Origin of the sequence: Streptomyces sp. NPDC101776 (assembly GCF_044766845.1) — a bacterium.
In the GTDB taxonomy this organism is placed as follows: Bacteria; Actinomycetota; Actinomycetes; order Streptomycetales; family Streptomycetaceae; genus Streptomyces.
Genome location: NZ_JBIWMV010000032.1, coordinates 1 through 57,671 on the forward strand (window position 1 = coordinate 1; position 57,671 = coordinate 57,671).

General features: G+C 70.5%; 46 protein-coding genes and 6 pseudogenes (1 of these 52 running past the window's edge). 31 read left to right on the plus strand and 21 right to left on the minus strand.

Annotated features, from left to right (window positions below; translation table 11 throughout):
• Positions 1–91: 91 nt before the first annotated feature.
• The 5 genes from ACIRRY_RS48235 to fae all read right to left on the minus strand — a co-directional run bounded on the left by ACIRRY_RS48235 (position 92) and on the right by fae (position 5,509).
• Complete coding sequence (locus tag ACIRRY_RS48235) at positions 92–1,252, minus strand: iron-containing alcohol dehydrogenase family protein (protein WP_403986312.1); 1,161 nt, start codon at positions 1,250–1,252, stop codon at positions 92–94.
• 100 nt (positions 1,253–1,352) lie between these two features.
• On the minus strand, positions 1,353–2,291 hold the full coding sequence (locus ACIRRY_RS48240; RefSeq protein WP_403986315.1) for an NAD(P)-dependent oxidoreductase: 939 nt from the start codon (positions 2,289–2,291) through the stop codon (positions 1,353–1,355).
• A 52-nt stretch (positions 2,292–2,343) separates the two neighbouring features.
• On the minus strand, positions 2,344–3,864 hold the full coding sequence (locus ACIRRY_RS48245) for an aldehyde dehydrogenase (RefSeq protein WP_403986318.1): 1,521 nt from the start codon (positions 3,862–3,864) through the stop codon (positions 2,344–2,346).
• Positions 3,861–4,973 carry a mandelate racemase/muconate lactonizing enzyme family protein gene (locus ACIRRY_RS48250; RefSeq protein ID WP_403986321.1) on the minus strand — a complete coding sequence of 371 codons (1,113 nt, stop codon included), beginning with the start codon at positions 4,971–4,973 and terminating at the stop codon, positions 3,861–3,863. The genes ACIRRY_RS48245 and ACIRRY_RS48250 overlap by 4 nt, the downstream gene beginning before the upstream one ends.
• Entirely contained in the window at positions 4,970–5,509 is a 540-nt protein-coding gene (gene fae / locus ACIRRY_RS48255) for a formaldehyde-activating enzyme (protein ID WP_403986324.1), read from the minus strand. The genes ACIRRY_RS48250 and fae overlap by 4 nt, the downstream gene beginning before the upstream one ends.
• Positions 5,510–5,720: 211 nt before the next feature.
• Here fae and ACIRRY_RS48260 point away from each other — a divergent pair, with 211 nt between their 5' ends.
• The 3 genes from ACIRRY_RS48260 to ACIRRY_RS48270 all read left to right on the plus strand — a co-directional run bounded on the left by ACIRRY_RS48260 (position 5,721) and on the right by ACIRRY_RS48270 (position 9,689).
• The gene (locus ACIRRY_RS48260) at positions 5,721–6,530 is read left to right on the plus strand and encodes an IclR family transcriptional regulator (protein WP_403986327.1); all 810 of its coding nucleotides are present in this window, start codon (positions 5,721–5,723) and stop codon (positions 6,528–6,530) included.
• Positions 6,531–6,700: 170 nt separating this feature from the next.
• Positions 6,701–8,182: an NAD-dependent succinate-semialdehyde dehydrogenase gene (locus ACIRRY_RS48265; RefSeq protein ID WP_403986330.1), complete on the plus strand. Its 1,482-nt coding sequence runs from the start codon at positions 6,701–6,703 to the stop codon at positions 8,180–8,182.
• Between the two features lie 136 nt (positions 8,183–8,318).
• Positions 8,319–9,689, plus strand: a complete 1,371-nt coding sequence (locus ACIRRY_RS48270; RefSeq protein WP_403986333.1) for an MFS transporter — start codon at positions 8,319–8,321, stop codon at positions 9,687–9,689.
• Positions 9,690–9,837: 148 nt separating this feature from the next.
• Here ACIRRY_RS48270 and ACIRRY_RS48275 read toward each other — a convergent pair.
• The 3 genes and pseudogenes from ACIRRY_RS48275 to ACIRRY_RS48285 form a co-directional block, all read right to left on the minus strand.
• Positions 9,838–10,792: pseudogene (locus ACIRRY_RS48275) on the minus strand (fumarylacetoacetate hydrolase family protein); the annotation flags it as partial.
• 2 nt (positions 10,793–10,794) lie between these two features.
• Positions 10,795–12,378, minus strand: coding sequence for an MFS transporter (locus ACIRRY_RS48280; RefSeq protein ID WP_403986336.1), 1,584 nt, complete (start codon positions 12,376–12,378; stop codon positions 10,795–10,797).
• Between the two features lie 46 nt (positions 12,379–12,424).
• Positions 12,425–13,369 (minus strand): MBL fold metallo-hydrolase, encoded by a 945-nt coding sequence (locus tag ACIRRY_RS48285; protein ID WP_403986339.1) that lies wholly within the window; start codon positions 13,367–13,369, stop codon positions 12,425–12,427.
• A gap of 124 nt (positions 13,370–13,493) precedes the next feature.
• Between ACIRRY_RS48285 and ACIRRY_RS48290 the strand changes: the two genes are divergently transcribed.
• The 11 genes and pseudogenes from ACIRRY_RS48290 to ACIRRY_RS48340 all read left to right on the plus strand — a co-directional run bounded on the left by ACIRRY_RS48290 (position 13,494) and on the right by ACIRRY_RS48340 (position 25,692).
• Positions 13,494–14,102 (plus strand): TetR/AcrR family transcriptional regulator, encoded by a 609-nt coding sequence (locus tag ACIRRY_RS48290; RefSeq protein ID WP_403986342.1) that lies wholly within the window; start codon positions 13,494–13,496, stop codon positions 14,100–14,102.
• Between the two features lie 48 nt (positions 14,103–14,150).
• Positions 14,151–14,534 (plus strand): ROK family protein, encoded by a 384-nt coding sequence (locus tag ACIRRY_RS48295; RefSeq protein ID WP_403986452.1) that lies wholly within the window; start codon positions 14,151–14,153, stop codon positions 14,532–14,534.
• A 69-nt stretch (positions 14,535–14,603) separates the two neighbouring features.
• Positions 14,604–14,729: a hypothetical protein gene (locus tag ACIRRY_RS48300; protein WP_403986345.1), complete on the plus strand. Its 126-nt coding sequence runs from the start codon at positions 14,604–14,606 to the stop codon at positions 14,727–14,729.
• Between the two features lie 90 nt (positions 14,730–14,819).
• The gene (locus tag ACIRRY_RS48305; RefSeq protein WP_403986348.1) at positions 14,820–15,287 is read left to right on the plus strand and encodes a hypothetical protein; all 468 of its coding nucleotides are present in this window, start codon (positions 14,820–14,822) and stop codon (positions 15,285–15,287) included.
• Positions 15,284–15,628 (plus strand): transcriptional regulator, encoded by a 345-nt coding sequence (locus tag ACIRRY_RS48310; protein WP_403986351.1) that lies wholly within the window; start codon positions 15,284–15,286, stop codon positions 15,626–15,628. Before ACIRRY_RS48305 ends, ACIRRY_RS48310 begins: the two co-directional genes overlap by 4 nt.
• A gap of 485 nt (positions 15,629–16,113) precedes the next feature.
• Positions 16,114–18,503: pseudogene (locus tag ACIRRY_RS48315) on the plus strand (SpoIIE family protein phosphatase).
• A gap of 1,011 nt (positions 18,504–19,514) precedes the next feature.
• Positions 19,515–20,849: pseudogene (locus tag ACIRRY_RS48320) on the plus strand (jacalin-like lectin); the annotation flags it as partial.
• Positions 20,841–21,269, plus strand: coding sequence for an RICIN domain-containing protein (locus ACIRRY_RS48325; RefSeq protein ID WP_403986455.1), 429 nt, complete (start codon positions 20,841–20,843; stop codon positions 21,267–21,269). The pseudogene ACIRRY_RS48320 and the gene ACIRRY_RS48325, both read left to right, overlap by 9 nt.
• A 784-nt stretch (positions 21,270–22,053) precedes the next feature.
• Positions 22,054–24,300 carry a PQQ-binding-like beta-propeller repeat protein gene (locus ACIRRY_RS48330; RefSeq protein WP_403986354.1) on the plus strand — a complete coding sequence of 749 codons (2,247 nt, stop codon included), beginning with the start codon at positions 22,054–22,056 and terminating at the stop codon, positions 24,298–24,300.
• Positions 24,301–24,697: 397 nt separating this feature from the next.
• Complete coding sequence (locus ACIRRY_RS48335) at positions 24,698–25,282, plus strand: dihydrofolate reductase family protein (protein WP_403986357.1); 585 nt, start codon at positions 24,698–24,700, stop codon at positions 25,280–25,282.
• A complete protein-coding gene (locus ACIRRY_RS48340) occupies positions 25,279–25,692 on the plus strand; it encodes a VOC family protein (RefSeq protein ID WP_403986360.1) in 414 nt (137 codons plus the stop codon). Before ACIRRY_RS48335 ends, ACIRRY_RS48340 begins: the two co-directional genes overlap by 4 nt.
• A gap of 347 nt (positions 25,693–26,039) precedes the next feature.
• On the opposite strand, the gene ACIRRY_RS48345 is transcribed toward ACIRRY_RS48340, so the two are convergent.
• The 5 genes from ACIRRY_RS48345 to ACIRRY_RS48365 form a co-directional block, all read right to left on the minus strand.
• Entirely contained in the window at positions 26,040–26,717 is a 678-nt protein-coding gene (locus tag ACIRRY_RS48345) for a response regulator (RefSeq protein WP_403986363.1), read from the minus strand.
• 25 nt (positions 26,718–26,742) lie between these two features.
• Positions 26,743–27,921 (minus strand): sensor histidine kinase, encoded by a 1,179-nt coding sequence (locus ACIRRY_RS48350; RefSeq protein ID WP_403986366.1) that lies wholly within the window; start codon positions 27,919–27,921, stop codon positions 26,743–26,745.
• Positions 27,922–27,999: 78 nt separating this feature from the next.
• Positions 28,000–30,186 carry an MMPL family transporter gene (locus ACIRRY_RS48355; protein ID WP_403986369.1) on the minus strand — a complete coding sequence of 729 codons (2,187 nt, stop codon included), beginning with the start codon at positions 30,184–30,186 and terminating at the stop codon, positions 28,000–28,002.
• A gap of 134 nt (positions 30,187–30,320) precedes the next feature.
• The gene (locus ACIRRY_RS48360) at positions 30,321–31,946 is read right to left on the minus strand and encodes a TolB family protein (RefSeq protein WP_403986372.1); all 1,626 of its coding nucleotides are present in this window, start codon (positions 31,944–31,946) and stop codon (positions 30,321–30,323) included.
• Positions 31,947–32,061: 115 nt separating this feature from the next.
• Positions 32,062–32,943: an IS110 family transposase gene (locus tag ACIRRY_RS48365; protein WP_403986458.1), complete on the minus strand. Its 882-nt coding sequence runs from the start codon at positions 32,941–32,943 to the stop codon at positions 32,062–32,064.
• A gap of 855 nt (positions 32,944–33,798) precedes the next feature.
• On the opposite strand from ACIRRY_RS48365, the gene ACIRRY_RS48370 reads away from it, so the two are divergent.
• Positions 33,799–35,664: an FAD-dependent monooxygenase gene (locus tag ACIRRY_RS48370; protein WP_403986375.1), complete on the plus strand. Its 1,866-nt coding sequence runs from the start codon at positions 33,799–33,801 to the stop codon at positions 35,662–35,664.
• Here ACIRRY_RS48370 and ACIRRY_RS48375 read toward each other — a convergent pair.
• Entirely contained in the window at positions 35,657–36,322 is a 666-nt protein-coding gene (locus ACIRRY_RS48375; RefSeq protein WP_403986378.1) for a ScbR family autoregulator-binding transcription factor, read from the minus strand. The genes ACIRRY_RS48370 and ACIRRY_RS48375 overlap by 8 nt on opposite strands.
• Before the next feature lie 470 nt (positions 36,323–36,792).
• Here ACIRRY_RS48375 and ACIRRY_RS48380 point away from each other — a divergent pair, with 470 nt between their 5' ends.
• From ACIRRY_RS48380 to ACIRRY_RS48415, 8 genes are all read left to right on the plus strand, one after another.
• Positions 36,793–37,662, plus strand: a complete 870-nt coding sequence (locus ACIRRY_RS48380; protein ID WP_403986461.1) for an NAD(P)H-binding protein — start codon at positions 36,793–36,795, stop codon at positions 37,660–37,662.
• Between the two features lie 367 nt (positions 37,663–38,029).
• The gene (locus tag ACIRRY_RS48385; RefSeq protein ID WP_403986381.1) at positions 38,030–38,716 is read left to right on the plus strand and encodes a ScbR family autoregulator-binding transcription factor; all 687 of its coding nucleotides are present in this window, start codon (positions 38,030–38,032) and stop codon (positions 38,714–38,716) included.
• 583 nt (positions 38,717–39,299) lie between these two features.
• Positions 39,300–40,121 (plus strand): BTAD domain-containing putative transcriptional regulator, encoded by an 822-nt coding sequence (locus ACIRRY_RS48390; protein ID WP_403986384.1) that lies wholly within the window; start codon positions 39,300–39,302, stop codon positions 40,119–40,121.
• Positions 40,122–40,280: 159 nt separating this feature from the next.
• Positions 40,281–40,628, plus strand: coding sequence for a lyase family protein (locus tag ACIRRY_RS48395; protein WP_403986387.1), 348 nt, complete (start codon positions 40,281–40,283; stop codon positions 40,626–40,628).
• A gap of 354 nt (positions 40,629–40,982) precedes the next feature.
• Positions 40,983–41,114, plus strand: a complete 132-nt coding sequence (locus ACIRRY_RS48400) for a hypothetical protein (protein ID WP_403986389.1) — start codon at positions 40,983–40,985, stop codon at positions 41,112–41,114.
• A gap of 766 nt (positions 41,115–41,880) precedes the next feature.
• The gene (locus ACIRRY_RS48405) at positions 41,881–43,704 is read left to right on the plus strand and encodes an NAD(P)-binding protein (RefSeq protein WP_403986391.1); all 1,824 of its coding nucleotides are present in this window, start codon (positions 41,881–41,883) and stop codon (positions 43,702–43,704) included.
• Positions 43,705–44,188: 484 nt separating this feature from the next.
• Positions 44,189–45,997, plus strand: a complete 1,809-nt coding sequence (locus ACIRRY_RS48410; protein ID WP_403986394.1) for a cytochrome bc complex cytochrome b subunit — start codon at positions 44,189–44,191, stop codon at positions 45,995–45,997.
• 285 nt (positions 45,998–46,282) lie between these two features.
• Positions 46,283–46,624: a DUF3099 domain-containing protein gene (locus ACIRRY_RS48415; RefSeq protein ID WP_403986397.1), complete on the plus strand. Its 342-nt coding sequence runs from the start codon at positions 46,283–46,285 to the stop codon at positions 46,622–46,624.
• 84 nt (positions 46,625–46,708) lie between these two features.
• Here the strand turns inward: ACIRRY_RS48415 and ACIRRY_RS48420 are convergent, their stop codons facing one another.
• The gene (locus ACIRRY_RS48420) at positions 46,709–46,912 is read right to left on the minus strand and encodes a hypothetical protein (protein ID WP_403986400.1); all 204 of its coding nucleotides are present in this window, start codon (positions 46,910–46,912) and stop codon (positions 46,709–46,711) included.
• Positions 46,913–46,977: 65 nt separating this feature from the next.
• Between ACIRRY_RS48420 and ACIRRY_RS48425 the strand changes: the two genes are divergently transcribed.
• From ACIRRY_RS48425 to ACIRRY_RS48435, 3 genes are all read left to right on the plus strand, one after another.
• On the plus strand, positions 46,978–47,121 hold the full coding sequence (locus tag ACIRRY_RS48425) for a hypothetical protein (RefSeq protein ID WP_403986403.1): 144 nt from the start codon (positions 46,978–46,980) through the stop codon (positions 47,119–47,121).
• 552 nt (positions 47,122–47,673) lie between these two features.
• Positions 47,674–48,060, plus strand: a complete 387-nt coding sequence (locus tag ACIRRY_RS48430) for a transposase family protein (RefSeq protein WP_403986406.1) — start codon at positions 47,674–47,676, stop codon at positions 48,058–48,060.
• A 57-nt stretch (positions 48,061–48,117) separates the two neighbouring features.
• A complete protein-coding gene (locus ACIRRY_RS48435) occupies positions 48,118–48,720 on the plus strand; it encodes an ISAs1 family transposase (protein WP_403986464.1) in 603 nt (200 codons plus the stop codon).
• 20 nt (positions 48,721–48,740) lie between these two features.
• Here ACIRRY_RS48435 and ACIRRY_RS48440 read toward each other — a convergent pair whose 3' ends face one another.
• The 4 genes and pseudogenes from ACIRRY_RS48440 to ACIRRY_RS48455 all read right to left on the minus strand — a co-directional run.
• Entirely contained in the window at positions 48,741–49,247 is a 507-nt protein-coding gene (locus ACIRRY_RS48440; protein WP_403986408.1) for a hypothetical protein, read from the minus strand.
• Positions 49,248–49,493: 246 nt separating this feature from the next.
• A pseudogene (locus ACIRRY_RS48445) lies at positions 49,494–49,675 on the minus strand (IS5/IS1182 family transposase); the annotation flags it as partial.
• Positions 49,676–50,075: 400 nt separating this feature from the next.
• Positions 50,076–52,091, minus strand: coding sequence for a discoidin domain-containing protein (locus tag ACIRRY_RS48450; protein ID WP_403986467.1), 2,016 nt, complete (start codon positions 52,089–52,091; stop codon positions 50,076–50,078).
• Positions 52,092–52,298: 207 nt separating this feature from the next.
• Positions 52,299–52,540 (minus strand): annotated as a pseudogene (locus ACIRRY_RS48455) (aminotransferase); the annotation flags it as partial.
• 104 nt (positions 52,541–52,644) lie between these two features.
• On the opposite strand from ACIRRY_RS48455, the gene ACIRRY_RS48460 reads away from it, so the two are divergent.
• From ACIRRY_RS48460 to ACIRRY_RS48470, 3 genes and pseudogenes are all read left to right on the plus strand, one after another.
• Positions 52,645–52,860 (plus strand): hypothetical protein, encoded by a 216-nt coding sequence (locus tag ACIRRY_RS48460; protein WP_403986470.1) that lies wholly within the window; start codon positions 52,645–52,647, stop codon positions 52,858–52,860.
• Between the two features lie 42 nt (positions 52,861–52,902).
• Positions 52,903–53,685: a hypothetical protein gene (locus ACIRRY_RS48465; RefSeq protein WP_403986411.1), complete on the plus strand. Its 783-nt coding sequence runs from the start codon at positions 52,903–52,905 to the stop codon at positions 53,683–53,685.
• Positions 53,686–54,187: 502 nt separating this feature from the next.
• Positions 54,188–54,493, plus strand: a pseudogene (locus tag ACIRRY_RS48470) (transposase); the annotation flags it as partial.
• Between the two features lie 189 nt (positions 54,494–54,682).
• Here ACIRRY_RS48470 and ACIRRY_RS48475 read toward each other — a convergent pair.
• Positions 54,683–55,258, minus strand: a complete 576-nt coding sequence (locus tag ACIRRY_RS48475; protein ID WP_403986414.1) for a hypothetical protein — start codon at positions 55,256–55,258, stop codon at positions 54,683–54,685.
• 108 nt (positions 55,259–55,366) lie between these two features.
• Positions 55,367–56,269, minus strand: a complete 903-nt coding sequence (locus ACIRRY_RS48480) for an alpha/beta fold hydrolase (RefSeq protein WP_403986417.1) — start codon at positions 56,267–56,269, stop codon at positions 55,367–55,369.
• Positions 56,270–56,445: 176 nt separating this feature from the next.
• Between ACIRRY_RS48480 and ACIRRY_RS48485 the strand changes: the two genes are divergently transcribed.
• A complete protein-coding gene (locus tag ACIRRY_RS48485) occupies positions 56,446–57,630 on the plus strand; it encodes a sensor histidine kinase (protein WP_403986420.1) in 1,185 nt (394 codons plus the stop codon).
• Positions 57,627–57,671, plus strand: partial view of a response regulator gene (locus ACIRRY_RS48490; RefSeq protein ID WP_403986423.1) — the beginning only. 615 nt of this gene lie beyond the right edge of the window; the window shows 45 of its 660 coding nt (coding positions 1–45); its start codon is at positions 57,627–57,629; its stop codon lies beyond the right edge, outside the window. The genes ACIRRY_RS48485 and ACIRRY_RS48490 overlap by 4 nt, the downstream gene beginning before the upstream one ends.

Below are 57,671 nucleotides of genomic sequence, written 5' to 3' on the forward strand. Positions count from 1 at the left end.
TCGCCTGGTCCTTATGGCGGCGAAGAAGCCAAGCCCGAGCTCGCATCAGCCACTACAAAGGCAGAGGGCATCACGGAGTGTCGTTGCAGTACTAGAGCACCGCTTGGAGGATCGAGAGAACCTGCTCCTCGGTCGGCAGCAGAGGGGTGTTGCGCGTGACGGCGTCGGCGAGCGCACCCTGCGCGATGGGCCGCAGCATGTCCGGGCGGACGCCGAGGTCGCGCAGCGGCTGCTTGATGTCGAGCGCGCCGGAGATCGCGCGTACGGCCTCGATCGTCGCCGTCGGCCAGTCGCCGTCGGCGGGCGGGGCGAGACGCAGGGCCCGGCCCGCCTGCTCGTAGGCGTCCTGCGCGGCCGGTGCGCCGAACTCCAGCACCTCTTCCAGTACGGCGGCCAGGGCGACGCCGTGTGGCGTGCCGGTGTGGGCGGTCAGCGCGTGGCCGATGCCGTGGACCAGTCCGAGGCCGGAGATGGTGAGGGCCTGGCCGGCCAGGTGGGCGCCGAGCATCAGTTGCGCGCGGGCTTCCAGGTCGGAGCCGTCGCGATGGGCGGCGGGCAGCCATTGGCCGACCATGGCGACGGCCTGGGTCGCGTAGGCGACGGAGACGGGGTTGGCGCTGCGGGAGGCGAGCGACTCGATGCCGTGGACCAGGGCGTCGATACCGGTCGCGGCGGTGATACGGGCGGGCAGGCCGAGTGTGAGTTCCGGGTCGAGGAGTGCGATGCGGGGTTTGACCGAGGGGTGGCCGATGTAGACCTTGCGGCAGGCGGCGGTGTCCTCGATGACGCCGAAGCCGTTGGTCTCCGCTCCGGTGCCCGAGGTGGTGGGGATCGCGATCACGGGCAGGCCGTCGAGCGACTCCCAGAGGGCGTCGGCGTCTGCGGCTGCCGCGTCGGGGTTGCCGGCCAGCAGCGAGATGCCCTTGGCGGCGTCGAGGACCGAGCCGCCGCCGAGTGCGGCGATGGCCGCGGGTCCGAAGGCGCGTGCCTTCGCCGCGCCTTCGTCGACGTTGCCGGTCGAGGGGTTGGCGCCGACCCCGTCGTACACGCCGTACTCCATGCCCGCCGCGTCGAGAGCCTTGAGTACCTGGTCCACGATCCCGGCGGCCCGCAGCCCGTGGTCGGTCACCAGGAAGACGCGGTTCATGCCGAGGGAGGAGACCAGTTCGGGGAGGTGTCCGATGCGGCCGGGCCCGAACTCGATGCGGCAGGTGGGGTCGATGGTCAGCTGGCTGGGGGTGAACTCGCCCATGGTGTACGGCTCCTGGAGATGTGGTGCGAGAGGGAGCGGGAAGGTGGGATGAGGTGTCCGCCGGGTGGCCGTCCCTGGCCGGCCCGGCGGACGGAGGGGATCAGACGGTGCTCAGAGCGGCACCGTCCGGGGCGGCGGAAGGGTGCGGGAGGCGGAACTCCCGCCCCGCCAGGGCCTCGTAGAGGCGCACCGGGCTCATCTCGCCTGCCAGGTCGCCGTGTTGGGCTTTGGAGCGGCGGTAGATCTGCTCGACCAGCGCCGACAGTTCCGTGGCCACGCCCAGGTCGCGCCCGAGGTCGACGGCCAGGCCCAGGTCCTTGCAGGCGAGCATCATGGCGAAGGAGTCGTCGTAGTCGCCGTCGGCGAGTACGCACAGGATGTCGTTCTCAAGGAAGTGGGAGGCGGCCGGGCTGGCGAGCAGGGAGTTGCGCAGCACGCCCAGGTCCACGCCCGCCTTGACGCCCATGGCCAGTACCTCGGAGGTTGCCACGAGGTGGCTGAACCACAGCAGGTTGATCATGAGCTTGACTGTGTAGCCGGCGCCCAGCGGGCCGACGTGCAGCACCTTGCCGGGGTCGCCCATGGCTTCGAAGACGGGCAGGCACATACGGAAGTCGTCCGCGGTGCCGCCCACGAATATCTGGAGCATCCCGGCCTCGGCGCCCCGGGCCATCCCGCTGACGGGCGCGTCCAGGCGACGCACTGCGCGCCGGTCGAGCACCTCTGCGGCGACGCGGTCGGCGGCGGCCGGTGTCGAGGTGGACATGTCGATCCACAGGGCGCCCTCGGGAAGCGCCTCGGCGGCCCCGCCACGAAGCAGCACGTCCTCGACGACGCGGGGGTTGGGCAGCATGGTGATCAGCACCTCGGCGTCGTGCGCGCACGCCGCCGGGGTGTCGGCCCAGTGGGCGCCCAGCGCCAGGTGCTCGCTCGCGGCCTCGGACCGCATGTCGTGCACGGTGACCAGGTGTCCCGCGTGGATCAGGTGGCGGGCCATGTGGCGTCCCATGTTGCCCAGGCCGATGAATCCGATCCTCATCGTTGTCCTCGCTACGGCTCTGTAGGTGTCAGGAAGGTGAAGTGGCGGCCGTTCAGGCCAGGTTGATCCAGGTCGTCTTGAGCGCGGTGTAGGCGTCCAGGGCGTGCAGCGACTTGTCGCGGCCCGCGCCGGTGGCCTTGAAGCCGCCGAAGGGCGTGATGACGTCACTGGCGTCGAAGGTGTTGATCCAGACGGTCCCGGCCCGCAGTCGCCGCGCGGTGCGGTGAGCGACCGTGACGTCCCGGGTCCAGACCGAGGCGACGAGTCCGAAGTCGCTCTCGTTGGCCAGGCGTACACCTTCGTCGACGTCTCCGTCGTAGGACACCACGGCGAGGACCGGTCCGAAGATCTCCTCCTGGCCGACCACCGAGGTGTTGTCGACGCCGTCGAGGACGGTCGGCTCGACGAAGGTGCCGCCGGAGTCTGCGAGGATGCGGCTGCCTCCCAGGAAGACGGTCGCGCCGTCCTCCCTGCCGCGCTGGATGTAACCGAGGATCTTGGCGAGCTGGCCCTTGTCGACGATGGGCCCCATCACCGTGCCCGGGTCGAGCGGGTCGCCGATCCGGAAGGTCTCGGTGGTGATCCTGCGTACGGCGTCGAGGAGTTGGTCCTTGACGGAGGAGTGCACGACGACACGGGAGCCGGCGTTGCAGGTCTGTCCGGCGTTGTAGAAGATGCCCCAGGCCACGGCGGACGCGGCGGTCTCGATGTCGGCGTCGGCCAGCACGAGTTGGGGTGACTTGCCGCCTGCCTCGACGGCGACCTGCTTGCCGTTGGACTCTCCGGCGTAGACCTGGAACAGGCAGGCGACCTCCGCCGAGCCGGTGAAGGCGATCTTGTCGACCTCGGGGTGACGGCCGAGCGCCTGTCCCGCGATCTCCCCCCGGCCGGGGACGACGTTGAGGACACCGGCCGGCAGGCCTGCCTGCGTGGCGAGTGCGGCGAGGCGCAGGGCCGCGAGCGATGTCTGCTCGGCGGGCTTGAGCACCACACTGTTGCCGGTCGCCAGAGCGGGAGCGAGTTTCCAACTGGCGATCAGCAGTGCGTAGTTCCAGGGCACGACCGCGCCGACGACGCCCAGCGGTTCGCGGGTGATCAGGGCGAGGGCGTCTGCCGGTGTCGGGGCGACCTCGTCGTACGTCTTGTCGATGGCCTCCGCGTACCAGGCGATCGTCTCGGCGGTCTTGGCCACGTCGATCCGTACCGACTCGGTGATGGGCTTGCCCATCTCCAGGGTGTCCAGCAGGGCCAGTTCCTCGGCGTTCTCCAGGACGAGGTCGGCCCAGCTCAGCAGGACGCGCTTGCGTTCCCTGGGTGCCAGGTCGCGCCAGCGGCCGTCCTCGAAGGCGGCGCGGGCGGAACGTACCGCGCGGTCGACGTCCTCCGCGCCGGCGGCCTGCACATGGGCCAGGACGGTGCCGTCGCGCGGCGAGACGGTGGAGAAGGTGTCGCCCGACGCGGCCTCAGTGAAGTCGCCGTCGATGAACAGCCGGGTCTCGAAAGTGAGTTTGCTTGCCGCAGTCAGCCATTCGTCGTGCGAACGGGCCAGCAACTCCTCGATGCTGTACGTCACTTGATCCTCCAGCGGTCGATCGCGTCCTCGTCCAGCTCGACGCCGAGGCCGGGCTTGTCCGGCACTTCGAGGTCGCCGTCGGAGTTGACGCGGACCGGCTCGGCGAGCATGAAGTCGCGGCGCTCGGGCGTCCAGCCGGGCGGGTCGTAGGGGAACTCGAAGTAGGGGCCGCCGCCGACACCCGCGGACACGTGCAGGTTGGCGAGCACGCCGATGCCGTTGGTCCAGCTGTGCGGGGTGAAGTGCCGGTGCTTGAGCTGGGCCAGCTCTGCCAGGGTGCGGGCGCGATGCATGCCGATCGCCAGGACCACGTCCATCTGGTAGATGTCCAGTGCGTCCTCTTCGAGATAGCGCAGCAGCTCGGTGGGGGAGTGGTGCATCTCGCCCGCGGCGATGCGCACGCCCGGGTTCTCGGCGCGCAGCCGCTTGAAGCCGTCGAGGTCGGCGTAGGGAAGCGGCTCCTCGACCCAGAAGACGTCCAGTTCGGCGAGGCGTGCGATGGTCTTGCGTGTTGTGGCGAGGTCCGAGGCGTTCGCGGTGTCACCGGCCATCCGCCAGGACTGGTTGAGATCCACCATGATCTCGAAGTCCTTGCCCAGTTCCTCGCGTACGGCGCGCACCGCGGCGACACCCTCGTCGACCCGGTCCCGGTCGATGCGGATCTTCATCGCTCGAAAGCCCGCCTCGCGCACCTTGAGCGCGGTCGCGACACGCTCCTCGGGTGACTTGAGTTCGCCGGAGGAGGCGTACGCGGGCAGCTTGCGCGCCGAGTTGCCGAAGAGTTCCGACACCGGCCGCCCGTGCACCTTGCCGATGACGTCCCACAGTGCGGCTTCCAGCGGCCAGTAGTAGGCGCCGTGGAAGTTGGCGGTCTCGATGGCCCTGACGTGCCGGGTGATGTCGAGCGGGTCCTCGCCGACGAACAGGTGCTGGTACGTCTCGAAGCCGTCCATCAGGTCGCCCGAGCCGATCCCGGTGATGCCTTCGTCGGTGTGGACGCGGACGATCGTGGCGTCGAAGTGGCGACGCGGCTCGGGGTCCCAGGCGGCCCGGAACGGCGGGTCCAGTTCCAACCGCAGCCGGTCCAGGGTGATTTCGGTGATCTTCATCGGGTGAGAGCCTCCGCGGACGGCGTGTAGAAGGGATTGGCCGGGCCGTCCTTGGCCGCGTCGTGGATGTCCGCGACCGTGGGGCTGCCGGTGACGGCGGCGCGGACGGCGCCACAGCCGGCGGCGCGCTGGTTGCGGAAGGACACGTCGAGGTCGTCGACCTCCGGGTTGACCCACACGGCGGCGATGATCAGCAGGTCGTCCGCCGCCTCGGCGGGCAGCAGGCCCTCCTCGACCGCGTCCAGGACACCCTGCGCCAGGCCCGCCTGAGCCGCCCCCCACGTGGCCCGCTGGTGCAGCTCACTGCCGGCGGCGGCCTTGTTGACGAACAGGGTCAGCGGCTTGACCGGCACCGACGGGCGGACAACCGTCATGAACGGCACGTGCCCGGCGCTCGGCGTGGCCAGCGCCGTCGCCCAGGCCGTCTCGACCGGACCGCCCTTGCGGCCGATCACGATGTTCGTGTGCGCGGCGTTGGCGCCCGCACCGACGAAGGACTCGCCGATGAGTGTGGTCGCGGCGAAGGGGGAGGACATCGGGACTCCTGGACCTCTGGAAGTGGGTTCATGGGGGCACCGGGACGAACTCCGCATTCGGTGCAGTTCATCCGGCCCGATGCGGCGAATCTAGATCCGCCGCCCAGCCCCCGCAAGGCAACAGCAGGAATCGAAATGCCGGTTGCTCTCATGACAACTCCCGCGTTGACCTGGGGTTCCGCTGGACCAGAGGCCGCCTAGGATGGCGCGCGTGACACACCCGCCGCCGTCTGCTCCCGACCCCTCCGCCGGCCCTCGCGGTCACGGTCTGCGGCGCGACATCGCCCTGCTGGAGGCGCTGGCTTCCGACGAGGCGCAGAACGCCGGCGGGCTCGGCGTCGTACGCCTCGCGCAGCTGGTGGGCCGCGAGAAGACACAGGTGTCGCGGGCGCTGAGGGCCCTGGCCGCGGAGGGCATCGTCGAGCGCGACGCCGACACACTGGAGTACCGCCTGGGCTGGCGGCTGTTCTCGCTGGTCGCGCGGACCTCGGAGAACCGGCTGGTGCGCATGGCCGAGCCCGTCATGCACGCACTCTCGTCGGATCTGGAGGAGACCAGCCACCTGTGCGTGCTCAGCGACCGTGAGGTGCTGACGCTGCTCTCGGTCTCCGGTCACTCCTTCCGAGCGCACGGCTGGGAGGGGCGCGGAGTGCCCGCCTGGCAGACCTCGGCCGGTCGGGTCCTGCTCGCCGACGCCACGCCCGACGAGCTGTACGTGCGCTTCGGTACGACCAGTGAGATGCCGGTCCACGACCTCTGGGCGCTGATCCACGAGGCCAGCCGACAGGGGTACGCGCGGGTGAGCGAGGAGTTCGAGACGGGTCTGGTGGGCGTCTCGGCGCCCATCCGGGACTTCCGTGGCCGCGTGGTGGCCGCGATCAACATCTCCGCGCCGAAGCCCCGGCTCGGCGACCGCCTCGACGAGGCCGGCCGGACGACCGCCGCCGCGGCGGCCCGCGTCTCGGCCCTTCTCGGGTGGGAGCCCCGGAGGGCGCCGTCGCCCAGGACGCGCCTGACGTGACTCCGCAGGCCCGCCGCAGCGGTCGTCGTACTCCCTTGCATGATCGCCGAGTTGCTCTGACAACAACCCTCATTGCGATCCGAGGAGCAGGCTTGTCGGCCGTGTGACGCGCTCGTAAATTCACCGCGAACCGGACGAGCCCCCGTCCGGAACGGAGAAAAGAGCAGCTCATGACCTTCGTCGGCATCGACACCCTCGCCAAGGCGCCGCTCGCCGAAGGCGATGTGTTCATCGGTGGCCGCTGGCGCGAGGCGGGTGACCGACGGGCCTTCCCCGTGTACGACCCCGCCACGGGTGAACTGGTCCGTGAGGTGTCCGCGGCGGGGGCGGCCGACGCGCTCGCCGCGATCGAAGCGGCCCAGAGCGCGGCCGCCGAGTGGCGTGCGACCCCGGCCCGGCGCCGTTCGGAGATCCTGCACACCGCGTTCACGCTGATGCGCGAGCACACCGACACCCTCGCCCGCCTGATCGTCGCGGAGAACGGCAAGGCCTACCGGGACGCGGCGGGCGAGGTCGGCTACGCGGCCGAGTTCTTCCGCTGGTTCGCCGAGGAGGCGGTACGCATCGGCTCGTCCTTCGCGGACGCCCCGGGCGGCGGTTACCGCCACGTCGTACGCAAGCACCCGGTTGGTGTCACCGCCTTCGTCACGCCCTGGAACTTCCCGGCCGCCATGGCCGCCCGCAAGATCGCCCCGGCGCTCGCCGCCGGCTGTCCGGTTCTCCTCAAGCCCGCGCCGGAGACCCCGCTCACCGCGCTCGCCGTCGCCGCGCTGCTGGCCGAGGCCGGGCTGCCCGACGGACTGCTCAACGTCCTGCCCACCGACCGCGCCCCTGAGGTCGTCTCCGTCTGGCTCGGTGACGAGAGGGTCCGCAAGTTCTCCTTCACCGGTTCCACCGCCACCGGCAGGCTCCTGCTCGAACAGGCCGCGGCCAATGTCGTCAACGTGACCATGGAGCTGGGCGGCAACGCCCCCTTCATCGTGTGCGCGGACGCAGACGTCGACGCCGCCGTACTGGGCGCGATGGACGCCAAGATGCGGGGCGGCGGCGAGGTGTGCATCGCCGCCAACCGGTTCTACGTCCATACGTCCGTCGCCGCCGAGTTCACCGAGAAGTTCGGCGCAGCCATGGCCGCCTCGCAAGCGGGACCGGGGCTTGAGGACGGTGTCACCCTCGGACCGATGATCAACAAGGCGGCCGTCGACAAGATTCGCGGTCTCGTCGACGACGCGGTCACCCGCGGCGCGAAGGTCGCCGCATGCGGAACCGTCCCCGACGGCCCAGGCCATTTTCAACCGGCGACGGTCCTCACCGACGTGCCCGACGACGCCCGCATCCTCCACGAAGAGGTCTTCGGTCCCGTCGCGCCCCTGACGACCTTCACCGACGAGGACGAGATGCTGGCCCGCGCCAACGCCACGGTCCACGGCCTAGCCTCCTACGTCTACTCACGCGACGTCGCCCGCGCGCTGCGCATCGCCGAGCGGCTGGAGGCCGGCATGGTCGGCCTGAACCGTGGCCTGCTGTCCGACCCGGCCGCACCGTTCGGGGGCGTCAAACAGTCCGGGCTGGGCCGTGAGGGCGGCCGCGAAGGCATCGAGGCGTTCCTCGAGACGCAGTACATCGCTCTCGACTGGCCGACAGCCAACTGACCACTCCCGCCCCGTCCCCGTCCCCGTTGCATCCCTTCCCCGCCCCCGTTCCCTTGAGCTCTTCCCCCGCTCTGTTCCCGTCCGGGCCCGGCGTCGCCGCGGCCTGGAGGTGACACCGAAAAGACAAGGACCGCACATGGCAACGACGCCTGCGACCGAGAACCCCCGATCGGACACCCCACCGACCGCTGACGTGGCCTGCGCACGCGAACGCCGTCGGCTGCACACCAAGCTGAAGCTGGCCACCCAGATAGGCGAGGGCATCGACGGCTACATCATCGGCGGCATCGGGATGGCGATGACGGCCCTTACCGCCGATCTGCATCTTTCCACCCTGATGGAGGGCCTGGTCGGGGCCTCACCGCTGATCGGTATCTTCGTCGGTGGCCCGCTGTTCGGACGGTTCGCCGACCGGTTCGGACGGCGTCCCGTTTTCCTCGCCGACATGGTGATCTTCCTGGTCGGCTCGGTCCTTCAGTTCTTCGTCACCGACGGGCTTCAGCTGTTCCTGATCCGTCTGCTGATGGGCATCGCGATCGGCGGCGAGTACGCGATCGGCGCGCCGCTGCTCTCGGAGTACGCGCCCAGGGAGGGACGCGGCCGGCTGCTGGCCAGCCTGGAGATCAGCTGGTACCTCGGCTACGCCGCGGCGACCGTCGTAGGCGCCCTGCTCGCGGACGTCGACGGGGGCTGGCGCTGGTCGCTCGCGAGCAGCGCGGTGCTCGCCGTGGTGTGCGTGTCCCTGCGCGGCGGAATCCCGGAGTCGGCACGCTGGCTGCTCAGCCGGGGCCGCCGCGAGGAGGCCGAGGCACTGATCGCGAAGTACGGCATCGAGGTCGACGTCGACGCGGAGCTCGAAGAGCGCGCGGAAACCCAACGGGAGGGATTCCGCGCCCTGTTCAGCCGACGGCACCTGCGCAGCACGGTCTTCGCCAGCGTCTTCTGGGCCGCGCTCGTCCTGCCGTACTTCGCGATCGGCACCTTCTGGACGCAGGTCTTCGAGGCCCTGCACATGGGCGACAACGCGGTCGCGGCGCTGCTCGTCTATTCCTTCACCGCTGTCGCCGGAGTGACCGTCGGCTGCCTGGTCGTGGACCGCATCGGGCGCCGCAAGCTGCTGATCCCGCCGTTCTGGATCACAGCCGGCTGCCTGGCCCTGGTCGCGGTGTTTCCCACCTCCACCCCCGTCATCGTCGGCGGCTTCCTCTTCTTCATCTTCCTCAACGCCGCCTCCAGCGCGCTCACGGCCGTCTACCCCCTGGAGGTCTTCCCCACCTCGCTGCGCACCACGGGCGTCGGCTTCGCCACCGCGATGAGCCGGGTCGGCGCCGCCATCGGCACCTTCCTGCTGCCGATGGGCCTGGACCGCTTCGGCGTGGAATTCGTCCTCCTGGTCGGCGCCGGCGTACTCGCCGTCGGCGGCCTGGTGTCCCAGTTCCTGGCACCGGAGACCACCGACATGGACCTGGCCACTGCTGCTCGCACCGCCCGCGAGAAAGCGGCCTGACCGCCTGCGGGGTTCCGAGTACGGGAGTCAGCCCCCGCACCCGGCATCTCTGCCAGGTTCACCAAGGTCACGACGATCACAGGAATGCCCGCCTTCGCCGAGTCCGGCAGGGCGGGCATCGCCGTGTGTCAGCCGAGGGCCCGTGTCCTGGACGACGCCGTCCACGGCCGCGCCCGCCGGACCGGCACCGGTGATCCGCCCTCCACCACGGTGTTCTTGATGGTTCCGATTCCCTCCACGGTCATGGTGACCGTGTCGCCGGGAACGAGCGGGGGTGGGTCCAACTTGCCGCGCCGGCCCCACAGTTCGGCGAGACAGCCGCCTCCGCAGGTGCCGGATCCCAGGATGTCGCCGGGGCGTACCTCGGTGCCGCGGGAGGCATAGGCGGCCATCTCCTCGAACGTCCATGCCATGCTGGCGAGACTGTCCCATCCGATGGTGTGGTCGTTGACTTCGACGCGGAGCTTGAGTGCCAGCCGTCCCTCGGCGTCGCGATGGGCGTCCAGTTCGTCGGCGGTGACGAGCCAGGGGCCGACAGTGGTCGCGGAGTCCTTGCCCTTGGCAGGTCCGAGTTTCACCCGCATCTCGAAGCTCTGCAGGTCGCGGGCGCTCCAGTCATTGAGGATGGTGTAGCCGATGATGTGCTCCCTGGCCTGCTGCGGGGTGAGGTCTCGGCCCTGCCTGCCGATGACCGCCGCCACCTCCAGTTCGAAGTCGAAGCGCTTGCAGCCGGGTGGCACGGGGACATCGTCGTGCGCGCCGATCACGGAGTAGGGGTTGGTGAAGTAGAAGGCGGGCTGGGCGTACCACTCCTGAGGAACGGTGTCCCCGAAGCCTTGGGCGACTCCTTCGAGGTGCTGCTCGAAGGTCATGAAGTCGCGGATGGTCGGTGGCTGGATCGGAGGCAGCAGCCGCACGTCTGTGACATTCAGCGGCACGGCGGTGTTCAGCGCCCGGCTTCCGGCCTGCCGTAGTGCGAGGCCGCCCTGTTCGATGAGGTGGAGCAGATGGGTGCCCGCGGGGAACGGATGGATTTCGTCGCCCGAGTCGGACAGGACGCCGGAGAGGCGGGTTCCGCCGTGTTCGAAGGTGGCGTAGCGCATGTTCAGTTCCCGGGGGTGGTGAGTTGGGCGCTCTGGGGCTTCAGGCCGATGAACACGGCGCAGATGGTGGCCGCGAGCAGGCAGGCGCCCGCGGTGAGCAGCAGCCCGGTGTTGTAGCCGTCGGCGAGTGCCTGCTGGGTGATCGGGGCGATTTTGGCGCTGAGCGGGCCGAGTTCGGCAGTGTGTACGGCGATGGGGCCACCCTGGGCGAGGACGGCTTGCGCGGTGCTGTGCTCGGCGGGGGACAGGCCGGCGTCGGCCAGGTGCGTGGTGATCTGCGCGGCGGCCAGACTGAGGGCGACGGCGCCCACGATCGCTGGGCCGAGTGTTTGGCCGAGGTCGCGCACGAGACTGGTGGTGGCGGTGGCCATGCCGGTCAGTTTCTGGGGGACGACGTTGACCGCGGCGGCGGTCAGGGCGGCGACGGCGAGGCCGAAGCCGAAACCGTTGAGGATCAGCGGGCCGAGCAGTGGCAGGAGGCCGTGCTCGTCGACGGGTACGGCCCGCAGCCAGAGCTGGGCTGTGGCCAGTGAGAGGAAGCCACCGACCAGCATCGGCCCGGGACCGGTGCGGTGCAGCAGCCGGACCAGCAGGGGCCAGATGAGCGGGGTGACGCCCTGGATGACCAGGAAGGGGACGGCTGCGTGCAGGGGGCTTTGGTGCTGGATCACGCCCAGTCGGATACTCAGGTCGTAGGCGCCGCCGAGGAAGCCGAACATTCCGATCACGGTCGCGGCCGTGGAGGCAGCGAAGGCTGGTATGCGGAACAGGTCGAGGCGCAGCATGGGAGCGGTCGACCGGGTCTCGCACCGGACGAAGAGGACGAGCAGCGCCGCGGCCGCTATGAACGCCACGAGTACGGGACCTGAGCTCCAGCCGTCGCTGGGGCCCTGGATGATGCCGTAGAGCAGGCACAGCAGTGACAGGGCGAGGGTGATCTGGCCCGGCCAGTCCAGGGCACGTCCCTCAGGCGCACTGGACTCCGACGCGAGGAACCACGCGGCCACTGCGGTGCACAGTGCGAGCATCCCGACCGCCGCGAACGCCCAGTGGAACGAGGTGTGTTGGACGATCGCGCCGGACAGGAGAGGGGCGATGAAGGCGCCCAGGGACAGCGCGGTCGTCCAGGAGGCGAGACCCCGGGCCCGGGCGGCGGGCGTGGTGGTCCCGGCAGTGATCACCGCCAGGGATGCCGGGAAGAGCGCTGCGGCGCCGAGGCCGGACAACGCCTGACCGGTGATCAGCCACCCCGGTGTGTCGGCGGTGGCGGAGACGAGATAGCCGACGGCGGCGACCGCGGCGCCCGACACGAGCAGCTTCTTACGGCCGTACAGATCGCCCAGGACACCGAAGGTCAGGGCGAGCACAGCAGCCGGGACCATGAACGCGTCGCTGATCCAGGTCAGTTCGGCACCCGAGGTCTGGAGGCCGCGCTGGATGACGCCGTTGATCGCGGCCGGGAGTACCAGCCCGATCTGGGCCAGGCAGACGGCGAGGCACCCCGCGATCAGCGTGCCGGTGTGGTGGCCCGAAACGCGTGTCCTGGGCGGGATGACGGGCCGGGGTCGAGCGGAACTGGAGACCATGTCTCCTCCTGGATGAGGCGCCCGGCGGGGAGCGGGGCGCGGCGGCTCAGAGCAAGAACTGGGGGCAGGCGAGCTCGGCCATGCAGCCGAACAGCTGAGGGCCGTCGAGCGGCGCCAGCTCCGGGTCGAGCTCGCGATAGACGGTGTGCACGTTCACGGCGAGGCGTTCGCTCTCCGCGAGGCCGGCGAACGAGCCGAGCGGGATGTCGTGTGCGGCCTCCTGGGCCGTCATCCCGGCGGCGTGGCGGACGCTCGCCTCGCTGTGGACGTACTCCAGGTATTCACGTGTTCGGCGTAGCGCGGCCCGGGTGGTGACGGGGCCGTGGCCGGGGACGATGGTCTCGGCGCCGAGGCCGGTGATCAGATCGCAGGCGGCGACCCAGTTGTCGAACGGGCCGTGCCACACGACCGGAGTGCTCCCGGAGAAGACGATGTCGCCGGTGTAGACGGTCCGGGCCTCCGGCACGTGGACCACGGTGTCGCCGGCGGTGTGCGCGGGGCCCACGTCGATGAGCCGTACACAGACGCCACCGATGTCGAGGGTGAGGTTACGGTCGTAGAGCCGGCCGGGCAGGACGGGGCGGATTCCGGCGAAGTCGAAGGCGCCGAAGATCTGCCGGGCGAAGCGTCCGGCAGCCGTGTCCGCGGCCAACAGCCGTGTCATATCGGCGGGTTGGACCTGACGCATGTCGGTGAGTGACGCGTGCGAAGCGATGATCTCGGCTGATTCGACCAGCTGGTTGCCGAACCAGTGGTCGCCGTTGCCGTGGGTGTTGACCACCGTGGTGATCGGAGCCCGAGCGGTGACGGCCTCGAAGGCTTTGAGCATCCTCCTCGTGAGGCGGAGGTCGTAGAGCGTGTCGACGAGCAGTGCCTCCCCGCGTCCGGCGATGAGTCCGGCATTGCTCATGCCCCATCCGCCCTCGGCCTGCAGCCAGGCGTGACATCCGCCGCGCAGCCGGATGTGCTGGGAGGCGGTACGGCAAGCCACCCTGCCTCCTCTCCCGATCACCGTCGATCGAGGTGGTTGGACTTGAGTCCATCATTAGACTCGCATCTAACTCCTGTGAAGGAGGGCGGTCAAGAGCCGTGCGCGGCGTGATATTTGTGAGGACATGAAGAGCCCGGAAGCACGTCCCGAGAGCCTCGGGCGCAGGGAAAGGCGACGGCGGGAAGCGCACGACGCCCTGTACGCCGTCGCCATCGACCTCTTCGTCAGCGGCGGCTACGAGGCCACCAAGATGGAGGACATCGCGGACCGGGCCGACGTGTCACGGGCCACCGTGTTCAACCACTTCGCCCAGAAGGCGGGCATCCTGGAGGAGTGGGGGGCCCGGCGCCGGGCCAGGGTGGTGGAGATCCTGCGTCAGCAACACGCGGAGGACCTGTCGGTGGGGGAGCGCCTGCGGCGTTACATCGACGAGATGGCGACGCTGAACATCGAGTCGCGCACGGAGACGGTCGTCCTGATGGAGGCCTCCGCCCGGTGCGGCCAACTCCTGCGAGACCCGGCCCCGGAGCGGGAACTCGCCCGCATCATCGAGGACGGGGCACGGGGCGGAGAGGTGCGCCCAGGCATCGATCCCGGCGAAGCGGGCTCGCTCATCGCGGCCGGATACTTTGCGGGCGTCCTCCGCTGGACCACGCAGGAACCGCCGCCTTTCGACCTGCGCACACGGCTCGGTGGAATGCTCGACATCGTGCTGGGCGGGATTCTGGTGTGAGACGCCGCTGTCAGGGAACGGCGCCTGCGTTACCCGGACGTCGACCACCTGTCCATGGTGAAGATCGGCACCGGCGTCGGAACGGGCATGATCGCGGGCGGGCGTGTGCACCGCGGCGCGGCCGGCGATGTGGGTCATATCCAGGTGATCGTCGACGATGTCGCGCAGCCGCCCGTCTGCCGTTGCGGGAACACAGGATGCGTGGAGTCGTACGCGGGTGGCTGGGCCGTCGTCCGTGATCTGCGCGACGCCGGGCGCGACATCGGCACTCTCAACGACGCCGTGCGACTCATCAGGTCCGGAGACCTGACAGCCGTACGCCTGGCCCGTCGCGCCGCCCGCATCCTCGGCGGTGCCATCGCCGACGCGGTCAACATGTTCAACCCGCGCGTCATCGCGATCGGCGGCCAGCTCGCCCACGCGGTCGAGTAGCTCTTCGCCGGTATCCGCGAGGTCGTCTACCGCCGGTCGCTGCCGCTGGCCACGCGCAACCTCCAGAAGGTGCGCAGCGCTCTGGATCCGCGAGCCGGGGTCATGGGGCTGTCGCAGCTCCTGGTGGACGGGATCTACGCGCCTGAGCGTGTGCAGCAGCTCATAGACAACAGCATGGCGAGTGCGGGCAGTTGAGGCGGAGTGGGCGACGAACCGCTCGACATTCCCCTACTTGGGCATGTAGTTTCCATCATGGAAAGTACATGCCACGTGGTGGGGGTTGTCATGAACGACGATTCGCGGGAGTTGCATCAGCTTCAACAGCAACGGACGGCGTTGGCTCAGCGTCTGAGACTTCCGTGGTGGTATCTGGCGGCGACCGCGGTGCTGACAACCGCGGTGCTGGCGCTGCCGTTCCTTCAGCCGGGGTACATCTCTGACGGCGTGAGTCAGGGCTCGTCGCCGGTGCTGATCCTGACCCAGATAGGCCTGAACCACCTTCTGGATCGCACCACCGGGGTGAAGTACCGGGGCCGGAGCACGACCTACCCGGCGGCCCGACCCGTCCTGTGGGTCACCTTCGCGGTGGCACTGACATCCCTCGCGGGCGAGCACGCGCTCCTCGGAAGAGGACACATCGCGCCCGCGATCGTCCTGGTCATCGTCGCGGTGGCGGCGATGGTGGGCATCTTGCTGTGGCAGAACGCGGCGATCCGGCACGACATCCGGCAAGGTCGAGCGGTAGCGCGATGACCAGACCCGAAGGACGCGGGCGGCTCGACGAGATCATCCATCCGGTGACCCGGCTGTCGATCTGTGGACTGCTCGCCGCCGGCCCGCAGTGGGTGGAGTTCGCCGTCGTGCGGGACACCGTGGGGGTGAGCGATTCGGTGCTGTCCAAACAGTCCCGGATCCTGGAGGACGTCGGCTACCTCGAAGTTCGCAAAGGCGCTGTCGGACGACGTCCACGAACTTGGTTCGGACTCACCCCCGAGGGCCGCGTGGCGTTCACCGAACATCTCACCTGGCTGCAGAACGCCGCTCAACCCGCGAACGACCAGGCAGCGGCCGACGACGGAGCCCCGGACAGCTGACCCGACCAGACCGAACGATCGTGGCGACGTTCGATCCCGGCGTCTCGCGGACGACCAGGCCCAGCCGCCGCAACTGGTCCGCCCCTTGCGGCACCCGTCCGACCGTGACCTTGAGGTCCGCGGCCCACCCCTGCACCCCCGTTGCAGGAAACAGCAGCACCTCACGGTGGAGGTCGCCTTCGAAGGCAGACAGTCCCAGCACATCCCAGTGGTGGTCGATCGGTTCAGTCAAGGTCGAACCCCTCATCCATCGCGTGAACCTCCCGAGATACCAGCCCAGGGCGGGATACGTATCCGGGCACCAGAAGTCGCAACGGTGACCGGAGAACGGGGATGGGTCGCACCGGCGGCGGTCGTCCCCGCACTCCCTACCGGGACGGGTGTACCGCCTGCCGGCGGCGTGAGTGGTGTACGGGTTGAGAACCGTAGGAAGGGAGACAAGACTGACGGTCTGTCTGTTATTTCGCGGGACGAGGGTGGCGTGCATGACGCGGCAGGACGACAACCCGTTCGACGAGGCGGCCACCGCGCGAGCCGTGGTCGACGCGCGCGGCATCGTGACTGCCTGGAACGAGGGCGCCCGGCAGTTGCTCGGCCACGCTCCGGAGGAGGCACTCGGGCTGCGCGTCGCGGAACTCCTCGTGGGGGAGCCGCCCGTCGCCTTGTCCGCGTCCGGGTCGGTCCGCTGGAACGGCACCCTCGTACTGCGACACCGTGACGGCCGCGCGGTCTCCGCACGGCTTCTGGCCCACCGGACGGACCCGGACAAGAGTGCCTGCAGCGACTGGTTGCTGATCAGCGCCCTGCCGCAGGCCGAGCCCGCTCTGCGCGGGGACGACGCGTCGTTGTGGGCGTTCGTCCGGTCACCGTGCCCGGTCGCGGTCTACGACAACCGGCTGCGGTTGATCACGGTGAACGACGCCATGGCCGGGGTCATCGGGCTGCCGGAGGAGGAGATCCGCGGCCTGCGGCTGTCCGAGATCGGCGGCAAGCCCCAGAGCGTCGATCTTGAACGGGACATGCTGCGCGTCGTGCGCAGCGGTCGGCGCGAGGACATCGAGACGTTCATGCGCACCGGGGGGAGGCCCGCGAGCACGCGTGGTCGGCGCATCTGACCCCGCTGACCGACGAGGACGGCGTGGTGCGAGGGGTGTGTCTGACCGCGCACGACATCACCGAGCGGTTCCTCGGCAGACGGCGCCTGCAACTGGTCAACGACGCCAGCGCACGTATCGGCACGACCCTCGACATCACCCGCACGGCGCAGGAGCTGGCCGAGGTGTGCGTGCCCGACCTGGCGCACTTCGTCACCGTCGACCTGCTGGAGGTCTCCGGCGGCGGAGGAGAACCGCGGCTCGGCCCGGTGGGCGCGGACATCACGCTGCTGCGGGCGGCGCACCTCTCGATCACCGACGGATGTCCGGAGGCCGTGCTCGCACCCGGTCATACGGACACCTACGAGCCCTCCTCACCGCAGGCGCTCAGCCTGACCGCGGGCCGCCCGCTGATCCAGTCGATGGCGGGGGCCAACGCACAGGGCTGGCCCCCCGAGGGCTCCCCACGGGACAAGATCGTGCACACGTACGGGCTGCACTCGATCATGGCCGTACCCATCCGGGCCCGTGGTACCACCCTCGGCGTCGCCGTCTTCTACCGCAACAGGCACCCCGAGCCGTATGTGGCGGACGACGTCCTGCTCGCCGAGGAGATCACGACGCGGGCCGGCGTCTGTATCGACAACGCCCGCCGCTTCACCCGCGAACGCGAGACGGCCCTCGCTCTGCAACGCAGCCTGCTTCCCCGGTCGCTGCCCAGCCCGACCGCGGTTGAGGCCGCGTCCGGGTACCTGCCGGCCGCACCGCACAGCGGCATCGGCGGCGACTGGTTCGACGTCGTCCCGCTGTCCGGCATGCGCGTGGGGCTGGTCGTCGGCGACGTGGTCGGCCACGGCATCCAGGCCTCCGCGACCATGGGACGGCTGCGTACAGCCGTGCGCACTCTCGCGGACATCGATTTGCCGCCGGACGAACTGCTGACCCATCTGGACGACCTGGTCATCCGCCTCGCCCAGGAGTCCGACATCGGTGAGGCCGCCGGCGACGTCGGAGCGACCTGCCTCTACGCGGTCTACGACCCGGTCTCCCGCATCTGCTCGATGGCTGCCGCTGGCCACCCGCCGCCCGCGCTCGTCCTGCCGGACGGCAGCGTCGAGTTCGCCGACGACCTCGTCCCGGGACCGCCACTGGGCGTCGGCGGCCTGCCCTTCGAGGCGGTCGAACGCGAACTGCCCGAGGGCACGCTGCTGGCCCTCTACACCGACGGCCTGGTCGAGGACCGGGCCCGCGACATCGACGAGGGCCGCGCGCTCCTGGCCCACGCGCTGTCCGCAGCGACTGGCCCGCTGGAGGCTGCCTGCCAGTCCATCCTGCGCGACCTGCTCCCCGGCGGCGGCGCCCGGGACGACGTCGCCCTCCTGCTGGCCCGCACCCGCGCCCTGGACCCCTCCCACGTCCGGACCTGGGACGTCCCCGCCGATCCCGCCGCAGTGGCCGGCATCCGCCACGCAGTGGCCGATCAGCTCACCGCATGGGCCCTGGACGACCTGCAGTTCCCCACCGAACTCGTCGTCAGCGAACTTGTCACCAACGCGATCCTCCACGGCGCGGCGCCGATCCGCCTGCGCGTCATCCACGATGCCACCTTGATCTGCGAGGTCTCCGACTCCAACAGCACCTCTCCCCACATGCGCCGCGCCCGCACCTACGACGAGGGTGGCCGCGGCCTGCTCCTGGTCGCCCAGTTAACCCAGCGCTGGGGCAGCCGCCATCACGCCACAGGCAAGACCATCTGGGCCGAACAAGCCGTGCCGAGGTGAAACCGGTTGTTCCTCGCCCGGGGAGAAACCTCAGACAGACACCTCAGGCGCCCAGGACGTCGAGCCACGTCCGCTAACGACGGCGGCAGGGGATGAGGCGTCCGTCGCTGTAGTCGGCCATGTGGTCGCGTACGCGCGGGGCCGCTTGGTCCAGGCGCTTCCAGGTCTCGCACTCGACCTCGGCGAACCGCTCTGCCGAGATGCCGCCTGCGGTGAGGGCGGTTCCGATCCGGTTCCATGCCGCCGTGACCCACTCGACCAGGGCGTCAGGCAGGCCGCATGCGGCAGACCACGAATCACTGAGGCTGCTGGACTGAAAGACGATCTGTCACCGCGCGTCGGGAGCAGGAACCGGGGACTACGGCCCGGTGGTCGGCGGTGTCCCCGCGCCCCCTGCGGAGTCCCGGGCACAGGCGAGCAAACCACCGCGCCGACCACGGCCGGGGAGACACCGCTCCGCCAGGCCTCCTCAGCCGCGAGTGCACCCTCCTACGGTCGGTCATCCACGTAGCCCCCGACTGCGCCGTTCAGATCGAGGAAGACCAGCGGCAAATCCCCTTGGGCCACGGCGTCCGACCCGCTCACGGTCACGCGGTAACCGTGTCGGCTCGGATATAGGCGTACACCGCGATGGCTTCGAGAGCCCGACGACCGTCAGTTCAGTCCTCGTGCACGGATTCGGCAGTACCAAGGCGTGATGATTTCATTGGATGAATGCGGGTTGCACCTGTGCGACCCTGGTCGCCAACTCGCTGTCCTCCCAGGGGATTCCAGTCGTTCACGTACGAACCTGTGAGTTCGAACGAAGCTGTGACGGGCTCTTTCATGGGATGGCTACCGGTGGGTACAGTGCCGACCGGCATACCTCCGCATTCGGCAGAGGGCATGTCGACCTCCCCCTTTCCGCTCCCCGTGAACGCCTCTGAATTGAACGGCGTATGCCCCGAGGCTCAATTTGGCATGCGCTGTACAAGTCTGCGGAGTGTGTGCACCATGCCAACAAGGAAATCGATGCGAAGACTGTTCTCCGGTCTGGCGACCGGAGCCCTCATGCTCACCGGCCTGGCCGGGATGACCATCGCTGCGGCGACCCCGGCCGCCGCAGTGGACTCCGGCAGCTTCAGTGTGCTGGCGTACAACGTCGCGGGTCTCCCCGAGGCGTTGTCGAGCGCCGACACCCCTCGCGACACCAGCACGACGGAAATCGGCCGACGCATCGCCCCGTACGACATCGTGAACGTGCAGGAGGACTTCAACTACCACGCCTACCTGTACTCGACCGACACCCACCCCTACCGCACCGCGACCAGTGGTGGCGCCGGTATCGGCAGCGGCCTGAACACGGTCTCCAACTACGCCTGGGACGGGGACGACTTCGAGCGCGTCCACTGGAACTCCTGCCAGTTGGACTCTGGCGACTGCCTCACCCCCAAGGGCTTCACGTTCATGCGCGAGCGCCTCTCCGAGGGCGTGTACGTCGACTTCTACAACCTGCACACCAACGCCGGTACCAACGACGGCGACGAGGCCTCCCGCGCGGACAACCTCAGCCAGCTCACCTCGTTCATCAGCACCCACTCGGCAGGCAACGCTGTTGTGGTGATGGGCGACACGAACACCCGCTACACCCGCTCCGCCGACACCATCGCCGAGTTCGCCTCGAACAACGGACTCACCGACGCCTGGGTGCAGTTGGAGCACGGCGGCGTCGCCCCTGCCAAGGGCACTGACCCGCTGCTCTGCGACGAGTCCGCCGTGACCAACACCTGCGAGGTCGTCGACAAGATCCTCTACCGCAGCAGCAAGTTCGTCACCCTCAACGCGACGTCCTACAACAACGAGCACGCCAAGTTCCTGAACTCCGACGGGCTGATGCTCTCCGACCACGACCCGATCACGGCCGGATTCACCTGGAAGACCAACCCTGCCTACCAGTTCAGCGAGCAGTTCGGCGGCCCGCACGGCGACTACTTCGACGACGTCGACAGCGTGCCGTGGGGTGCCCAGGCGACCGCGATCTCGATCCGCACCGGCGCCCGTGTCGACCAGGTCGGTGTCACACTGAGCAACGGCACGACACTCAAGCACGGCGGGACAGGCGGCGACGCCGCGTCACTGACCCTGGGCAGCACCGAGTACGTGACGAGCGCGTATCTATGCCGCGCCGAGCACGACGGACATACCCGCGTCTTCTACGTCAAGTTCACCACCAACCTGGGCCGCACCCTGGCCGGCGGGGCCACCACATCCGACTGCGTCACACGCACCGCACCGTCGGGCTGGCAGATCTCCGGCTTCCACGGCCGCACCGGCGACGAGGTCGACAAGATCGGCTTCATCTACACCCCCAACGACTTCACGCTGGTCAACCGGGCGACCGGCAAGTGCCTGGATGTGAACGGCTGGTCGAGCGACAACGGAGCGAACGTCCAGCAGTGGACCTGCACCGGCGGCACGAACCAGCGCTGGCGGGTCGAAGCGCTGGGCGACGGCACCAGCCGGATCATCAACACCAACAGCAACAAGGCCCTCGACGTCTCCAACTGCGGCACCTCGGACGGCACGGACATCCAGCAGTGGGCCTGGCTGGACAACGCCTGCCAGCGCTGGACCCTCACCGACACCGACAGCGGATGGACGCGCCTGCAGAACCCCAACAGCGGCAAGGTTGCCGACGTGGCCAACTGCGCGAGCACCGACGGCACCGACGTACGGCTGTGGACCTGGCTGAACAACTACTGCCAGCAATGGCGACTACAGCCCTGACCATGTGCCGGCACACAGGGCGCCACAGTCCGTGAGACCGACGCGACGGCGATCGGCCGGGCTGCAGGCAGCCCGGCCGATCGGACGACCGCCGCAGGCCCCGACACTGAACCGGGAGGTCCACACCAGGGCCTGTCGGACGGGTCGGGTGGAGCACGAACCGATGCCTCAAATGTAGGGCGCGCCATGGCAGCCGCTTCTCGAACGCCGGGTACTGACGCGTCAGCGCTGTGCCCTTCCGCCGAATCGGACCGGGGGCGGTCATGGTGCCGGATGCGTTGGCCACGCCTGCACCCTGCCGTCAGTGCCGCATTGACACACAGCGAAGAGCATCCGAGGCCGGCCAGACCGTCCCTGGCGTTGCCCGGGAGGCAGGCGCACGACCACCCTGACTCGTCTCTCCCGCAGGGAGATCGGAGACACCGTCATCGCCTCCACCCGCCGTCGGAGCAGGGCCGCGCCCTGCACCTGCTACGCGCCACCACCAACCCTGTCCAGGCGTCGCCGCGGCAGTGGATATCCCGCCTCCAGGCACTCATCAAAAGCGGCCGCCGCAAGCTGGGTGTCCTGCCCGGGGAGGTCCGGGCCCAGCCGTATCCTTGACTTGGCGGCATCACCGGTTGCGGAAGCAGTGAACTTCCTCCCGGACAACCGGTTTCGCCCCGGCGCGGTCTCCCCGCCCTCTACGCTGCCCCTGCAGGCGTCATTTTGCACATACGCCCCTGCGTACCCGTAGTTTCTGCTCGCCCGGGTGTCGAGAACCCGAGAACAGGTCGCCGTTGTCATGGAACCACTGGACCCAGCGGATCCTGATTGCATAGGTCCTTACCGACTCGTCGCGCGGCTCGGCGCGGGCGGCATGGGGCGCGTCTATCTCGCGCGCTCTCCCGGAGGTCGGACGGTCGCGGTCAAAGCGGTCCGACCGGAGCTCGCCGATGACCCTGCGTTCCGGTCCCGGTTCCGGCGTGAGGTAAAGGTCGCCAGGTCCGTCGGAGGGGAGCACACGGCACCCGTCGTAGACGCCGACCCGGACGCCGTCACCCCCTGGCTGGCCACCTCCTACGTGCTCGGGCCGACGCTGCAGGACGCGGTGGGTGAGTTCGGCCCGCTGCCGAAGGAGTCGCTCTGGGTGCTGGGCGCAGGGCTGGCGAAGGCACTGGAAGCCATTCACGCGGCCGGCATGGTGCACCGGGATCTGAAGCCGTCGAACGTCATGCTCGCCGCCGAGGGACCGCGGGTCATCGACTTCGGTATCGCACGGGCCATCGGCGGCACGGCGGTGACCAGGCCCGGTGTCGTGGTCGGTTCCCCCGGCTACATGTGTCCGGAACAGGTGGTCGCCGGGCCCTTGGGCCCACCCGGTGACGTGTTCTCGCTGGGCTCGGTCCTGGTCTTCGCCGCCACCGGCTCGCCTCCCTTCCGGGAGGAGTCGGTCGCGACGCAGTTGTACCAGGTGGTACACGGTGAGCCGGATCTCACGGGCCTTCCGGAACCGCTCAGACGTATCGTCAGGAGCTGTCTTGCCAAGGCCCCGGAGGACCGGCCCACTCCCGGGCGGTTGTCCGGGCTGTTTGCAGCTGTCGGCGCGGACGGCTTGCTGCGGTCGGGCTGGCTGCCCCCGGAACTGGCGTCGGCGATCGCACGGCATGCGGCTGCCGTGATGGATCTGGAACTGCCGCTGCGTATACCGGTCGAGGCACGCACGGAGCTGCGGACCGGGTCGATCGGGCCGGGCGGCAGCTGGCAGCGGGGGAGGAGCGGGACGGCATCGTACGGTGGCGTGTCGGCGTGGCCGCACGGGGACGCCCCGATGATCGGCGAGGTACTGACGCCGCGCCGTCCGGGCGGACCTGAGGGCGGCTCGGTCTCCCGCCGACGGATCTTCACCGCCGCCGGGGCCACGGGAGTGTTCCTCGCCGGCGGTGCCTGGCTGGCATCGGCGAGAGGAGCCGGCGCCCAGGGCGGGATCGGTGTCCGGACGGTAGGCACCGCCCCGCGACCGCTGTGGACGTACCAAGGGGACGTACTCGTACCGGCCCAGGCCGGCTTCAACGGCGGCACGGCGCTGGTCAAGGGGCAGCAGGGCACGCTGATCGCGCTGAACCTGGCCGATGGCCGCCGACCGAGATGGACGTACCAGGGCATCAGCCCTTCGCCCACACCTCCGCTCGTCGTCTCTGGCGCTGTCGTCGCCCTCGGCAACAGGGCGACAGTGATCGGCGTCGATCCCGTCACAGGCAGCGAGAGCTTCAACCTCGACTTCGGGGGTGAGTTTCAGTTCGACCGCATCCTGGGCAGCTCCGGCGATCACACCATCACGATCGAGGGTCTTCAGTTCGTGCAGGTCGACGACGGCCAGAGTGCAGCGACCTCGTCCAAGAAAGTAATCCTGGCCACAGATCTGCTGGCGCGCCGGGCGCGGATCGTGAACGTCAGCGGCGAGGACACGACGATCGTTCTGCAACCGGTCATCCTGCCTGGCTATTTCGTCTACGTCGACGGATTGAGCCGGGTCACGGTGCGCAGCACCGTCAACGGAAGCGTGCTGTGGAGCCACCGAATCGGCTATGAGGTTTCGGCACGTCCCCTGGTACTCGGCGGGACTGTGTTCGCGGCCGGCGACAAGCTGATTGCCCTGGATCTTGTCACCGGGCAGGTGCGTTGGCAGGCCGGGGGCGCCCACGGTGCGTTCGTTTCCCTTGGAGGCAACGGGCAGAGGGTCTACTGCACCGACACCGGCAAGGCGGGGGTCCATGCGTTTGACACATCGAACGGCGTCCGCCGCTGGTTTTGCGCGACGGGCCCGGTGAACGTCTCGGCGCCGCTCGTGGCTACTCCCAGAACGGTGGTCGTACAGGCGGCGGACAACAAAGACGGGTTCTATGCGATCGGCGCGGCCGACGGCAGGGTGCTCTGGCGCTATACGGACGGGGTGGACACCGGCCAGAACGGCTGGCAACTGTCTCACGATGGGGCCGGACATCTCCTGGCGCAGCATTTCGACAGAGTGGAATGCCTACCGTTGACGTGAACAGGCCGACGTCGCCAACTGCGACAGCCCGGACGGTACCAACGTCCGTCTGTGACGTGGCTGAACAACTACTGCCCGCCGTGGAGCCTGCAGCCGTAGCACGGCGACGGCGAAGCGTCGGTCCGTCGGGGAAGCCGGGCCGCAGCCGTTCGTGCGGGTGGTGGGATCTCGCGCGATCGGCGCGCGGCCGCCTCGTCGAACGCTCCGAGAGCCATGCGGCCTGAACGACCGCAATTGACCGAGGGGGCATGACTCCTGCCCCCTCGGCCCGGCAACAGGCCGGCGCGTGGGGCCGATGAGTTTGCCGGTTGCCTGAAGTCTTCCTTGTGACAAGCCCGCCCCGTCGGCGGATCAGGAAACGCCGGATCCCGGTCATGGAGGGGAGATGGAGGCGAGGATGAACAATCCGATTCGGCTGTACATGTCGATGTCGCTCGACGGCTATATCGCCGGACCGGACGATCGGCCGGGGCAGGAGCTCGGACGCGACGGTGGACGGCTCTTCAACTGGCTCGACGACCGGGAGTCCGACGGTCCGAGCGGCCAGGTCTACCGCGAAGCGACGGCGACCGGAGCGGTGATCTCCGGCCGTCGGACCTTCGAACTCGCCGGACGCTGGCAGGGCGACCACCACGACGGCGTGCCGATCTTCGTCCTCACCCACCAGGTGGATGACGGGGACGTGCCACCCGGCCACGCGCGTTTCGTCACCGATGTCGAGGACTGCGCCCGTCAGGCTCGCGCAGCAGCAGGGGACCGGCCGGTCATGGTCCATGGGGCGGGGGCGGCTCAGGCACTTCTGCGAGCCGGGCAGCTGGACGAGATGGAGATCCACCTGGTTCCGGTCCTCCTCGGGGACGGCCGACGGCTGTTCGACCACCTGGGTAGCGATCACATCGAACTCGGCCTCGTCCGACGGCTCGAGGACCGGGACGTCACGCACCTCCGCTACCGGGTGCATCGGCCCGAGAAGGCCGCGTGAAGACGCTCTTCGTCTCCTACCGCGTCACCGACCTGGACCGCTCGCTCGGTTTCTACACCGCCTTGGGCTACGCCGAACTGGGCAGGGTCAAGGTCGGCGACGGGGCTCACCTCGTGATCCTCAAATTCCCCGGTGAACCGGCGGCCTCGCTCGAACTGGTCCACCGCCCCGGCGACGGACCGGTCGACGTGGGCAGTGGTTTCGACCACCTCGCGATCCAGGTGGACACGCTCGCCACCACCCTGGAGACGCTGACCGAAGCCGGCCTGCGACCCGAACCCCTCCAGTACCCGGGCGGCCCCCACGTCCCGAAGACGTCGTGGCTCACGGACCCGGATGGGTACCGGATCGAGTTGGTGGAGTGGCCGCCGGGACACGCCGACGGCATCACCGCAGCAGACTTCGCCTGAGGCGGCCACGGTCTGCGCAGTGACGAAGCGTCCCCTCGGCGCGACCGCGACGCAAGGCGAGGCGACATCCCACCCCATCCACAGGTCTTGACGATTACTCGTCACGGGGCGGGGGACGTGACCCCCCACTGGCTGAAGGACCTGATCGAGCAGTACACCCCGGCCTCCTGGTAGCCCCGCCAACCCCCGTCCACGTGCCGGGGGTTGAGTGTCCCGCCGCTTAACTCGCCCTGAGACACGGAGACATGACCACCATGGAACTGACATCGTCCGTCACGACCGGCATGATCGGCCTGCTGGGGATCCTGATCGGCGTCCTATGGGCGCGACGCCGTGGGAGGCCGTGTTCAGGACTGCGTCTCTCCGGCGCGGACCAGGCCGCTTTCGTAGGCGATGACGACGAGCTGGGCGCGGTCGCGGGCGCCGAGTTTGGCCATGGCCCGGTTGGCGTGGGTCTTGACGGTGACGGGGGTGACGAAGAGGCGTTCGGCGATCTCACCGTTGGACAGGCCGGTGGCCACGAGGGTCATCACCTCGCGCTCCCGCGGTGTGAGAGTCGCCAGGCGGCCGGGGTCGGCGAGCCCGCCGGGGGACGGCTGGGCGAGGAACCGCGCGATCAGTTTTTTGGTCGCGACGGGGGAGAGCAGCGCCTCGTCCGCCGCGACGAGGCGGATGGCGTCGAGGAGTTGGGCGGGTTCGACCCCCTTGCCGAGGAAGCCGCTCGCACCTGCCCGGAGTGCTTCGACGACGAACTCGTCGACCTCGAAGGTGGTGAGGACGAGGACTTTCACTCCGGCCATGTCCTCGTCCCGGCCGATGAGCCGGGTGGCCTCGATGCCGTCGACCTCGGGCATCCGGATGTCCATCACCACGACGTCGGCCCGCTCGGACCGGGCCAGTTGTACGGCTTCACGGCCGTCGGACGCCTCCGCGACGACCTCCATGTCGGGTTGCGCGTCGATGAGCAGCCGGAAGGTGCCGCGCAGCAGGGCCTGGTCGTCGGCGAGCAGGACGCGAATCGTCATGGGCGGCGTTTTCCTCACGGGTGTGTCAGACGGTGGTGGGGGCGAGGGCGAGGGGCAGTTCGGCGACGACCCGGAAGCCGCCTTCGGGTCGTGGGCCGGCGGTGACGGTTCCTCCGACGGCGGTGGCACGCTCGTGCATGCCGATCAGGCCGTGGCCGGTGCCGGGCCCCTTGGCCGCGTGGGGCGGACCGTCGTCCGTGACGGTGACGTGCAGGGTCGTGGCACCGTAGTCCAGGGCCACCTCGGCGTGTGCCGCGGAGGCGTGTTTGTGGGTGTTGGTGAGGGCTTCCTGGATGATGCGGTAGGCCGTCAGCTCGATGGAGGGTGCCAGGGGCCTGGGGAGGCCGGTGCGGGTCACCGTCACGGGCAGGCCGCCGGTGCGGACGCTGCTGACCAGGGCATCAAGGTCGGCGAGGCCGGGGATGGGGGCCCGGGAGTCGGGTGCGTCGTCGGGCTGGCGCAGCAGGCCGACGGTGGCCCGCAGTTCGTCGAGGGCGGTGCGGCTGTTGTCCTTGATGTGGGTCAGGGCCTGGTAGGCCCGGTCGGGGTCGGTGCGCATGAGGTGGTGGGCCACCCCCGCCTGGGCGTTGACCAGCGTGATGTGGTGGGCGACGACGTCGTGGAGCTCGCGGGCGATGCGCACTCGTTCTTCGGTGACGCGGCGTCGGGCTTCCTCGTCGCGGGTACGCTCGGCGCGTTCCGCGCGGGCTTCGATCTGCGCGAGGTGCCGGCGGTGGCTGCGGACGGCGTCGCCCAGGGCGGTGGCCGCGATCGCGAAGTCGAACCTCAGCAGACTGGTTCCCACGAGGAGCGGCTCCTGGTGAGTGGCGGCGTAGACCCCCGTGATCGCGACGGAGGCGGTGACGCCGACAGTCCAGGCGGTGCGTCGGCTGCTGCGGGTGGCGAGCGTGTACAGGGCGACGAGGCTCGCCGCCGGAGTAAGGGCGCGGTCCGGGGCCAGGGCCATGACGGTCAGATCGACCGCCAGGGTGAGTACGGCGACCGGCAGCGGCCAGCGGCTGCGGAACACCAGGGGGACGCAGGACAGCGCCACCCAGGCCACGCCCGCCGCCCGTGGCGCGTGCCAGCCGGAGTCCCCGGCGGCCGTCGCGCCCACGGCGACGACGACCAGCACCGCCGCGGGGAGCCCGTCCCTGATCCGGTCGTGCCGGGCGAGCCACCGCCTCACCTCTGTCACCTGCATTTCCTCAATGTACGGAGCGCGGGCCGTCGACAGGCCGGGTCCGCTCCGGCCTGTCGCCGCCCCGCGTGCGCGTCGGTCTCAGTCGGTCAGTCCGGCGGGCTGCGGCTCCCGCACCGGCTGCTGCGGCGGGCGTATCGGCTCGTCCGACGGTCCTTCCACGGACACGCGCGGCAGCGCCTTGTCCAGGCGTCGCGGCAGCCACCAGTTCGCCCGCCCGCACAGGTGCATGAGCGCCGGGACGACGACCATCCGGATCAGCAGGGCGTCCAGGGCGACGGCGACGGCAAGGCTCACGCCGAACTCGGAGATCACCCGCATGCCGCCGAAGACGAAGGAGCCGAAGACGCAGAACATGATGGCGGCGGCGACCACGATCACCTTGCCGGTCTCGGCCTGGCCGACCCGCACGGCCCGCCGGCTGTCGCCGGTGTGGGCCCACTCCTCGCGCATCCGGCTGACCAGGAAGACCTGGTAGTCCATGGAGAGGCCGAACATGATGCCGACGACGAGGATCGGCACGAACGACTCGATCGGTCCGGCGGCGCCGAGCCCGAGGAGCGAGGCGCCGTGGCCGTACTGGAAGACGAAGACGATGGCGCCGAAGGCCACCCCGATGCTGAGGATGTTCAGTACGGCGCCCACCGCGGGGATGAGCAGGCTGCGGAAGGCGACGGTCAGCAGCAGGAAGCCGAGCGCGGCGATCACCAGCACGAACAGCGGCAGCTTGCTCATCAGCACCGACGCGAAGTCGTCGTTGCTCGCGGTGAGGCCGCCCACGTAGACCTTCATCGACGTGCCGTGCTCCGCCTGCGGGATCACGTCCTTGCGCAGGTGGCCGATCAGGTCGGAGGTGGCCGCCGACTGCGGGGAGGTCGTCGGGACGACGGAGATCACACCGACCGTCTGCCCCTCCTCGAGCGGGGCGGCGGTGGCACCGGCGACGCCGTCGACCCGCTTCAGGGCGGTGACCAGCTTCGCCTCGGCCGTCCTGTCGGCGGCGCCGGGGGCCTGGACGGCGAGGACGAGCGGGCCATTGAAGCCGGGCCCGAACCCGCCCGCGATCATGTCGTACGCCTGGCGGTTGGTCGAGGTCGTGGGCAGGTTGCCGTCGTCGGAGGCGCCGAGGCGCAGCGAGAGGGTCGGGAGCGCGAGGGCCGCCAGCACGGCCAGGGCGAGCAGGCCGAGCGCCTTGGGCCGGGCCTGGACCCGCGCGGCCCACCGGCCCCACAGACCGGACCCGCTCGCGTCGCCGACGGGAGCGCGGCGTTCCCTGCGGCTGAGGACCCGGTGGCCGATCATGCCGAGCAGCGCGGGCAGCAGGGTGATGGCTGCCAGCACGGTCAGGACGACGGTGACGGCCGCGCCGATGGCCATGCCGTTGATGATGCCGACGTTCAGGGTGAGCATGCCGAGCAGCGCGACGACGACGGTCAGCCCGGCGAACACCACGGCCCGCCCTGAGGTGTTGAGGGCCTTGGCGATCGACTCGGCGACGCCCATGCCCGCCTTCAGGTTGGCGCGGTGCCGGTTGACGATGAACAGGGCGTAGTCGATGCCCACGCCCAGACCGATCAGCGAACCGAGGGTCAGCGTGGTGCTGGACAGCGTGATGACGTGGCCGAGCAGGATCACCGCGACCGCGGAGGTGCCGACGCCGACGACGGCCGTCACGATGGGCAGCACCGCCACCCACACCGCCCGGAAGACGAACAGCAGCACGACGAAGGCGAGCGCGATGCCCATGGCGTCGGCGACCGGATTCGGCTCGGGGTTGACGGTGAACGCCTGCCCGTTCAGCGCGATGTGCAGGCTTGCCGACTCCGGAGCGGTCGCGAGCGACTTCACGTGCTCGATCCGACCGTCCGCCACGTCCCGGTCGAACGCGACCGTGGCGTAAGCCGTCCTGCCGTCCTTACTGACCTGCGCCTTGCCGACGGGCGTGTAGGGGCTGGTCACGGAGGCGACCCCCGGCGCGTGGGCGATCCGCCCCAGCGCGCCGGTCATCGCGCGCTCGGCGGCGGGCTCGGTGGCCCTGCCGCCGTCCGTCAGCTGCCAGACGACCCTGCCGCTCTTGCCCGCCGCGCTGTTCGAGGCGTGCTGCAGCAGGGCCGTGGCCTTGGCCGAGTCGGTGTTCTGCGAGGTCTGACTGTTGCCGAAGGCGCTGCCGGCCGTGCCGACCCCGGCCCCCAGACCGATCAACAGGCCCACCCAGACCAGGACGACGGCGAGCCGGTGCCGGTGGCACCAGCGGGCGAGAGGGGACATCGACGAGCCTTTCCAGGGATACGCCACACGAGATCGGGCCGGCGACACCGGCCCGATCTCACGCTCGCATCGCTCCCGTCTCTCGTCTTTGGGCGAACGCAGACACTTCCCTCTACTGCGATCGCAGCAGACGCTCAGGTTCCATTGGCAGGCTGGGTGTATGTCCGTGAGCCGACCGTCGTGGTGAGGGTGCCGGTCGCCTGGAAGACCGTCTGCCAGAGGTCAATCGTGAGCTGGAAGCCGTCGGCACTGGTCTTCTTGGTAGCCAGTACCTTGCCGCTGCGCCCGGTCTTCACCAGGTCCGAGTACCAGTCGAGGGTGGTCAGGGTGGTGCTGGTGCTGGTGTGCGTCACGCTCTCGGAGCCGTCGAGGAAGGCGCTGCCGTCGTCGGAGTAGTGGGTGTAGCGCAGGGACACGGTCTTCACGGCGGTCTTCGCGTCGTCCCAGACGACATGGACCCGAGCGCTGCCGGACGCTTTGCCGCTCAGGGTGTACGTCCCCTGCGGCGGGTAGGGCCGCTGCGGAGCCGGGGTACCCGGGACATAGGGCGTGCCCCACGGCACCAGGTCGGACACCGGGGCGACCGGCCCCCGACGCACCGGTTTGCGGTCCGTCAGGCGGGCGATCATCAGCCGGGTGCGCCGGCCGCCCGGCTCGGTGGACGCCGGGCACGGCAGCGGGTTCACTCCGCCGCACGAGGGCGCCGAGACCAGCCGCTCGTAGTACGCGACCGCCGTGCCGTCCGGGGACCAGCGCGGGTCGGCGCCGGCGTTCCAGTCCGGCGATGTACGGGAGTAGTTGAGCCGCTGGCCCTGGTAGGAGCCGCGGTCGCCGTGACGGTCGATCAGATACGGCTGGAAGAAGCGCCGTTGGCCGTTGTTGCGTACGGAGGAGACCACGGAGGTGGACAGCAGGTCGGTGACCGCCGGGATTCCGGTCATGCCGGAGGCGAACGTCATGCGGTTGGTGCCGCGGGTGTCCAGTGCCACGATCCACCGGTCGTCCGGCGAGGCGTCCACGGGATCGGCGTACCCGGGATTCGCCGTCATCCGGCGGACCTTGCCTGTGCGCAGATCGACGGCCATCAGGTCGATGTTGGACGACTCGACCGGATAGCCGACGTAGAAGGCTTCCCGGCCGTTCCTGGAGAAGCCGCGGAACTCACCGACGCCCGGCAGCGAGGGGTCGAACACCAGCTTCGACGGGTCGCGGGCGTCGATGTGCACCGGCTGCGCGGTGGGGGCGGCGTCGAACAGCCGCGACACCTTCTCCACCTCGTAGCGGGGGACGAGGGGCTCACCGGTCTTCGGGGCGGGGTCGAAGCGCAGACGGCCGAAGTAGCCGTACTGGTCGAGGCGTCCGCCGGTGACGGAGACGCTGTTGAAGCCGAGATGCACCTGGTCCGGGTGCAGACGCAGCTCCCGGATGGCGGTGCCCGGCCCCGAGCCGTCGGCCGAGGTGTTCCAGCGGATCGGATAGACGTGGATGCGGGCCGGGGTGCAGGCCGGTGAGGCGAGTTGGTAGGGGCCGCAGTCGACGACGTTCGTCCCGTACAGCACCCGCTTGCCGTCGGCGAACGGCTGGGGGTAGCTGGTGTCGTCGGTCATGCCCTGCCGGCCCGCGGCCGGTGTGCCGCAGGTCAGGCACTTCCAGGCGTCGCCGCCCGGGAAGGTGGCCCGGTCGGTGCGCACGAGGACCAGCTGACTTCCGCTGTAGACGCTCCTTGGGTCGGGCGCGGCGGCTGCGCCGGCGAAGGTCACGCGCACGGTGACGGTACGGCCGTCCGGAAGGAAGCCGCCGTTCTGCAGGGCACGCCAGTCGGCCGAAACGCAGCCGGTGCCATGCGGGTTGACGGTCCGGGTGCAGGACCCGGCCTCATTCGAAGGGGCGGTCGGTGGCAGGGGCAGCTCCCCGGCCCGGATTCGCTCGGGAGCAGGCGGGGGAGAGAAGGACGGGGCAGCCTGCGCCGACGGCAGCAAGACTGTCGAGCCCAGCAGGGGGCCCGATTAGGCGGCGAAAGGGCTGCAGCATCACCTCCAGGTGCTCGCTCAGGCGGGTCTCGGTGGCGGTGGAGGCGTCGATCCGGTCCAGCATCGCCCGGGCCAGGAACGCGTGGTGGGCAGTGAAGGTGCCGGTCAGGGCCTCGGTGAGGGCGTCGGTCTTGCGGCGCATGCTGCCCTTGGCCAGGTCCGCGAGCACGCGTGGGTCACGTTCGCCGGCGATCAGGGCCTCCAGCATCGCCCGTCCGGAGACGCCCTGGATGTTGGAGACGGTGGCGGACAGCTTGATACCGGTGTCTTCCAGGAGCTTCTCCAGCCGCTGGGTCTCGCGGGTGCGCTCCCGGACGACCTCGGTGCGGTAGCGGGTGACGTCCCGCAGCTGCCGGATCGGCTCCGGCGGCACGAAGCTGGGGCCGACCAGGCCGTGCTCGACGAGTTTGGCGATCCACTCGGAGTCCTTCACGTCGGTCTTGCGGCCGGGCACCGACTTCATGTGCCGGGCGTTGAGCAGCCAGCACTCCATGTCGTGTTCGAGCCGGTAGAACGCCGGCTTCCAGTACACGCCGGTGGCTTCCATGCCGACCACGGTGATGCCCTCGGCGAGCAGCCAGTCCCGCTTGGCCAGCAGTCCGGAGGTCATCGCGGAGAAGGTCCGCACCTCGCTGCGGCGCCGCTTCTCACTGGGCACGCGGATGCAGACCTTCACGTCGACCTTGCTGATGTCGATCCCCGCCACACGTTCGTGGATCACTTCCATCACGTCGGCACCCCCTCCGGTCGTCGGCCGCGAGCGCGCGGCCGTCCGGCGGGGGTCTGGCAGGCGGAAGAGTCTGATTCACGTGCTCGGAGCAACACATCCGGGTGCCTGTCGGTGGACCCCCAGCGTCCTGCTGACCCACGGGCTCGGAACGCAACAAGGCGATACGACGTCAGCCGGACGACCACACACCGATTTTCACGCACACAGGGTGTCGCCGTCAGGCGACCGGACTACTTGTCCCCGGGGGGCATTCCGGCCCTCCATGGACCTCCCGGTACCGGCCCCCGCCCTCCAACAGGCCGTCCCCGTCGCGCTGTTGCCCTTCCACCGTGCGGACGGCCGCCGTTCCGGACGTGGGGCCCGGCCCGTGCCCGCACTCCCGCGACCCCCTCTCCCGGACGGTTCTCCGGACCCATTGCAAAGAACCGTCCACCCGGTATATTTTGGCGGGCGTCCGCACCCTGGACGGTCCGCCCGGCCCCGCAGAACCTGAGCCGGGCCGCGCCGGAAGAAGCCGCGAGAAGCCGTAAGCGGGTTGGCAGAGGCAGAGGCAGAGGCAGAGGCAGAACAGGCAGGCAGGGCAGAAGGCAGGAGAAGGGGGCGGAGGGGGAGACGCCGTGCCGCGCCGCGCATGTGCGGCACGGGATGCCGTCCGTCCTTCTCCCGCCTCCGCTCCTCTTCTGTAGCCGTCGCTGTCTTGGTCTCCATGCCTTCTTCGCCTTTCTCCGTCTTCTCCTGGCGTTCCGGTCTCCCGGTGTTCTCCGGTGTTTCCGGTTCCGGGCTTTGGTGTTCCGTCGTCGGCGGTGCGGTGCTGGGAGGGCGGGGTCCGGGACGAGATGGGGGAGGCCAGGGATGTCGGGTTCGGGTGACGTGCGGGCGCAGGTGGTGGTCGTGGGCGGGGGTCCGGTGGGGCTGCTGGTGGCGTGTGAGCTGGCGGGGTACGGGGTGCGCACGGTGGTGATGGAGGAGCGGGGCGGGGTGTCCGCCCGGCCCAAGGCGACCACGCTGCACGCCCGGGCGGTGCAGTGCCTGGTGCGGCGGGGGCATCTCGCCGGCCTGCCCGGGGGAGCGGCGGCTCCGGCGGCGACGCGCTGCGGGTTCCATTTCGCGGGGATGCCCGGGCTGGACATGTGTGCGCCGGCCCTGGAGCCGCCGCCGGTCCTCAAGTGTGAGCAGGAGCAGTTGGAGCGGCACTTCGAGACGCGGGCGCGGGCGGCCGGTGTGGTGATCCTGCGCGGTCTGCGGGTGACCGGGGTGCGCCAGGGGCCGGACGGGGTACGGGTCACGGCCCAGGGCCGCCGGGGCCCGGTGACCTGCACGGCCCGCTACGCGGTGGGCGCGGACGGCGCGCGCAGTACGGTGCGCGAGCAGGCGGGCTTCGCCTGCCGCAGCTACCCGGCCACGGTCTCCGCGCTGGCGGGCGACGTCCTCTTGGAGGAGCCCGGCGCCTTGCGCCCGGGCTGGCACCGCACCGAACGCGGCTGGATCGTCGTCAAGAACGTCACGGAGCCCCGGGCCGTCACAGAGCCCCGGGCCGTCACAGAGCCCCGGGTCCTCACGGGGGCCGGGGCCGTCACGGAGGCCGGGGGCGTCTGGGGGGCCGGGACCGGGGGCGGTGTCGCGGGGGCCGGGGGTGTCCCGTCCGGCGCGGTCCGTCTGCGGACCCTCAACTGCTCGGGTGCGCACCGCGGGCGGCAGGTGGCGCCCACCCTGGAGGAACTGCGCCGGGAGGTCGCCTTGATCACCGGGCGGGAGGTCGCGATGGGGCGGGCGCGGTGGCTGAGCCGGTTCAGTGACTTCAGCCGTATCACCCGCTCCTATCGCGCGGGGCGGATCCTGCTGGCCGGGGACGCGGCCCATGTCCACTTCCCGATCGGCGGCCAGGGGCTGAGCGCCGGTGTGCTGGACGCCCTCAACCTCGGCTGGAAACTGGCCCTGGCCGTCCGCGGCGGCGCGGCGCCGGGCCTGCTGGACACCTACGACCAGGAACGCCGCCCTGCCGCGCAGCGGGTCATCGACAACACCCGCGCCCAGCTCGCCCTCATGCGCCCGGACACCGGCCTGGACCCGCTGCGCACTCTGTTCGGGGAACTGCTGGCGCGGGGCGGGGCGGGGGAGGGCGGGGTGCTGGCCTCGATGGTCAGCGCCCAGGACACGGTGCTGCCCGCGCGCGCCGCCGATCCCTCGCCCTGGGAGGGACGGTTTTTGCCCAACACCGAACTGGCCACCGCCTGGGGCCGCACCGACGTGATCGACCTGCTGGCCGCCGGCCGGCCGCTGCTCCTGCTGTCCGACGCGGCCGACAGCGGCCGCTGGGAGACGCAGGCACGGCCGTGGGCCGGGCTGCTGCGGGTGGTGCGTGTCCAGGCGCCCGCCGCCCTGCCGGGCGGGGCGGTCCTGGTACGGCCGGACGGATACGTCGCCTGGGCGGCCGGCGCCGGCCCTCTCGCCCCCGCCCTCGGCGCCTACTTCCGGCAGGACAGCCGCATGGAGCAGGAAGCGCCGGGCACCGGCACCGGCGCCGGCGGCGGTGCGGCAACCGGCACGGGGAGCGGGAGCGGTGCGGCCTTCGGCACCACGAGGCGACGACTGGACACGGACATGGACATGGGCACCGGCACAGGTGCGGACGCCGACGCGGACGCCGGTGCGGGTGTAGTGGCCGGAGTGGGGGCGGTGGCAGGGGATGCGGCGCGAAGCGTGGGCGTGGTCAGGTGATGAGGGGGGCCGGCCCCGGCACGCCGCCGGTGTCGTGCAGCTGCTCCTGGACCCAGGCGCCCCTGGTCTCGGAGAGGTCGACGGCGGCCAGCACCGGGGGGATCACGACGGACGGCAGCACGTGCCGCAGCAGGTCGGTGACCCGGCGCGGCAGGTCCTGGTAGCCGGACAGGGACCGGGACAGGGCCTGCACCCCGGCGAAGGCCCCCACCAGGACGCCCGCGGTCTGTGCCGGCACCACGTGCGGCAGCAGCTCGCCGCGCTCTCGCGCCTGCTCCAGCAGGCCGGTGCCGACCTCGCCCCAGCGCCGGAAGGAACCGCCGCGGTCAAGCCCCTCGGCCTGCTGGTCGAGCGCGAGCCGCACACCGGCCCGGACCACCGGGTCGGTCCGCAGTCGGTGGGCGTGCAGCACCACGGTGTCCACCAACTGCTGGACGACGCACTCGGGGCCCACCCCCGGCAGCCGGCCGTCCTGCTCGCGGATCACCCCCTCCGCCAGATCCTCCTTGGAGGAGAAATGGAAGTAGAGCGCGCCGCGGGTCACCCCCGCCCGGACGAGGATCTCGCTGATCGTCGCGGCCCGGTAGCCGCGTTCCTCGAAGACCCCGGCCGCTGCGGCGAGGATCGCCTGGCGGGTGAGGATCGCCCGGTCCTGCATCGCCGCCCCCGGTCCTCCGTGTCCGACGGGCCCGAAGGCCCAATAAAAACCGTCCAGTCCGGATCTTACCGCGCTCGGCCCCGCCCCGGCAGACCGGAACACATCGCACCACCCCCAACACCTCCGTGCGCCCCCGCCCGGCAGGCCCGCCGCCCGGGAAACCGAAGAAACCGAAGAACAAGCGGTGAAAGGCCGTAAAAAGGACCCGCGGAGAGCCGTCGCGGAACGGGACGGGCGGCGGAAGGGACGCGGGCGCGGAGGAACGCAGGAGAAAGGAGATGGGAAAGGAGATGCGGGAGGAGATGGGAAAAGGGATGAGGAAGGAGATGCGGGAGGAGATGGGAAAAGGGATGAGGAAGGGGATGTGGGAGGAGATGAGGGAGAAGAGGGCGTGGGGGGACGGGTGGGCCATGAGTGAGGACGGGCGGCGGGCGGTGCCTGAGGCCGGGCGCGGGCAGGACCCGGACCCGGTGATCCTGGTGACGGGTGCGACGGGGACGGTGGGAGGGGAAGTGGTCCGCGCCCTGCCCGCGGGCCTGCGTGTGCGGGTCATGACCAGGGACCCGGCGAAGGCGGCGGGGATGTTCCCGGGGGCGGAGACGGTTGCCGGGGACTACGCCGACCCGCCGTCGCTGGCCGGGGCCCTGCACGGAGTGCGCACGGCGTTCCTGGTCACCACCCGCCTCGACGGCGGTGACGACGCGGCCTTCCTCACGGCCGCGGCCAAGGGTGGGGTGTTGCGAGTGGTGAAACTTTCCGCGGCGGCCGTCCTGGACCCCGGGGCCGACGACCTCGTCACCTGCCGGCAGCGCGCGAACGAGGACCTGCTGCGCGGCTGCGGCCTGCAGTGGACGCTGCTGCGCCCGCGCGCGTTCATGTCCAACTCCCTGTCCTGGGCCGCCACCGTGCGTCGCGAGCGCACCGTCCGCGCGCTGCACGGGAACTCGCCCAACGCCTGCGTGGACCCCCGCGACATCGCCGAGGCCGCGGTACGGGCCCTGACCGAGGAGGGCCATGCCGGACGCGCCTACACCCTGACCGGACCGCGGGCGGTGACCGCCGCCGGCCAGACCCGCGAGCTGGGCCGGCTGCTCGGCATCCCGCTGCGCTTCGAGGAACTGACCCCCGATCAGGCCCGTGCGGGGCTGATCGGACGCTACCCGCCCCCGGTCGTCGAAGCCCTCCTGGCGAGCGCGGAACGCCAGCGGGCCGGAGCCAAGGCTCACGTGGAGGACACCGTCCGCACCCTGACGGGCCACCCGGCCCGATCCTTCCGGCACTGGGCCCAGGGCCACCTCGAAGCCTTCACCCCGCCCCCGGACGAGCCCGGCCGCCACTGACAGACGCCAATACCGACCCCGGGCACAGAACCCGCCCGCAACGGCGAGGTGAGGGGAGCGTCCGGAGACGGCAGGGGGGAACAGTCATGCCGGGCCCGGAGACCAGCGGCCCTCTTGCAGGACCGCGGAAAACATAACGGGGGGCCGCCTGTGGCGGCCCCCACTCGTTGACCAGTGATGTTCGTGCCTGCCTCGTGCCCGTATATATGAAACCGCTCGTGCGGTTTGTTAGTCTATCGGGTGCGGTTCCTGCCCCGCCGTGCCCGTGCCGGCTTGCGGCTTCGTGTGTACGGCGGCCTTCCGTGCCGGGTCTGTGCGCGGAAGGGGGCGGGGGAGACCGACGTCCCGGTGCCCAGGGAGGCAGCACATGGTCAAGCAGGAGCGGGCCGCACGCACGCGGCGTTCGCTGATCGAGGCCGCGTCCGAGGTGTTCGCCGAGGCCGGTTTCGCCCCCGCGTCGCTGGCCGCCATCAGCACGCGGGCCGGGGTCAGCAATGGGGCGCTGCACTTCCACTTCGCCAACAAGAACATGCTCGCCGAGGCGGTCGAGGAGCGGGCCGCCGTGGCGGTGTCCGAGATCACCGGGGCGGCCCGCCGCCGCCACGGCGAGTCCTTGCAGGCGGTGGTGGACGCCACCCACGCCCTGATGGACACCCTGGCGCGGGACGTCGTGGTCCGCGCCGGTTTCCGGCTCGCCGGTGACGCCGCCGCACGCCCCGCCCCGTCCCCGCACGCCGGTCCGGGCCCGCGTGCGCAGTGGCAGCACTGGGTCGAGGACAGCCTGCGCCGCCTCGGGCGCGGCGGCGCGCTCGCGCCGGGAGTGTCCGGGGCGGACGCCGCCCGGGTCGTCGTCTCCGCGACCGTGGGCCTGCAGGTCCTCGGCGCCACGGACACCTCCTGGCTGCGGCGGCACAACGTCACCCGCGTGTGGGAGGTGCTGCTGCCGCGCCTTGCCCACCGGCGGGAGCTGGGCACGCTGGTGTCCTCCGGCACCGGGCCGGCCGGCGCCGTAGCGGCACGGGCGCCGGCACGGACGCCGTCCGCCGGGAGATGACAGCGGGGCCGTTCCGGTCCGCCGGGCGGGTGATGACGGCAGAGCCGCCGCCCGCCGATGCCTCCGGCTTTCGGCCCCGTGCTCGCCAACCCGTCCCGGATGTACCGGACTTCACCGCACCCGCGCGCCGGTGGGCCGGGAGGCGGAGGACGGGGAGTGGGCGGGTGTGGGGAGCGCGTGTGGTCAACAGGCCTACGGCGGAAGGGGTTTCGCCCGCGTCCCGTACTCCTCGACCTGCCCCCGGACTCCCGGCCTGCCCCGGATTCCCGAAGTTCGCGGCAGCGTGCGCCGGCAGACCGGCAAGCTGGGAAACCGCGGAGCGGGCAAGCGCCTGCGGGAGGAGTGGGCGCCGTCAACCGGCGTTCCATGGAGGTGATCAGCCATGCCGGTGTATTTGCTCCGGCGGGTTCTCCCGGGTCTCCCTCCGGTGGAGCGCCCCTTCGGCGCTGCCCGACAAAGTGGCGTTGAGGACCGCTCGAAGGCCGCTGAAGGAACCCGCGCCTCCGGTGCGGGGGCGGCTAGCGTGCAGATTCACCGTCGCATTTCCGCCATCGGGAGTGCCCCACGACGAACGGAGGAAACCATGGAGATTCAGGTGCTGGGTCCGCTGTGTGCCGCCGTGAACGGGGACTCGATCGTACCGACCGCCGGAAAACCCCGGCAGGTGCTCGCCCTGCTTGCGCTGTACCCGGGCCGCGTCGTGCCGGTGTCGACGCTGATGGAGGAGATCTGGGGGACGGAACTGCCGCAGAGCGCGGTGACGACGCTGCAGACCTACATCATGCAGCTGCGCCGTAGCCTGGGCGCCGCCATGGGACCCGGCGCCCCGGGCGGCGCGAAGAACGTGCTGGCCACCCGGCACGGCGGCTACGTCCTGCAGGTGCCGCCCCAGTCCGTGGACGTGCACACCTACGAACACCTCATCACCGAGGGCCAGGAGGCCTTCGAGCAGGGCGAGGACGACCGCGCCGCCCGCTGCTTCCGCCAGGCCCTGGCCCTGTGGCAGGGGGCGGCCCTGGTGGACGTACGACTGGGCCCGGTGCTGGAGATCGAGGTGCTGCGGCTGGAGGAGTCACGGCTGGTGACCGTCGAGCGGCGCATCGACGCGGACCTGCGGCTGGGCCGACACGCCGAACTCATCGCCGAACTCACCGACCTGGTCGCCCGCCACCCCCAGCACGAGGGCCTGCACGCGCAGGCGATGCTCGCTCTGTACCGGTCCGGCCGGCAGGCCTCCGCCCTCGACGTCTACCGCCGCTTGCGCAGACGGCTGATAGACGAACTCGGTGTGGAACCCACACCGCAGCTCCAGCGCTTGCACCAGGCGATGCTCGCCGTCGACCCGGAACTCGACGTGATGGCCGGCCCGCGCCGCGGCTCCACCGTCGACCGCTACGCCGCCTAGCACTTCCCGGACTTCCCGCCGCGCCACCGGATCCGGTGCCGGTGCCGCCCCCGGGTGAGTGGCCCCGGGTGCCGGATCCCCGCTTCGGCATACGCGGGCCGGCCGGAGGACAGGCGGGGACGGCGGCGACGGCGGGGACGGCGGGCAGGCGGCGGACGGATGCGATGCGCCCCGGCTGGCCCGGCGCCAGCCCTCGGGAGGCCTGGTCGCACCGGTGCTGCCCCGGCACGCGCTGCGCACCCCCTCGCCGATCTGGCGGCCGGCCTCGCCCATGCGGCCGAAACGCTCAGCAAGATCACCGCGGACGTACTGGTGCTGGCCCGTATCGAGATCGGCGAGGTTGCCGAGCCCGCCGTCGCCGGCCGGGGCGCGTCCTCGGCGATGCCGCACAAGCGGAACCCCGTGCCGGCGATCCTGATCCGCTCCGCCGCCCTCCAGGCCTCCGCGCAGACGACGGTCCTGACGCAGTGCCTGGCCGCCGAGGACGAACGCTCCGCCGGGGTGTGACACGCGGCGTCGCCGGTCAGCCGCTGCGCGAGTGCCTGTGGCTGACCGGCGGCGTCGCGTACACGGCCCTCGAACTCGCCCGCGGCCACACCGTGCGCCCCGAACGGATGCGCGCCAACCTCACCGCCACCGGCGGACAGTTCCTGTCCGAGCGTGTCTCGGCCGTCCTGGCTCCCCGCCTTCGCCTGACCGCGGCCAGGGAACTCCTCCCCCGTGCCTCCCTGCTCGCCACCCGCACCGGCCTCCCCTCGCCGACGTCCTGGTCGGCCTCCCGGAACTGGCCGGCGTCCTCACCCCCAGGAGGCGACGGCCCTGTTCGACCCAGCCGGGTACACCGGCGCCGCGGCGGCCCTGATGGACTGCGCCCTCACCCCGCCGGGCCCCACCGGCACCGGCACGGGTTCCGGCCAGGGCATGGGTACGGGCACGGGCTCCGACCAGGGCTCGGGTGCGGTGGCGGCGCTGTCCGGCGGACACGGCGCCTGATGGCGCCTCACCCACCGATCCGGGAGGCTCAGCCTGCCGGACCTGCCGGACCTGCCGGACCTGCCGGACCTGCCGGACCTGCCGGACCTGCCGGACCTGCCGGACCTGCCGGACCTGCCGGACCTGCCGGACCGGTGGGTGAGGTACCGGACCCGCTGGACCCGCCTGACGACCTCGCACCCGCGGGCCCGGGCAGCTCAGCCGGCCGGACTCGCCGCCCGCGCTGGCGCCTGCGGCATTTCCCGGCCCGGCGCCCGAGTGCCTGCCGGTCCGGGCGGCCGCATCCGGCGTACCTGATGCCCGCGACGCTGCCCCGGGCACCCCCCCGGTCCGGTGCCAGGGTACTTGCGGGCCGGCCCCTCGGCCCGGCCTCCGGACTCCCCGCGGGGCTCCCCGACCGACGCCCGGACACCCTGGCCTGCCCCCTGGCTCGACGCCCGCCCCTCGGCCCGGCCCCGGACACGTCGCCCCGGCCCCCAGGCAGACGTTCCAGGGCCCCAGCTCCGTCCCCCGGAACAAGGTCGGCGCAGCCCCCCCGGCCCGCCCCCCCCGCACGCCGTCCGCAACCACCCCCGGCCCGCTCTTCTCCCTGGTCACGCCGCTGCCGCTCGAATCTTGCTGGAGCTCTTCTCGAATACTCCCGGAGCCTGTCCACAGCCTCGCTGGAGGCGTGCTGGAGAGGTGGTCCGCGGGCGGTCGAAGCGGCCGTCGGGGGGTGTCGGGGCGCCGCATGATGAAGACACAACGAGCAGGGAGGGCAGCCGAGTTGAGTGCATACGCGGGGGCCGGCGCGGGTGGTGGCCACGGGCGTGCCGTGGTGATCGGCGCCGGTCTCGCCGGGCTCACCGCGGCGCGGGCCCTGGCCGGCTTCATGGACCACGTCACGGTGATCGAGCGCGACCGGGTGCCCTCCGGACCGGGGCGCCGCCCGGGGGTACCGCAAGCCCGGCACACCCACGTGCTGGTCCCGGCCGCCCACCAGGGACTGGAACGTCTGTTCCCCGGCATCGGCCACGACCTGGCCGGTGCCGGGGCGGTCCGCGTCATCGTGCCCAAGGACATGCTGCTGCTGGGGCCGGGCGGCTGGCTGCCCCGCTTCGACGCCGGCCTGCCGCTGCTCTCCGCGGGCCGCGACCTGATCGACGCGGTGGTGCGGACGCGGCTGTGCACCGACCCGAAGGTGGACTTCCTGCCCGGGCACGAGGCCGTCGCCCTGCGCGGCGGCCGCCACGACACCGTCACCGGCGTCTGGATACGCGCCCGCGACCGCACGGCCCCCGACAACCGCGGCGGGCGGGGTGCGCGGCGCCTGCTGCCGGCCGAGTTCGTGGTGGACGCCTCCGGCCGCGGCTCCCAGACCTCCCGCTGGCTGGCCGAACTCGGCTACCAGCAGCCCCCGTCGAGTCTGGCCGCCGCCCCGGCCGCCTTCGCCACCGCCGTGTTCGCCCCGCCGGTGGGCCATGTCGCCGACTGGAAGAGCCTGCTGCTCATGGCCGCGCCCGGCCATCCGCGCCAGGGCGTCCTGCACCCCGTCGAGGGTGGCCGCTGGTCGGTGACCCTCACCACCACCGGCACCACCGCCCGCCCCCCGGCCGGCCACACCGCACTGCTGCGCGCCGCACGCGCCCTGCGCCACCCGCTGCTGCACGACGTCCTGGAGTCCGCCACCCCGCTCGGCCCGGTCTACGGCTGCACCCGCACCGGCGTCCGCTGGCACCGCTACGAGAAACTGCGCCGCTGGCCCGACCAGTTCCTGGTGGTCGGCGACGCGCTGGCGGACTTGGACGCGGCCGGCGGCCAGGGCATGGCGCTGGCCGTGCAGTGCGCCCTGGCCCTGGACCGGTTACTGGTCGCCCACGGCACGGCCGTCGGCATCAGCCACCGCCTGCGCCACGCCCTGGCCCACGAGGTGGCCCCCGCCTGGCGAACGGCCCGCCGCACCCCCGGCGCGACATATATCCCGGACACCCCAGCCCCGGCGCACACCCCGAACACCCCGGGAACGAAGGGGACTTGGGGCGCCCCGGCGTTGACGGGCACGCCGGGTACCTCGAACACACCTGCAACGACTGAGGTTTGGGGCACCTCGAACCCCCGGGGCGCAACGGGCACATCGGCCACCCGGGGCACCCCCAACGCACCAGCAACGACGGGTACTTGGGGCACCCCGGAAACCCCGGACACGGAGTCCATGGCCGCCACAACAGCCGCCGACCAAGAAGCGGCGTCACAGAACAACTCACCGCGCCCCCCTCTCACCGCCCGGTACACCGCCTGGTACGCGGCTCGTATCGCGGCCGCCGCGACCACCGACCCGTACGCGGCCACCCTGCTGCTGCGCACCCTGCACGCCCCCGGCACCCCACCCGCCCCGGCCGCGGCGCTGCACCCGCGCGCACTGCGGGCCGCCCTACGCACCCCGCGCGGCCCTGCCACGTACGCGCCCCCCAGCACCACCCACGGCGCGGACGCGCCCCGCCGCCGCACCGCACCGGCACCCGCCGCTGCACGCCCGGCCCCGGCCGACGCCCCGCGCCCCGCCGCACCCGCGCCCACGGCGGCCCCCGCCGGTGAGCGGAGGAGGCCGTGAACACCCCGCCCCGCACCCGGTCCCACGAGGTGTCCCGCATGACGAGAGTGGAGAACGTGAACCGACCAGCCGCCCAAGAAGCCGGACCGCCGGGTTCTGCCCCGGCCCGCACCCCCGACAGGGCAGACAGCGCAGGCCAGTTGGGCACGGGGGAGAGCGGCACACTTCCGCGCCACCCCCACCCCACCCGCCGGCCGGCCCCACCGCACCACCACCGCGTCCCGGCACCCCTCCCGCCCAGGGCCGGACCCCGGCCCCGGGCGCCGCAGGCAGCCCGGCAGCCGGCCCCGCCGTGTGCCGGCCGTGTCCCGGCCGCGCCGCATCCTCCCCGCCGCCCGGTCCCGTCGTACGACCACCGTGTCCCGTTCCGGACCGTTCTCCCACCCGCGGGCCGGGCCCGGCCCGCGCCCCCGCAGACCACCCGCACCGCCAATACGGCCAGTACTGCCCAAAGCGTCCGGCAGCCAGAGGAAGGGGCACGGGTATGACCGGCACCGACGCATCCCCCCGCAGCACCCGCACCGCGCCCTCGCGGGGTGAGCGGGTCGCCGACTGGACCGACGGGCGGCTGGGGATCTACAGCTTCCGTTTCCTGGTGCGCAAGGTGTTCCCCGAGCACTGGTCGTTCATGTTCGGCGAGATCGCCCTCTACAGCTTCGTCGTGCTGCTGGTGACGGGGATCTGGCTCACGCTCTTCTTCGACCCGAGCATGTCCGAGACGGTCTACAACGGCTCCTACGCCCCGCTGCACGGCGTACGGATGTCGCAGGCCTACGCCTCCACCGTGCACATCAGCTTCGAGGTGCGCGGCGGCCTGTTCATCCGCCAACTGCACCACTGGTCGGCGCTGACCATGATCGGCGCCCTGTGCCTGCACACCCTGCGCCACTTCCTGACCGGCTCGTTCCGCAAGCCGCGCGAGCTGAACTGGCTGTTCGGCTTCGTGCTGCTGGTGCTGGTCACGCTGGAGGGCTTTGTGGGCTACTCGCTCCCCGACGACCTGCTCTCCGGCACCGGCCTGCGCATCGCCGAGGGCGTCACCCTGGCCATCCCGCTGGTGGGCACGTACCTGTCGATGTTCCTGTTCGGCGGGGAGTTCCCGGGCCACAACGTGATCGGCCGGTTCTACGGCTTCCACATCCTGCTGATCCCGGGCATCGTCGTGGCGCTGCTGACCGTGCACCTGATCCTGGTCTTCTACCACAAGCACACCCAGTTCCGGGGGCCTGCCCGCACCGAGAAGAACGTCGTGGGCCAGCCCCTGTTCCCGCACTACACGGCCAAGGCCGGCGGTTTCTTCTTCCTCATCGCCGGGGTGCTCTCCCTGCTGGCGGGCATCGCGCAGATCAACCCGGTGTGGACCTACGGCCCCTACCGCGCCGACCAGATCTCCCAGGGCTCCCAGCCCGACTGGTACATGGGGTTCCTGGAGGGCGCGCTGCGGGCCATGCCGGCCTGGGAGTTCAGCTTCGGCGGACACACCGTCAACCTCGGCATCCTGATCCCCGCCGTCATCGTGCCCACCCTGATGATGGCCGTGATCGCCCTGTGGCCGTTCCTGGAGGCCTGGGTCACCGGGGACCGGCGCGAGCACCATCTCCTGGACCGCCCGCGCGACCACCCCACCCGCACCGCGTTCGGTGTCGGCTTCGTCGCCCTGTACCTGGTGCTGTTCTTCGGCGGTGCCAACGACGTACTGGCCCAGGAGCTCCACCTGTCCCTGAACCAGATCACCTGGGCGGTGCGGATCGGCGTGTTTGCCGTCCCCGCGCTCACCTACGTCCTGACCCGGCGGATCTGCCTGGGCCTGCAGCGCCGCGAACGCGACACCCTGCTGCACGGCCGCGAGACCGGACGGATCAGGCGGCTGCCCGACGGCGAGTTCGTCGAGGTCCACGAACGCCTGGACCGTCAGCGGGAGTACGAGCTGCTGGCCCGCAGGGCCTACACCCCGCTGGCCGCCCCCACCCCCGAGCACGACGGCGTCCCCAACCCCGACCGGCGCAGCCAGGCCCTGCGCCACCGCCTCAGCCGCTGGCTCTACGGCAACCAGATCGCCAAGCCCACCCCGCAGGAGATGCGCGAGGCCCTGGCCCACCTCGGCCACCCGGACAACGGACACGCCGCACTCGGGGGACGTGCCGCCTCCAACGGGCACGCCCCGTCGAACGGCCACGCCTCCTCGTCCAACGGCCACGGCCCGACCGCGGGCCCATCCGCCTCCGCGTCCGCGGATTCCGGCGTACGGCGAGGCCGCGCGGGGGAGCGGGAGGCGGACCAGGAACTGCACTGACCCGTTGCCCCCGGCGCCGCGGTGCGCGAGGGCAGGCCAGGTGGGACCGACAGGTGCGGCGAGGGTGATCGGGGGACGGTCACTCCCGCCGCTGCCGTCCCACCACCCCTGCCATCCTGACGAACCGTCACTGTCCGCTGTCCTCACGGCAGTTGTCGTAGACCACAACGGTCACCGGCGCCGACACGGGCACTGATACGGCCGGCCGTGCCCAACTCCCGCCTTACCTCGCCCTTTTGCCCGGTTGTCCGGTGTGTTCGTGCCGGAGTGTCCGCGGAGGCCCCGATGAGCAGAGTTCCCCGGCGCCCGGCCCCGGCCGAGTCCATCACCCGGGCGCGTACGGGTCTGACGAGTGATCTGCGCGGCCGGCAGCGCCGTTACCTCATGGCGATGCTGGTGCGCACCGTGTGCGTGGTGCTGATGGCCGCGACCTGGAACCGCTGGCCGGTCCTGGCGGCCTGCGCGCTGGCCGGTGCGGTCGTCATTCCGTATGTCGCGGTGGTCCTGGCGCAGGCGCACTGGCGCCAGCAGCGCGGCGCGCGGCACGCGGTGGCCCCGGTGGTCCGGGAGGAGCCCGCGGCCCGCGTCGTCCTGGAGCCCACCCTGATCCTGCCGCCGGAACGCTGAGCTTGGCTATTGGGCTGCGCCGCGGTCTACGGGCGCGGGACGGTCTCGGCGCGGCGGATCGTGGAACGTGTGTTCTGCTGATGATCAGGTTTCCTGGTGCCTCGGCGGACCTGACCGGGCCGCCTTGGGCGTCAGCAGGTGGACTTGCTCGGGGAAGACGCTGAACCAGCTGCCGGCGAGCTTGGTTATCTTCGCCCGCAAAGGTTTCAGCTTGCCGCGCACCGAGGCGTCCAGACCCAGCCGCTCGCCGCCCTCCCTTACCTGCACCGGGCCATCGGCCACACGCACGATCACCAGGATCTTGCGGTAGCCGCCGGGCAGCGCGCCCTCGTCGGCCGCGTCACTGCGGTGCGGTGCGGGATGAGCAGGACTGCCCGCCCAGCCACCTCCGCCGATACCGGAGCGACAGCCTCGGCATCGGCCTGGACCTGCTCGGCCAGGCGGTTCAACACCCGCTCCGCGATCGCCAGTTCGTCCCGCTCGACCTGGCCTCCTGAAGCTGCTTGGCCAACTCCTCGGCAAGGGCGTCCAGTTCGCTCCGGCGAGCGGTGATCCACTGCCGCTCCTGCATCACCCGAGCCCTCTCGCGTCCTCACGGCGTGCCGACCTGCTGACGGATCTGTAGGCGGGGGCTGGTCGTGGGCGCAGCCGAACCCGGCATCCCGCCGGAGCCGGACCTGACCGGGAGCAAGCAGCGACAGCGGGTGCACGCTCCGGGCAGACACCCGCGCGTTCGCAGGGGCATTGCGCGATTGGGATTGGTCCAGTTCGCCGGTCTCGTGAGTGACGTGGAGTCATGTCCGTTGTGCGGCAAGGGGTCCCGGAGAGCAGAGCAGGCACGGTGCTGGTGATCATGTGGTTGTCGAGACCCATGAGAACCGAGCGAGACCGTGCCTGCCCGAACATGATCGCCCATCCCTTCCGCACTGGAGCAACCGGGCTCCCCGACCGATCCCCTCACCCCAGGCAATGTCGCTGACCTGCGGCGTTTCCTGATCCTGGTCGCCGATCCCCGCGATGCGCGAGGACTGCGGTATCCGGCCCTCGCCTTGCTGTGCGCAGCCGTCTCGGCGGTGCTGACCGGGGCTCGCTCGCTCATCGCGATCAGCGAGTGGATCACGGATGCCCCGCAGCATGTACTGGGTGTCCTCGGCTTCGGTGCCGATCCGCTTACCGGTCTGCGGCCGGTGCCGCACGCCGCCACCCTGCGCCGCCTGCTGCAGCGTGTGGACGGTGACGAGCTGGACGCGGCAATCACCGCGTATCTGCAGGCCAGAACGCCGCCTCCGGTCGAGCCGGACGCGGAGAAAGGGCCGGTGCGAGGGGTGATCGCGGTCGACGGCAAGGTGGTCCGCGGATCGCGAACCCGGGCGGCCGCGGCGATTGGGCTGCTGGCGGCGATGGACCACCACGGCGTGGTCCTGGCCCAGCGGTAGGTTGCCTCCAAGAGCAACGAGATCCCCTCCTTCGCACCCCTGCTGGACGGCCTGGATCTGCGGAACTCGGTGGTGACCACAGACGCCCTGCACACCCAGCACCACCACGGGGCCTTTCTGACCAGTCGCGGCGCGTACTACGTGGCTGTCGTCAAGAAGAACCATCCGGGCTTGTACGCCCAGGTCAGGAAGCTGCCCTGGCGGGACATCCCGCTCGGGCACCGCACTCGCGACCACGCCCACCACCGCGACGAGGTCCGCCGGCTCAAGGCCGCCGCGTTCAGCCACCTCGACTACCCCGGCGCCCGCCAGGCGATCCAAGTCGTACGGTGGCGACGCGACTTGAGCACGGGAAAGCTGACCATCGAGCGCGTCTACCTGATCACCAGCCTGGACATCTACGACGCCACTTGCACCGAGCTCGCCACCTGGATCAGGGGCCACTGGGGTATCGAGAACCTCCTGCACCACGTGCGGGACCGCACGTTCCGCGAGGACGACTCCAAGGTCCGCACCGGCACCCTGCCACGCGCCATGGCCTCCCTGCGCAACCTCGCCATCAGCGTCTTCCGCCAGGACGGCCAGACCAACATCGCCGCCGCCCTCCGCCACACCGGCCGCGACTACCACCGACCCCTACGAACCCTCGGACTCACGTGACGAACCCAGACAGATCTCGATCATGCAATGCCCCTGGCCGCGAACCGGCCGGGCTGGTCCTCGAACAGCCAGCCCCGTTCCACCAGCCGTTTCAGTTTCCCCCGCGTCCCCTCGATCTTCGCAGTCACCGCGGGCAGTCCGATCCGGGGCACGATCTGCTTGGCCTGCATCGGCCCCGACGCGTCCGCGATCACCTCGATGATGTCCCGGTACACATCCGGCAGCACGTCCGTCGTGAGACCTTCCCGCCAGTGCGGCACCATGATCGCCCCCACCACCCGCACTTCGGGCTCCACCTGCGCTTCCGCCGCCACCGGCTCCCGCAACCGCGCAGTCTCGGTCACGTCCTGCCCGGACAACTCGGCAAGCACCTGAGCCACCGTCTCGCGCGTCACCCGCAGCCGCGACCACGCCTCCCGCTCGCCCATCAACCGCGCGGTCAACTCGGCAATCTCTCCCTCGAGTTCCTCCGCCCGGACCCGGGCCGCAGCCTCCCGCGCCTCCAACTCCTCGATCAACGACACCATCGACGCCCCCTACTTCACCCACCACAGTAGAAGGACGCCTACTCCGCCCACACCGTCAACTGGCGTTCTCGCAGCTCAGGGCTTCCCCGGAGGAGAGCCAAACCCTTCTCAGGCTGTGAGCCGGAGCGTGGCTGTCGCGTGCTGAGGGTGTGAGAGGTAGTGGTCTGCTGCGGCGGCGATGTTGGTCCAGCCTGCCTGGCGCATGAGTGCGATGGCGAGGTTGCGCAGGGTGGCCATGGCGCGGGGTGCGGTGCCGGTGCAGCCGCTGACCAGGACGTAGACGATCGCGGCGAAGACCTCCTCATCATCGATGTTTGCCACCCCGCCACCCCGCCACCCTGCGGCCTTGCCCGTGCCGGCGGCAGCAACGGCCTCGCGATTTCCCACAGGCCGTCCGGTACGATCCATCCCCACCGTCCACTCCCCATATCCAACACAACTGTCAACTGGCCATGTAGGACACCGTCTAAATACTCCAGCAGCGTTTCGCTATTCTTGCTGGTCAGGGGCCTGATTTTGAGTGTAGGGGCCTGATGTTCCGTCAGGGGCGGGTTCGGTGGCGTCTCATCCGAAGGGTGGGTTGGTGTAGGGACCGCAGGTCGCGCCGCGGCTGCTCGCGGCCCGGCTGACGGACCGTCTGAAGGAGGCCGGCGGGGAGGCCTTGGTGCGTGATCCCTACGCGGCGCCGCTCACCAGAGCGCCGGCGGACGACGTCCGGCGGCGCTCTGGAGCGCGCGGCCGGGATGAAGAGAAGACGCCGGCCATGCCCAGCCCGGTCACCACGGCGCTCGACAGCCAGGCGAACACGTCGCGTCCGTCGGCCCCGGCTCAGGCGCTGTGGACCCCAACCTCGTACAGCGAGTACCCCCAGTCCGTCCCGCGATCGAGGCCGTGGACCCGGACGTAGCGGGCCGGAGTCCCGGTGAACCGGGCCGTGTCCAGGCCGCCGTCGCCGCTCGTGGTGGACCAGGCGGTCTGCCAGTTCGTGCCGTCGGTGGAGAGCTCGATGCGATACGACTTCCCGTACGCGCGCTCCCAGTCCAAGGTCACCCGGGAGACCAGGTGGGTGGAGCCCAGGTCTACCTGCCACCACTGGTCGTCGCTCCAGTCGCTGGCCCAGCGGGTGGCGTCGTCGCCGTCGACGGCTCGGCCCGGCTGGTAGCTGGTGAACGGGTTCGACTCGGACGAACTGGCCGTCGACGGCTGCCCCTTGGCAAGGTTCACCGAGGCCTGGTGCTGTCCGGTGGCCCGCCAGGTGTCCAGGTAGGACTCGGCGCCCCGGAACAGGTCGTTCACCACGTCCCGGCCGCCGACCTGCCGGATGTCCTCGATCCAGTCGGGGATCATCCCGGCGTGGGCCGCGCCGTCGGTGTTGATGTCGAAGGTGCGCTCGCCGGAGGTCTGCCTGTCGATGACGGAGCCGCCGTCGACGCTCTTGAAGGGGTACGTCACATTGTTCGCGGCGTCCGCGCCTCGCGGTGCGGGATGGTCGCCGATGCCGTTGAAGTCGGTGCCGTAGCCGTAGCCCACGCCGTACTTGTCGCGCAGTGTCTTGGTCCGGGCGGCTTCCGCGACGAAGCCCTCGGAGCCGTGCATGTACTGGGCGACGAAGCCGCCGAGGGCGTAGACCCGTTCGGTCCAGTTCAGGTCCATCCAGCTGTGCGAGGAGATCACGCCGGGGTAGGACGCCGACTCCAGGATGTCCAGCGCCTGGCCGACGGCCTTGACACCCATGTGGTCGATCTCCAGCATCATCTTGCGTTTCATCATGCCGCGCACGGCATACTCGCCGAGTTCGGTGAGGCCGCGCTTGTTGCACTGCGCGTTCGAGTCGTACGAGGGGACGTCCACGCCGGCCGGCAGGTCCGACTCGGCCTCGGACGTGGCGCTCCCGATGGGGTTGTCGTGCTGCGGGCCGGTGCACTTCTCGGTCTGCCAGAAGGTGCCGGTGGACAGGAACTGGCCGACGTTGATGGCCGTTCCGAGGCCGCCGGAGTCGAAGCGGACGCCGCACAGCGCGTTGTCGAACTTGTGGCAGAGGAACATGGAGCGGACGCCGAGGGCGTAGAGCTCGTCGAGTCCCTTGTCGATGTCCTGCTTGCTGCACTGCGGGATGTCGAGGATCTGCTTGCAGCCGAAGGGTTCGGAGGTCTCGACCCCGAGGACGACGGCGAGTTTGCCCTCCTCGATGACCTGCCGCGCCTGCGCACTGTCGGTGACGATCCGGAACCAGCCCTTGCCGGTGCCGCCGTACATCTTGTCGATGTACGCCTGGAGCGCGTAGGTCATCTTCGCCTGCAGCCGGATCGAGGTCATCTCGTCACAACTGCGGTCCTTGAAGGGGTAGATGGAGCAGATCATGCCGTTGGTGACGAGGTCGTTGACGAGCACGCGCTGTCCGCCGCGCCAGGCCCGCTCCACCCAGGCGTAGTAGTCCGCCTGGTGGGTCATCGAGTCGTACGCGGGCCAGTCCTTGAAGGTCGGCCAGCCGACCGGGTCGTGCTTGCCGTCGCCCCCGTGGGTGATGTAGTCGAAGATCGCGAGGGTGCCGTCGGGGTAGTGCTCGGGGCAGTCCTTCAGGGCGTCGGCGACACCGGCCTCGGAGAAGACCTTGCCGCAGATCAGCCGGCCGCCGAAGGCCTCGTTGCCGAAGAGATGGTTGTGCGCGTCGACGAACCCCTGTACCTCTCCTGCCGAGTTGGTGCCGGTGAAGGGCTCGCCGGTGACGTTGATCTGAACGTCCGGGGCGGGGCGGGCGGCCGGGTTCCACCAGTCGTTGCCGACCGCCGAACTCGGGGTGGGCCCGAGGGCCATGGCCAGTACCAGAAGCAGCAGCGACAGCATGGTGGCGTGTCTGCGTCTGCGGTACGAGCGTCGAAGCGGCGTCAAGGCCCACATCCCTCGGTCGGCGGGAAGACGCGGTTGACCGACCGTTGAGGTTGTCATGACCCGCGCAATACCTGGGATGAGGATCGGGCCGCATGCCTGCCGCGTCAAGCGTCCGGAACGCCTTGGCTGATCTTTCCGCGGCGGAACTCCCGAACTGTCGTCTCAGCGGCGTGACTCCCGGATCCAGGCACCCAGTACGGGGACGCATTGCTCGGCGAAGTACTCGTAGTCGGCAGGGGTGTTGTAGACGTGGTCGGCACGCGCAGGTAACCGATGCCGTCCAAGCTGGTGAAGGCCGCCTCGACAGCTAGTTCGCGGGCCACCCGGTCGCGCAGCGCGTCAGCGTCGATCCGGGTGCGCCCGAGGCCGTCGGGCAGCCGCACCAGGCGCATGCCGGATCTCGGCGGTCTGCTCGATCTGGTCGTCGAGCAGGTTTTGGACGATGGCCGCGTAGCGGCTCGCGGCGGTGTGGGACAGGTTGAAGACCAGGGCGAGATGCAGTGGGTCGGTGCTGGCGGTGGACGAAACGGCAACCCACCCCTACGCGGTGAGCTTCCTGTCGGCCGGGCAGACCTTCACGCTGGTCACCCTGCACGTCGACTACGGCAAGAAGGCCGCTGGGCGGGTGCCGGAACTGAAGGTGATCGCGCAGTGGCTGGCCGGGTGGGTGGAGCAGGAGCAAGTCGGGCCCGCCCGCCTTGCCGCCGAAGTGGAACGTCTCTGATCGCGTAGCCTCTCCTGGCACGCACACGACAAGGGGAGGGTCATGAGAGGCAGAACGGCCTGGGCCGCGGCCGGTGGGGCTGCGGTCCTGGTGCTGGTGACGGCGACCGGGGCGCACGCGGAGGGTCGGGGCGATGTCCGGGTGGTGAAGACCGTCGTCAACGGCGGCGGCAACGTCATCGTGGGCACGGCGAAGACGATCACCTACCCCGTCGACATCACCGTCAAGGACAATTCGGGGGTGAAGGGGCTGTCGCACGTCAGTACGTACAACGCGGGCAGCGCCGCCGGCAGTGGCTTCGTGGACTGGACCGGCACGTCCTGCAAGAAGAAGTCGGCGACCACGTCGGTGTGCACGGCCACGATGAGCATCACGCCGGCATGGATCCCCGACTACAGCGACAGCGACAGCAACAAGGCCGCGGGTGTCTGGGAGATCAGCGCCACCGTCCAGGCCAACGACGGTGACTACTGGATCTCCGACCGCATCGCCCTGTACAAGGTCAAACGCGCCGCCCAGCTCACCACGGTGATCGCACCCGAGAAGGTCGCCAAGAACGCCAAGGTGACCGTCACCGGCAAGCTGTCACGGGCCAACTGGGAGGACCTGAAGTACCACGGGTACCCAGGGCAGCAGGTCAGGCTCCAGTTCCGGAAGAAGGGCGCCGCCCACTACAGCACCGTCAAGACCGTCACGACGGGCAACATCGGGCAACTGGCCACCGAGGTGACCGTCACCTCGACAGGCAGCTGGCGCTGGTACTTCCCCGGCACCACCACCACTTCGCTGAAGGCCTCGGCCGGGGACACACTCAACCTCACGTAGCCGGCCAACGGTGCCACGGAATCGGCCTCGGCCGCCGGCCCCATCGTCAAGCACCACTTTCGATGCTGCGCCGCGGGACCCTCCACTTGGCAACCGCGGCGCAGCATCACGCGCGCGCCGGCCGGTACCCGCTCCTGGGCCGGCGCTCTTCCGCCAGGGAGCACTGAACACAGGCCCGGACGCCTCACGCCGCCGATCTCACCAGGCTCGCCGACCACGGCCTGGAACGAGCGGAAACGCGCGAGGCGTCCGGTACGCAGGGCAGCGGATGCCAGCGTCCTAGTACTCCAGCAGTACTTCGTGGCTTGACCTGGGGAAACGTCGAGCGGTGGGAGTGTAGCGGGCGGGAAGTCGTCACGGACGGCTTCTGCCCGCACTCCCCTCGACGGAGTGTCCACGACGGCAAGGTCGACGCGGGTCTGGGAAGCCTGGGGGTGTGATCACCGAACAGGCGGCCGAGACCTGGGACCGCGACCTGGACCATCTCTTCACCGCCATCGGGCACCACTTCGGCCGCGTCGAACTACGCCGCCGCATGCGGGACTACGTGCGCGCACTGCTCGCCCCGGTGGCCCGCAAGAACAGCTGGCAACTTGCCGAACACGCCGGCCACGCCACCCCGGACGGACTGCAGCACCTGCTCTCCCGGGCCCGCTGGAACTCCGACGACATCCGCGACGACCTGCAGACCTACGTCGCCGAACACCTCGGCCGCCCCGACGGGGTTCTGATCATCGACGACACCGGGCTCCTGAAGAAGGGCACTACCTCCGCCGGCGTTCAAAGGCAGTACTCCGGCACCGCCGGGGCCCGTATTTCAATAACTGTCAGCGACGGGTTTTCGCAGGGGTTGTTCGTGTGTGTAGCTGCCCAGGCCGCGGGCAGGACGCCGGGGCACCTGGCCGCTGGACGAGGACGGGACGGGCGGTGAACGGGTTGAGCAGGGCACTGCCGCTGAAGACGCTGCCCAGCAACCTCAGCAGCTCCTCCGTAGCGGCTACTGCAGCGCTACCGTGGGATTGTTGCTGGTGGTGCGGATTAGGCGGATGGCGGAGATGAGGAAAAAGATGCCCCCGAGCGTGGCGTAGCCGGCGAGATGGGGCAGGGAGGGGTTGGCCTTGGCGGCGTCGGCGATGAAGGAGGCGCCGGCCAGGACGGAGATGCCACCGCTGAGGATCATGGCCCACTGTCCGCCCATCGCCCGGCGCTGGAGGGCCACCACGAGTTGGACCAGGCCCGAGACGATGGCCCAGGCTCCCCAGACGCGAAGGACGTCGGCCGTGCCGGAGGCGCCGGCAGCGGCCAGGCCGATCGCGGCGGCGGTGCTGATGGCCATGTTGGCGTAGAGGCCCTTGGCCGGGCGGGTGGCCCGTGAGGACCTGGCGTCGAGGACGGCAGCAGCCACGTCGAACGCGGGGTAGAGGACCAGCAAGGCCTTCACCCAGAGGGTGAGGTCGTCGCCGAGGGACAGCAGGAGCGCCGCCCAGGCGAGGGCGAAGAGGAAGCGGATGAGGTACAGCCGGCGCAGGGCGGGGGCTGCGGTTTCCTGGCCGATGGTGGCAGCGCGGGTCATGGTGGGTTCTCCGTACGGTCGGTGTCGGACTGGGGGATCTGGCGGACGACGGTGGGCGAGCCCTGGCCGGGGCGAGTGCTCGCCCCGGCCAGGGGGCTCGCCGGTGGGTCAGTTGGTGCCGCGGTCGGCCTGCTCGATCAGGTTCTTGACGGCCCCGGGGTGGCTGACCATGACCGCGTGGGATGAGTTGATCTCCACGGTGTCGGCCCCGGCACGCTTGGCCATCCACCGCTCCAGGTCAGGGCTGAGCATGTGGTCCTGTTTGGCGACGAGGTACCAGGACGGGATGGTCCGCCACGCCGCCGCGGCGCTGGGCTGGTTGAATGCCGCGGCGTTGACCGGATTCTGGGCGTCGGCCATGTCGGCTGCCTTGCCGGGGCTGACGTCGGGGGCGAAGAAGGCCCGGAACTTGGCGGGATCGAGGGTGAGTTCGACCTCCTGGGTGCCGTCCGCCCCGGTGATCGGCACCGCCTGGAGCGGTAGTGCGGGAATGGGATGAGCGACCGGGTGCGCGGTGACGTCGCCCAGTGTCTCCCCCGCGTCCGGCACCAGGGCAGCCACGTACACCAGCGCCTTTACATCGGGGTCGCCGGCCGCAGCGTTGGTGATGACCGCGCCGCCGTAGGAGTGGCCCACCAGGATGATCGGCCCCTTGATGGTGTCCAGGAAGCCGCGGATGTATGCGACGTCGCTGGTGAGGCCGCGCAGTGGAGTGTTCAGCGCACGGACGGGATAGCCGTCCTTGCGTAGCTTGTCCATCACGCCGTACCAGCCGGAGGAGTCGGCGAACGCGCCGTGCACCAGCACCACCGTCGGCTTGGTGCCGCTGCGGGCCGTGGCGCCCGCCGCGTGGATGCCTGTGGTCGTCGCTGCCGGGCCGGAATTCAGGGCATGCGCGGCGACCGGGACAGCGGCGAGGGCCAGCGCCGACAGCGCGACCACAGCGGTGCGCCGCAAGGACCGGCGCCCAACAGGGCTCGTCGTGCTCGAAGATGTGGTGCTCTGAGTCATGGAGTTTCCCTGCGTAATGGCGCGAGGCGGTTGCCTCGTTGAGGAGTCTGGTGTTCCCCGGGCAGGGCCGTGTACTTCGAACGAAGTACTTCTCCCGCCTGAAGCGGGTGGAGCAGATTCGCCGTCTACATCGTTCGAAGTACACGGCCACCGCGCACGCGAACGAGAATCAGGGCATGGTCAAGGCGCAGAACGATCAGGACGAGCCCGCGACACCTCTGTGGGTGCGTCGCCCAGAGGTGCTGCACCGCGTCGCCTATTCAGTGGCCGCGCTGGTGTTCACCGGTCAGATCGTGGCAGTGGTACTGAGGGGGTCGGGTTGGCCGACGGTCCTGGCCGTACTGCTCGCCGGTGGTGGTGTCGCCCTGTCATGGTGGAAGCCGTGGGCAGGGCTGGTCGTGACGAGCGCGGCGTCCTTCGCCGTCACAGCGGTGGGCCAGGACCCCCTGTCGGTGTGGATGATGGCGGTGCTCGTGCTGCTCTCGGTCACCTTCAGGGGAAAGCAGCCGCTGGTCGGAACCGTCATCGTGGCGGCGTTCTTCCTGAGCGCGTTCATGACGTTGGGGGGATTCCGTGGTGGCGCGGTCGTAGGCGCCGCCGCCCTCTTCTCTGCCATAGCGGGAGGTGCGACCGGGGGAGCGCTCCACCTCCACCGAGACCACTGGTGGATGTTGAAGGAACGGGCCGAAAGGGCCATCGCCACCCGCGAGATCGAGGCCACCCGACGAGTGACCGAGGAACGACTGCGTATAGCCCGGGACCTCCACGACGTCATCGGCCACCAGGTCGCGATGCTGAGCATGCATCTCGGCGCAGCGGAGATCGGGCTTCCCGAAGGCGCCGAGTCGTCCCGGCAGGCCCTCGTGTCAGCCAGGTCCAGCGCCCGCACCGTCGTCGTCGAGACGCAACGGATCCTCGCGCTCCTGCGCCGCCATGACGACATCCCCGACGGTGAGGCGCTCCGGCCGATCCCGGCGCTGAGCGGTCTGGAGGGACTTGTCGCCTCTTTCGGGAGCATCGGCCTCGATGTCCGGTCCTCCATCGCGGTCCCCGCCGTTTTCGTGGAGCCCAGCGTTGGCGTGACGGTCTACCGGGTCGTTCAGGAAGCACTGACGAATGCCTACCGGCATGGGGAAGGGACGGCCACGGTGGATGTGCGCGAGCACGACGGCAGGATCTGCGCCACAGTGGAAAATCGCGTCGGTCTTTCGCCGTACGGCTCCGACCCGGGCAGTGGACTCGGACTCGTGGGGATGCGCGAACGCGTCGAGTCCTCCGGTGGGCGGCTGACGATCGACAGTGACGGTGGGCGGTTCCGGGTCCGTGCGGAGTTCAGCCCTGCGGGAGTTGTCGTCCGATGACGCAGATTCTGATCGTTGACGACCAGGACGACATCAGGGCC

Excerpts from the sequence above, each read along its gene's own strand:
- ACIRRY_RS48270 (WP_403986333.1), top strand. The coding sequence starts at position 8,319 with ATGGCAACGACGCCTGCGACCGAGAACCCCCGATCGGACACCCCACCG.
- ACIRRY_RS48335 (WP_403986357.1), top strand. The coding sequence starts at position 24,698 with ATGAACAATCCGATTCGGCTGTACATGTCGATGTCGCTCGACGGCTAT.
- ACIRRY_RS48390 (WP_403986384.1), top strand. The coding sequence starts at position 39,300 with ATGGAGATTCAGGTGCTGGGTCCGCTGTGTGCCGCCGTGAACGGGGAC.
- ACIRRY_RS48355 (WP_403986369.1), bottom strand. The coding sequence starts at position 30,186 with ATGTCCCCTCTCGCCCGCTGGTGCCACCGGCACCGGCTCGCCGTCGTC.
- ACIRRY_RS48280 (WP_403986336.1), bottom strand. The coding sequence starts at position 12,378 with ATGGTCTCCAGTTCCGCTCGACCCCGGCCCGTCATCCCGCCCAGGACA.
- ACIRRY_RS48290 (WP_403986342.1), top strand. The coding sequence starts at position 13,494 with ATGAAGAGCCCGGAAGCACGTCCCGAGAGCCTCGGGCGCAGGGAAAGG.
- ACIRRY_RS48345 (WP_403986363.1), bottom strand. The coding sequence starts at position 26,717 with ATGACGATTCGCGTCCTGCTCGCCGACGACCAGGCCCTGCTGCGCGGC.
- fae (WP_403986324.1), bottom strand. The coding sequence starts at position 5,509 with ATGTCCTCCCCCTTCGCCGCGACCACACTCATCGGCGAGTCCTTCGTC.
- ACIRRY_RS48375 (WP_403986378.1), bottom strand. The coding sequence starts at position 36,322 with ATGCAGGACCGGGCGATCCTCACCCGCCAGGCGATCCTCGCCGCAGCG.
- ACIRRY_RS48370 (WP_403986375.1), top strand. The coding sequence starts at position 33,799 with ATGTCGGGTTCGGGTGACGTGCGGGCGCAGGTGGTGGTCGTGGGCGGG.
- ACIRRY_RS48440 (WP_403986408.1), bottom strand. The coding sequence starts at position 49,247 with ATGGTGTCGTTGATCGAGGAGTTGGAGGCGCGGGAGGCTGCGGCCCGG.
- ACIRRY_RS48400 (WP_403986389.1), top strand. The coding sequence starts at position 40,983 with ATGGACTGCGCCCTCACCCCGCCGGGCCCCACCGGCACCGGCACGGGT.
- ACIRRY_RS48265 (WP_403986330.1), top strand. The coding sequence starts at position 6,701 with ATGACCTTCGTCGGCATCGACACCCTCGCCAAGGCGCCGCTCGCCGAA.
- ACIRRY_RS48235 (WP_403986312.1), bottom strand. The coding sequence starts at position 1,252 with ATGGGCGAGTTCACCCCCAGCCAGCTGACCATCGACCCCACCTGCCGC.
- ACIRRY_RS48395 (WP_403986387.1), top strand. The coding sequence starts at position 40,281 with ATGCGATGCGCCCCGGCTGGCCCGGCGCCAGCCCTCGGGAGGCCTGGT.
- ACIRRY_RS48250 (WP_403986321.1), bottom strand. The coding sequence starts at position 4,973 with ATGAAGATCACCGAAATCACCCTGGACCGGCTGCGGTTGGAACTGGAC.
- ACIRRY_RS48305 (WP_403986348.1), top strand. The coding sequence starts at position 14,820 with ATGAACGACGATTCGCGGGAGTTGCATCAGCTTCAACAGCAACGGACG.
- ACIRRY_RS48385 (WP_403986381.1), top strand. The coding sequence starts at position 38,030 with ATGGTCAAGCAGGAGCGGGCCGCACGCACGCGGCGTTCGCTGATCGAG.
- ACIRRY_RS48480 (WP_403986417.1), bottom strand. The coding sequence starts at position 56,269 with ATGACTCAGAGCACCACATCTTCGAGCACGACGAGCCCTGTTGGGCGC.
- ACIRRY_RS48410 (WP_403986394.1), top strand. The coding sequence starts at position 44,189 with ATGACCGGCACCGACGCATCCCCCCGCAGCACCCGCACCGCGCCCTCG.
- ACIRRY_RS48240 (WP_403986315.1), bottom strand. The coding sequence starts at position 2,291 with ATGAGGATCGGATTCATCGGCCTGGGCAACATGGGACGCCACATGGCC.
- ACIRRY_RS48310 (WP_403986351.1), top strand. The coding sequence starts at position 15,284 with ATGACCAGACCCGAAGGACGCGGGCGGCTCGACGAGATCATCCATCCG.
- ACIRRY_RS48475 (WP_403986414.1), bottom strand. The coding sequence starts at position 55,258 with ATGACCCGCGCTGCCACCATCGGCCAGGAAACCGCAGCCCCCGCCCTG.
- ACIRRY_RS48365 (WP_403986458.1), bottom strand. The coding sequence starts at position 32,943 with ATGGAAGTGATCCACGAACGTGTGGCGGGGATCGACATCAGCAAGGTC.
- ACIRRY_RS48450 (WP_403986467.1), bottom strand. The coding sequence starts at position 52,091 with ATGCTGTCGCTGCTGCTTCTGGTACTGGCCATGGCCCTCGGGCCCACC.
- ACIRRY_RS48350 (WP_403986366.1), bottom strand. The coding sequence starts at position 27,921 with ATGCAGGTGACAGAGGTGAGGCGGTGGCTCGCCCGGCACGACCGGATC.
- ACIRRY_RS48485 (WP_403986420.1), top strand. The coding sequence starts at position 56,446 with ATGGTCAAGGCGCAGAACGATCAGGACGAGCCCGCGACACCTCTGTGG.
- ACIRRY_RS48415 (WP_403986397.1), top strand. The coding sequence starts at position 46,283 with ATGAGCAGAGTTCCCCGGCGCCCGGCCCCGGCCGAGTCCATCACCCGG.
- ACIRRY_RS48330 (WP_403986354.1), top strand. The coding sequence starts at position 22,054 with ATGGAACCACTGGACCCAGCGGATCCTGATTGCATAGGTCCTTACCGA.
- ACIRRY_RS48465 (WP_403986411.1), top strand. The coding sequence starts at position 52,903 with ATGAGAGGCAGAACGGCCTGGGCCGCGGCCGGTGGGGCTGCGGTCCTG.